Annotated in this window: 40 protein-coding genes, 1 tRNA gene and 1 CRISPR repeat array (1 of these 42 cut by a window edge); of the genes, 24 read left to right on the forward strand and 17 right to left on the reverse strand. The window is 57.3% G+C overall.

Annotated elements, in window-relative coordinates:
- The first annotated feature begins 660 nt into the window (after window positions 1–660).
- Window positions 661–2,709, forward strand: coding sequence for an alpha/beta hydrolase family protein (locus tag THTE_RS10735; protein WP_095415440.1), 2,049 nt, complete (start codon window positions 661–663; stop codon window positions 2,707–2,709).
- Between the two features lie 310 nt (window positions 2,710–3,019).
- A CRISPR array of direct repeats spans window positions 3,020–6,030; the repeat unit is 30 nt; unit sequence GTCTTAATCGCACCAAGTTGGGATTGAAAC.
- Between the two features lie 796 nt (window positions 6,031–6,826).
- Here THTE_RS10735 and THTE_RS10740 read toward each other — a convergent pair.
- From THTE_RS10740 to THTE_RS10760, 5 genes are all read right to left on the reverse strand, one after another.
- Window positions 6,827–8,005, reverse strand: a complete 1,179-nt coding sequence (locus THTE_RS10740) for an FG-GAP repeat domain-containing protein (protein WP_095415441.1) — start codon at window positions 8,003–8,005, stop codon at window positions 6,827–6,829.
- Window positions 8,006–8,107: 102 nt separating this feature from the next.
- Entirely contained in the window at window positions 8,108–9,223 is a 1,116-nt protein-coding gene (dprA, locus tag THTE_RS10745; protein ID WP_095415442.1) for a DNA-processing protein DprA, read from the reverse strand.
- A gap of 174 nt (window positions 9,224–9,397) precedes the next feature.
- A complete protein-coding gene (locus THTE_RS10750; RefSeq protein ID WP_095415443.1) occupies window positions 9,398–9,634 on the reverse strand; it encodes a hypothetical protein in 237 nt (78 codons plus the stop codon).
- Between the two features lie 412 nt (window positions 9,635–10,046).
- Complete coding sequence (locus tag THTE_RS10755; protein WP_095415444.1) at window positions 10,047–10,331, reverse strand: hypothetical protein; 285 nt, start codon at window positions 10,329–10,331, stop codon at window positions 10,047–10,049.
- 582 nt (window positions 10,332–10,913) lie between these two features.
- Window positions 10,914–11,396 carry a hypothetical protein gene (locus THTE_RS10760; protein ID WP_168175838.1) on the reverse strand — a complete coding sequence of 161 codons (483 nt, stop codon included), beginning with the start codon at window positions 11,394–11,396 and terminating at the stop codon, window positions 10,914–10,916.
- Window positions 11,397–11,684: 288 nt separating this feature from the next.
- Here THTE_RS10760 and THTE_RS10765 point away from each other — a divergent pair, with 288 nt between their 5' ends.
- Both THTE_RS10765 and THTE_RS10770 read left to right on the forward strand, forming a co-directional pair.
- A complete protein-coding gene (locus THTE_RS10765) occupies window positions 11,685–12,311 on the forward strand; it encodes a hypothetical protein (protein WP_095415445.1) in 627 nt (208 codons plus the stop codon).
- Window positions 12,312–12,317: 6 nt separating this feature from the next.
- Window positions 12,318–14,315, forward strand: coding sequence for a DEAD/DEAH box helicase (locus tag THTE_RS10770; RefSeq protein WP_237260120.1), 1,998 nt, complete (start codon window positions 12,318–12,320; stop codon window positions 14,313–14,315).
- A gap of 10 nt (window positions 14,316–14,325) precedes the next feature.
- On the opposite strand, the gene THTE_RS10775 is transcribed toward THTE_RS10770, so the two are convergent.
- Complete coding sequence (locus tag THTE_RS10775) at window positions 14,326–14,766, reverse strand: hypothetical protein (RefSeq protein ID WP_157732028.1); 441 nt, start codon at window positions 14,764–14,766, stop codon at window positions 14,326–14,328.
- A gap of 82 nt (window positions 14,767–14,848) precedes the next feature.
- On the reverse strand, window positions 14,849–16,003 hold the full coding sequence (locus tag THTE_RS10780) for a glycosyltransferase (RefSeq protein WP_095415447.1): 1,155 nt from the start codon (window positions 16,001–16,003) through the stop codon (window positions 14,849–14,851).
- An 802-nt stretch (window positions 16,004–16,805) separates the two neighbouring features.
- Here THTE_RS10780 and THTE_RS18590 point away from each other — a divergent pair.
- The 3 genes from THTE_RS18590 to THTE_RS10795 all read left to right on the forward strand — a co-directional run bounded on the left by THTE_RS18590 (window position 16,806) and on the right by THTE_RS10795 (window position 18,848).
- On the forward strand, window positions 16,806–17,537 hold the full coding sequence (locus THTE_RS18590) for a prepilin-type N-terminal cleavage/methylation domain-containing protein (protein WP_420823846.1): 732 nt from the start codon (window positions 16,806–16,808) through the stop codon (window positions 17,535–17,537).
- Window positions 17,538–17,670: 133 nt separating this feature from the next.
- Entirely contained in the window at window positions 17,671–18,330 is a 660-nt protein-coding gene (locus THTE_RS10790) for a PepSY-associated TM helix domain-containing protein (protein ID WP_095415449.1), read from the forward strand.
- A complete protein-coding gene (locus tag THTE_RS10795; protein ID WP_095415450.1) occupies window positions 18,318–18,848 on the forward strand; it encodes a hypothetical protein in 531 nt (176 codons plus the stop codon). The genes THTE_RS10790 and THTE_RS10795 overlap by 13 nt, the downstream gene beginning before the upstream one ends.
- Window positions 18,849–18,999: 151 nt before the next feature.
- On the opposite strand, the gene THTE_RS10800 is transcribed toward THTE_RS10795, so the two are convergent.
- Complete coding sequence (locus THTE_RS10800; RefSeq protein WP_095415451.1) at window positions 19,000–19,581, reverse strand: DJ-1/PfpI family protein; 582 nt, start codon at window positions 19,579–19,581, stop codon at window positions 19,000–19,002.
- Window positions 19,582–20,529: 948 nt separating this feature from the next.
- Between THTE_RS10800 and THTE_RS10805 the strand changes: the two genes are divergently transcribed.
- The 3 genes from THTE_RS10805 (at window position 20,530) to THTE_RS10815 (ending at window position 24,137) form a co-directional block, all read left to right on the forward strand.
- Complete coding sequence (locus THTE_RS10805) at window positions 20,530–21,546, forward strand: sugar phosphate isomerase/epimerase family protein (protein WP_095415452.1); 1,017 nt, start codon at window positions 20,530–20,532, stop codon at window positions 21,544–21,546.
- 31 nt (window positions 21,547–21,577) lie between these two features.
- Window positions 21,578–22,357 (forward strand): histidine phosphatase family protein, encoded by a 780-nt coding sequence (locus THTE_RS10810; RefSeq protein WP_095415453.1) that lies wholly within the window; start codon window positions 21,578–21,580, stop codon window positions 22,355–22,357.
- Between the two features lie 313 nt (window positions 22,358–22,670).
- The gene (locus THTE_RS10815; RefSeq protein WP_207651696.1) at window positions 22,671–24,137 is read left to right on the forward strand and encodes an arylsulfatase; all 1,467 of its coding nucleotides are present in this window, start codon (window positions 22,671–22,673) and stop codon (window positions 24,135–24,137) included.
- Window positions 24,138–24,224: 87 nt separating this feature from the next.
- On the opposite strand, the gene THTE_RS10820 is transcribed toward THTE_RS10815, so the two are convergent.
- Genes THTE_RS10820 through THTE_RS10830 form a run of 3 tightly spaced genes read right to left on the reverse strand, consistent with a single transcriptional unit; the run spans window position 24,225 to window position 28,681 of the window.
- Complete coding sequence (locus tag THTE_RS10820; RefSeq protein ID WP_095415454.1) at window positions 24,225–25,118, reverse strand: P-loop NTPase family protein; 894 nt, start codon at window positions 25,116–25,118, stop codon at window positions 24,225–24,227.
- Window positions 25,119–25,156: 38 nt separating this feature from the next.
- Window positions 25,157–27,055: an ExeA family protein gene (locus tag THTE_RS10825; protein WP_095415455.1), complete on the reverse strand. Its 1,899-nt coding sequence runs from the start codon at window positions 27,053–27,055 to the stop codon at window positions 25,157–25,159.
- A gap of 15 nt (window positions 27,056–27,070) precedes the next feature.
- Window positions 27,071–28,681, reverse strand: coding sequence for a hypothetical protein (locus THTE_RS10830; protein ID WP_095415456.1), 1,611 nt, complete (start codon window positions 28,679–28,681; stop codon window positions 27,071–27,073).
- A 205-nt stretch (window positions 28,682–28,886) separates the two neighbouring features.
- Between THTE_RS10830 and THTE_RS10835 the strand changes: the two genes are divergently transcribed.
- From THTE_RS10835 to THTE_RS10860, 6 genes are all read left to right on the forward strand, one after another.
- Entirely contained in the window at window positions 28,887–29,558 is a 672-nt protein-coding gene (locus THTE_RS10835) for a phosphoribosylanthranilate isomerase (protein ID WP_095415457.1), read from the forward strand.
- Window positions 29,559–30,255: 697 nt separating this feature from the next.
- Complete coding sequence (gene ahcY, locus THTE_RS10840) at window positions 30,256–31,593, forward strand: adenosylhomocysteinase (protein WP_095415458.1); 1,338 nt, start codon at window positions 30,256–30,258, stop codon at window positions 31,591–31,593.
- Window positions 31,594–31,776: 183 nt separating this feature from the next.
- Window positions 31,777–33,078, forward strand: coding sequence for a DUF1015 domain-containing protein (locus tag THTE_RS10845; protein WP_095415459.1), 1,302 nt, complete (start codon window positions 31,777–31,779; stop codon window positions 33,076–33,078).
- Between the two features lie 1,038 nt (window positions 33,079–34,116).
- Complete coding sequence (locus THTE_RS10850) at window positions 34,117–34,863, forward strand: ParA family protein (RefSeq protein WP_095415460.1); 747 nt, start codon at window positions 34,117–34,119, stop codon at window positions 34,861–34,863.
- Window positions 34,856–35,860: a ParB/RepB/Spo0J family partition protein gene (locus tag THTE_RS10855; protein WP_095415461.1), complete on the forward strand. Its 1,005-nt coding sequence runs from the start codon at window positions 34,856–34,858 to the stop codon at window positions 35,858–35,860. Before THTE_RS10850 ends, THTE_RS10855 begins: the two co-directional genes overlap by 8 nt.
- Window positions 35,861–36,208: 348 nt before the next feature.
- Window positions 36,209–36,283: transfer RNA gene (locus THTE_RS10860), tRNA-Pro, on the forward strand.
- Window positions 36,284–36,323: 40 nt separating this feature from the next.
- Here the strand turns inward: THTE_RS10860 and THTE_RS10865 are convergent.
- A complete protein-coding gene (locus THTE_RS10865; protein WP_095415462.1) occupies window positions 36,324–37,646 on the reverse strand; it encodes a PP2C family protein-serine/threonine phosphatase in 1,323 nt (440 codons plus the stop codon).
- Window positions 37,647–38,204: 558 nt separating this feature from the next.
- Between THTE_RS10865 and THTE_RS10870 the strand changes: the two genes are divergently transcribed.
- The 6 genes from THTE_RS10870 to THTE_RS10895 all read left to right on the forward strand — a co-directional run bounded on the left by THTE_RS10870 (window position 38,205) and on the right by THTE_RS10895 (window position 47,299).
- Window positions 38,205–40,550, forward strand: a complete 2,346-nt coding sequence (locus THTE_RS10870; protein WP_237260121.1) for a polysaccharide biosynthesis/export family protein — start codon at window positions 38,205–38,207, stop codon at window positions 40,548–40,550.
- Window positions 40,551–40,855: 305 nt separating this feature from the next.
- Window positions 40,856–41,224 (forward strand): response regulator, encoded by a 369-nt coding sequence (locus THTE_RS10875; protein ID WP_095415463.1) that lies wholly within the window; start codon window positions 40,856–40,858, stop codon window positions 41,222–41,224.
- Window positions 41,225–41,956: 732 nt separating this feature from the next.
- Window positions 41,957–42,877 (forward strand): sugar phosphate isomerase/epimerase family protein, encoded by a 921-nt coding sequence (locus THTE_RS10880; protein ID WP_095415464.1) that lies wholly within the window; start codon window positions 41,957–41,959, stop codon window positions 42,875–42,877.
- Between the two features lie 60 nt (window positions 42,878–42,937).
- Complete coding sequence (locus THTE_RS10885) at window positions 42,938–43,927, forward strand: 3-keto-disaccharide hydrolase (RefSeq protein ID WP_095415465.1); 990 nt, start codon at window positions 42,938–42,940, stop codon at window positions 43,925–43,927.
- 673 nt (window positions 43,928–44,600) lie between these two features.
- Entirely contained in the window at window positions 44,601–45,827 is a 1,227-nt protein-coding gene (locus THTE_RS10890; RefSeq protein WP_095415466.1) for a sialidase family protein, read from the forward strand.
- Between the two features lie 23 nt (window positions 45,828–45,850).
- Window positions 45,851–47,299 (forward strand): NCS2 family permease, encoded by a 1,449-nt coding sequence (locus THTE_RS10895; protein ID WP_095415467.1) that lies wholly within the window; start codon window positions 45,851–45,853, stop codon window positions 47,297–47,299.
- 175 nt (window positions 47,300–47,474) lie between these two features.
- Here the strand turns inward: THTE_RS10895 and THTE_RS10900 are convergent, their stop codons facing one another.
- The 3 genes from THTE_RS10900 to THTE_RS10910 all read right to left on the reverse strand — a co-directional run bounded on the left by THTE_RS10900 (window position 47,475) and on the right by THTE_RS10910 (window position 50,321).
- Window positions 47,475–47,756, reverse strand: a complete 282-nt coding sequence (locus THTE_RS10900; protein WP_095415468.1) for a GYD domain-containing protein — start codon at window positions 47,754–47,756, stop codon at window positions 47,475–47,477.
- 223 nt (window positions 47,757–47,979) lie between these two features.
- On the reverse strand, window positions 47,980–49,455 hold the full coding sequence (locus THTE_RS10905) for a UTP--glucose-1-phosphate uridylyltransferase (protein WP_095415469.1): 1,476 nt from the start codon (window positions 49,453–49,455) through the stop codon (window positions 47,980–47,982).
- 278 nt (window positions 49,456–49,733) lie between these two features.
- A complete protein-coding gene (locus THTE_RS10910; protein ID WP_157732029.1) occupies window positions 49,734–50,321 on the reverse strand; it encodes a PEGA domain-containing protein in 588 nt (195 codons plus the stop codon).
- A 493-nt stretch (window positions 50,322–50,814) separates the two neighbouring features.
- Here THTE_RS10910 and THTE_RS10915 point away from each other — a divergent pair, with 493 nt between their 5' ends.
- Window positions 50,815–52,164 carry a Gfo/Idh/MocA family protein gene (locus THTE_RS10915; RefSeq protein ID WP_095415471.1) on the forward strand — a complete coding sequence of 450 codons (1,350 nt, stop codon included), beginning with the start codon at window positions 50,815–50,817 and terminating at the stop codon, window positions 52,162–52,164.
- A gap of 1,315 nt (window positions 52,165–53,479) precedes the next feature.
- Here the strand turns inward: THTE_RS10915 and THTE_RS10920 are convergent.
- Together THTE_RS10920 and THTE_RS10925 are read right to left on the reverse strand one after the other, a co-directional pair.
- Window positions 53,480–54,367: a sirohydrochlorin chelatase gene (locus tag THTE_RS10920; RefSeq protein ID WP_168175839.1), complete on the reverse strand. Its 888-nt coding sequence runs from the start codon at window positions 54,365–54,367 to the stop codon at window positions 53,480–53,482.
- 242 nt (window positions 54,368–54,609) lie between these two features.
- Window positions 54,610–55,407: a creatininase family protein gene (locus THTE_RS10925; protein ID WP_095415473.1), complete on the reverse strand. Its 798-nt coding sequence runs from the start codon at window positions 55,405–55,407 to the stop codon at window positions 54,610–54,612.
- 721 nt (window positions 55,408–56,128) lie between these two features.
- Here THTE_RS10925 and THTE_RS10930 point away from each other — a divergent pair.
- Window positions 56,129–56,710: a helix-turn-helix domain-containing protein gene (locus THTE_RS10930; protein ID WP_095415474.1), complete on the forward strand. Its 582-nt coding sequence runs from the start codon at window positions 56,129–56,131 to the stop codon at window positions 56,708–56,710.
- Between the two features lie 356 nt (window positions 56,711–57,066).
- Window positions 57,067–57,671 carry the 5' portion of a hypothetical protein gene (locus tag THTE_RS10935; RefSeq protein ID WP_157732030.1) on the forward strand. 790 nt of this gene lie beyond the right edge of the window, so only the first 605 of its 1,395 coding nucleotides appear in the window; the start codon lies at window positions 57,067–57,069; its stop codon lies off the right edge, out of view.

Genomic DNA, 57,671 nt, shown 5'->3' on the forward strand with positions numbered 1-57,671 from the left:
TTCGTCCCAGTTTTTTGCTGAGAACAAAATTTCATCGGTACGGGCGATCCATGATTCGCCCCAAAACACACTCACCAACTCAAGACAACATCTCGGTAGGGGCAATTCATGAATTGCCCCTACCAGTTCCCCGCCGCTGTTGCAAGCTGTACACATTGGCGCGACGCCCTTGACGCCGTCCATTGAACCTCGGAGGGGCACGCCTGTCGTGCCCGCCAAGACGGAGACGAAATCGATAATCCATCCCCGAGGAAACAGACCTGACAAGCAGGTCCCTCCATACGCGCGGGGCGATTCGTGAATTGCCCCTACCAGTTCCCTGGGCTGGTGCAACCTGTGAACATTGGCGCGACGCCCTTGACGCCGTCCGTTAAACCTCGGAGGGGCACGCCTGTCGTGCCCGCCAACATGAAGGCGAAATCGATGATCCAGCCTGGAAGACACAGACCTGACAAGCAGGTCCCTCCATACGCGCGGGGCGATTCACGAATTGCCCCTACGATATGCTGCGCGCACGCCACCGAAGCGTTTTTCACAAAACTGGTGATCATCACACCACGCGGGTATTGACGACGGGGCACCAACTTATTACCAAAGCGCGCGAGAAAATCGGCGGTGATCACACGGTTGCACTCAACATTCAAAGATCGGAGGTGAAACATGCTGGGCACTCTCATCGCAATCGTTTTATCCGTAACTGCGGCTGGCGCGGCGGACGATTGGGCGGTTTTACCCGGCCATTCGCAGCTCAAGGATCCCCAAAGCATGATGACCAACTATCTCCTCGGCCAGATTGCCGAGGCAGAAAAAAGATGGCGCGAGGCCTACGAGAAGCGGACCACGGTCGAGCAAATCAGGCAGCACCAGGAGTTTTTGAAGCAGGAATTTCTCCGACGCATCGGGGGTTTGCCGGAGCGAACCCCACTCAATCCCCAGGTGGTGGGCCGACTTGAGCGCAAAGGTTACCTGGTGGAAAAAATCCTCTTTGAAAGCCAGCCCCGCCACTTTGTCACGGCGGTGCTGTTTTTGCCCGACTCCGCCAAATACCGGCCTCCCTACGCGGCAGTCCTGGTCCCCTGCGGACATTCCAATGAGGCCAAAGGTTACAAGAACTACGCCGGTTTTGCCGCCCTGTGCGCGACGAACGGCCTGGCCGCCCTCGTCTTCGACCCCATCGACCAGGGAGAACGCCATCAGTGGCGCGATCCCGATGGCAAATTCACCCTTTGGGGCACCGCCGGACACAACATGATCGGTGTCGGTTCCATCCTGCTGGGCCGAAACACCGCACGGTTTGAAATCTGGGATGGCATTCGGGCCATCGATTATCTGCAATCTCGACCCGATATCGACCCCGAAAAAATCGGCTGCTCCGGCATCAGTGGCGGTGGGACCCAAACCGCCTATCTGATGGCCCTGGATCCCCGCATTAAAGCGGCCGCACCAGGCTGCTACATTTGCAGTCTCTATGGCCGGCTCATCCGTGAAAATGGCCCCCAGGATGCGGAACAGAACATCTTCGGCCAGCTTGCCCTGGGAATGGACCATGCCGATTATTGCATCATGCACGCACCGGCGCCGACACTCCTTCTGACGGCCACCCGCGATTATTTCAATATCGAGGACGCATGGCTGTCCTTCCGCATGGCCAAGCGGGTGTACGGTCGATTCGGCTATCCGGAACGCATGGACCTCGCCGAGACCGACGCCGAGCACGGTTTCACCGTTCAATTGCGGGAGGCCTCGGTCCGCTTCATGCTCCGCTGGCTGCTAGGCCGCGACGAAGCGGTCTTTGAGCCCCCCGACCTCGATGTCCCGACAGTTGCCGAGCTCCAGTGCACGCCCCAGGGAGAGGTGATGCTCCTGGAAGGGGCACGCTCAGTCTATGACCTTAATCGCGACTACGCCCAGGAGCTGAAAACCCGTCGGGAAAACCTCTGGAAAACCACGCCCCACGAAAAACTCCTCGAACGCGTGGCCGAAATCGCTGGGGTCCGGGCTTTAAGGGATTTGCCCCCTCCCCAGGTCACGGTATGTCAAACCGTTAGCGGAGAAATCTATGACCTGGCAAAAGTTATTTTCCGACCCGAACCAGGGATCGAACTCCCCGCCCTCATCTTCAACCCTAAAGGCCAGGAACCAAAAAGTGGCGTCGTTTACATTCACGAGGACGGTAAGGCTGCCGACGCGGGAAAAGGCGGGCCCATCGAAAAACTCGTCCTGCAGGGCAAACTCGTCCTTGCCGTTGATCTCCGCGGACTGGGCGAGACGCAGCGAACCGGCCAAACCTATTTCCGGCCACAATATCATGGCCCCGATGGCCAGGACTTCTACCTCGCCTATCACCTGGGAAAGTCCTACGTGGGCATGCGGGCGGAAGACATCCTTGTCGTCGCCCGCTGGCTCAAAGAGCAGCATCTGCCAAGGAATAGTCCCCTGGAGCTTGTCGCGGTGGGTTATCTCAATAGCAGCGCCCTTCATGCGGCTGTGCGAGAGCCAGCCCTGTTCCAGCACGTCCATCTGGTTCGTCCCCTCGTTTCCTGGGCTAACGTGGTCCAGTTGGGTTTCAGCAAGAATCGGCTGGTCAATACAGTTCACGGGGCTCTGGAGGTGTATGACCTGCCGGACCTGGTTCGCGTGCTGGGAGAAAGGGTGTCGATGGAGGACCCCCGCGATGCCCTGGGCGCGCCCTGGCCAGGACAGCTCTGAACCGCGGAGCGAGCGGCAGCGAGTATCCAGGCCTCGGCTTCCACGGAGGATGCAGAACAACACCTCCGATTGGGGGGATAGTGTCGGCCTGAGTTGACGGATTCCCTTGCCACGATTTACCGTCTGACGGGGGCACCACCACTTGGGTTGCATTTAGACCAACCATATAATGGGGCTTGACAGGATGGATTTTGATTTGTACGCTTAGTTGCAGTCGATCTCCAGGGATTTTCGCATTACCGGCGATCGACTGCAAAATGGGGTTGGGGAGAGGGCGAAAAGCCCGGAAAAAAGCGGCGTTTGGGGGAGGGTCTTAATCGCACCAAGTTGGGATTGAAAGGGGTTGTTTTTTTCTTGTGCGCTAGAATCGCACTCTAGGTCTTAATCGCACCAAGTTGGGATTGAAAGCAAGGGCGTCGCGTGCTTTCGCGATCTCGGCATCATGTCTTAATCGCACCAAGTTGGGATTGAAAGTGGATGATACATATGCGCCAATGCGCAGAACGCCCACAGTCTTAACCGCACCAAGTTGGGATTGAAAGCAAGGCAATGATGAATGTGGCGCAGGGATTGGCCAGGTCTTAATCGCACCAAGTTGGGATTGAAACTTGTTGATGTAGTCATACGCATCGATAGAAAATCGTGTCTTAATCGCACCAAGTTGGGATTGAAACCAAGATGCCGGAGACCTCTATAAGCAACTCATGCGCAGTCTTAATCGCACCAAGTTGGGATTGAAACACCTTCTCCAACCGCTCCAACTCATATGGAGAAAGCGTCTTAATCGCACCAAGTTGGGATTGAAACGTAGTGGTTCTTAATTACATGCCTGAGGATTCGGCATTCGGTCTTAATCGCACCAAGTTGGGATTGAAACGTTACAGAATCACTGTAATAATAACCTCCCGGACCCGGTCTTAATCGCACCAAGTTGGGATTGAAACTAAGACGAGAAAGAGGTACTGAATAGGTACAATCCGGTCTTAATCGCACCAAGTTGGGATTGAAACTGACTATTCCCTTGAATGTTTCGGTACGTTTACTGAGTCTTAATCGCACCAAGTTGGGATTGAAACTTGTTAAAGTCTGAGCATCTTGCGGTATTTGACTGTGTCTTAATCGCACCAAGTTGGGATTGAAACGGTTTAAAGTATCGATCGAACAAGAGCTCGTCAAAATGTCTTAATCGCACCAAGTTGGGATTGAAACTACGAGACGCGGCGGCAGCTTGCTTTCAAGTTAATGAAAGCGTCTTAATCGCACCAAGTTGGGATTGAAACAATAACAAATAGGGAAGCAAAGAAGCCCAATTAAAAGATGAGTCTTAATCGCACCAAGTTGGGATTGAAACTTCGCACGTGTGTTAGGGCTTTGCATTTAGCGACTCCGTCTTAATCGCACCAAGTTGGGATTGAAACAAAAAGCTATCCTCTCAAAAGAAAAGCGATCAGTCAAAGTCTTAATCGCACCAAGTTGGGATTGAAACATACAACAAATTTAAAATCAGGATCTTAATTCAATAGTCTTAATCGCACCAAGTTGGGATTGAAACGCTTTCGCAGCAGCTGTCTTCGACTCCTGCTCAGTCGAGTCTTAATCGCACCAAGTTGGGATTGAAACGTGTCATTTGGACTTCTAGCATGCGTAATCTCTCACTTAGTCTTAATCGCACCAAGTTGGGATTGAAACGTAGATGCGAATGGGATGCCTTCTCTCTTGATTCCTCCTGTCTTAATCGCACCAAGTTGGGATTGAAACTGGCTTGTCTATTGTCGACGGGTGTTTCGTCCTCGCGCAGTCTTAATCGCACCAAGTTGGGATTGAAACTCAGCCACTTGTAAACCTCCTCTTGTGACGGCGGAGGAAGTCTTAATCGCACCAAGTTGGGATTGAAACCTGGCGCAGAAGGTGCTGAGGAGGTATGGAATAAAAAGTCTTAATCGCACCAAGTTGGGATTGAAACAGGGCGCGAACATGCTCGGCGTCGAAGTGACGATTAATGTCTTAATCGCACCAAGTTGGGATTGAAACTAACGGACACTGTCAATGCCATAGTGCATAATGATGGCGTCTTAATCGCACCAAGTTGGGATTGAAACTTCAATACTTTACAGCATATCTCGCATCACGTCATACGTCTTAATCGCACCAAGTTGGGATTGAAACTGGTTGATGGCGAGGGCTTCCACGGCCAGCGCAGCAGGGTCTTAATCGCACCAAGTTGGGATTGAAACGGTTGATGTGATTCATGGAGGCACACAAAATGAGCAAGGTCTTAATCGCACCAAGTTGGGATTGAAACGAATGATCGGTGCTGGGATAGGGGCGGGCGTCGGAGTCTTAATCGCACCAAGTTGGGATTGAAACTTCCAATTGCGACATCGCGGGCGACCAAGTTTCCGCGTCTTAATCGCACCAAGTTGGGATTGAAACGTAAGGATATCATCGCTGATGTCTGCGCCCATTTGCTTGAAGTCTTAATCGCACCAAGTTGGGATTGAAACGCAGCTTTTTCAATATCGACGGAATGATCTCATATGCCGTCTTAATCGCACCAAGTTGGGATTGAAACGAAACTCAGCGCTCAACAGAACATGGACGTCGGGCGGGTCTTAATCGCACCAAGTTGGGATTGAAACTTCGATTCTGATCAGGCTTGCCGAAGCAGGTTGGGAAATGTGTCTTAATCGCACCAAGTTGGGATTGAAACGAAACTCAGCGCTCAACAGAACATGGACGTCGGGCGGGTCTTAATCGCACCAAGTTGGGATTGAAACGCACTTCATGGCCATAGATTCTTAAATTCCGATATGGCATGTCTTAATCGCACCAAGTTGGGATTGAAACAATGAACCTTTCATTTTTCACCTCCTTTAAAAGGAAAGTCTTAATCGCACCAAGTTGGGATTGAAACCGCAGTCCCACCTATCCATCCTGAGGATGTCCTTGACGTCTTAATCGCACCAAGTTGGGATTGAAACTGGTATTCCAATGTCACGTTTGCCAACTTTATGAGTCTTAATCGCACCAAGTTGGGATTGAAACCTGAACCAGGACGCTTCAGAAGGCAAAACCGCTAACTGTCTTAATCGCACCAAGTTGGGATTGAAACCAATTTGATACTCTCGTGTCCATAAATAGACACCAAAACCGTCTTAATCGCACCAAGTTGGGATTGAAACAGACTTCTTCTAACGGCATCGTTTCCGAAGTCGATGCCGCCAGTCTTAATCGCACCAAGTTGGGATTGAAACCTATATCTGGACCGAAAGCCTCGACAGATCCCATGGCGTCTTAATCGCACCAAGTTGGGATTGAAACCGTTTAAGAGCGAGTGGCGAGTAGCGAGTAGTGTTAGGACTTATCCGAAAGCCCAACAATTGGCTCGAATGCCAGCGCGGAGCTTTGGTTTTGGATGGGCTCTGAATTCCCCAGAGGACGCCTACCGGCTGAGAGATCGCCCGCCTCAACAAACTTTTCCGGGTCGGAGCTTAAGAAACACTCGACAGGACGAGCCACCGGTAGGGGCGTTTATCAATCGCTCCAAACCGCACTCACCAACTCCAAACAACGTCTCAATAGCGGCAATTCATGAATTGCCCCTACCAGTTCCCCACCCCTGTTGCAAGCTGTACACATTAGCGCGACGCCCTCGACGACGTCCGTTAAACGTCGGAGGGGCACGCTTGTCGTGCCCGCCAAAACGGAGACGAAATCGATAATCCGTCCTCGAGGAAACGGACCTGACAAGCAGGTCCCTCCATACCCGCCAACACGAAGGCCAGATTGATAATCCAGCCTGGGAAGACACGGACCTGACAAGCAGGTCCCTCCATACGCGCGGGGCAATTGATGAATCGCTCAAAACGCGTTCATCAAGACCAAACAACGTCTCGGTAAGGGCAATTCATGAATTACCCCTACCCGGCCAATTCGACGCTTCATCCACTCCGCGAGCGATCCGCCAATTGCCCCGACCGAAATGCCCTTCCCGCACTCTGGCAAACGGCCGGTGACCGCACCGACGCGGTCCGCCCGGGGAAAAAGCTCGCCGGAGAAGACCTCAGCAATGCCGTGCGGAATGCCAAGAAACCTGACTGGCGATTGGCGAGTGAACCTACCGGGCAAGGTTTTCCAGCAAATCGACGTGGTTGCCGCCCTGGTTGGCGTTGTCTTTCCGCGGACGCCAGAGCTTGGAGATGATGTCCCAGTCGCCGTCGCCGTCAATGTCGGCTGCCACAGCTTCATGACCGCCCAGGTTGGCATCGAGAATGACGTGTTCCTTCCACTGCCTTCCCTTTCCGTCAACATTTTCCCAAATGAACCAGCGCGGCGGGCGATCGCCGGGAATTCCCTCCATCTCGCAACTGAAGACGTCGGGATCGCCGTCCAAATCGAAATCTGCCACCGCCAGTGAGTGATAGGCCCCGCGGACCGCCGCATCACCAGCCGGAAAAGCGTGAACCACCCAGGCACCGCCGCGGCCATCGGTGTTCTCGATCCAGCCTATTCGACCGCCCCGGATTTCATTTTCAGTCATCACCAGGTCGTGATCTCCATCGCGATCCACGTCCAGGACCACGCAACGGGTGGCCAGCGGAAACGGCTTGTTGGGATTTCCGAAGGGAATATTCTCGTGTGGGATCCAGCGGAGTCCCTTGCCATCGGCATTCTCAAACCAAATATTCGACCGCACCACGTCGAGATCGCCATCCCCGTCGATGTCGCCCACGGCCAAGCCCGCGTGGACGGAGGGGCCGAGATCATGGCGGACCCAGGGCTGTGTGGGGTTGTCGGGAATTTCGTACCAGCGGACATTATTGCGGTCCGACATGGTCAGCACGTCGGCGCGACCATCACCGTTGATGTCAGCGATGACCACATCGTGGACACTGGACAACTGAGGATCGAAGATAATGCGTTCGAAAGGCTGTTCGGCAGGCCGGTGCGGATTTCGGTACCACGCTCCGCCCGTCACAAAGTCGGTCCAACCATCCTTATCCACATCCAGCACCGCGCCGCCGACATCGGAGGGAGAATCTTCCCCGAGTGCGTGACGTTCCCATTGGGTCAGCGCGATCTGTCGATACCACAGGATGGTGCCCCGGCTTTTGCCCGTGATGAAATCGAGTCGGCCGTCCCGGTCGAGGTCGGCCATGGCTGTTTGTCCCCAGGAATCACCGGGTAACTGGCGGTCGATGAAATGGTGGCGGAAGCGCATCTCGCCGGAGTGGGCAAGCGAGCAAGGACAAACCGCGACCAGCCATCCCATCATCAGGATACGGATTTGGTTCATGGCGTGGGCCCTTTCCCCTTGCTTTGCGACACCGACACCAATCCTGCCTGGTTAAGGTAGCTGGTCGCATGCCGCGGGGCAAGCAGAGGGATCGATCGCCACTCACCACAAACGCTGGACGTTGGTTCCCAGTCGGCGGATGAGCTTTCTCATTTCCAATACGCTGATGATGGCCAGCACCTGCGAGGCCGCCAGACCGGTCATTGCGATCACTTCATCGATGGGGGTGGGATCGCTGCGGATAGTCTGGAGGACCTGCTGCTCCAGCGGAGTGAGCTTGAGTTCGGCAGGCTGACGGATGGTGGTGCCATCAGAGCGAGCCACGGGCCGCGCCAGCGGTCCCAGTTCTTCCAGGACGTCCTCCGGGGATTCCACCCATTTTGCACCATCTCGCAGAAGCCGGTTGCATCCCCGGGAATTCGGCGCGTCGGCGCGACCGGGAACGGCGAAGACCTCGCGGTTCTGCTCTACCGCGTGACGCGCCGTGATCAGCGCGCCGCTGGATTCGCCGGCTTCCACAATGACCACGCCCAATGCCATGCCACTGATGATCCTGTTGCGCTGGGGGAACATCCCGCCGTGAGGCGGCGCGTGAGGAGGGGCTTCGCTAAGCAAGGCCCCGTGCTGCAAGATTTCTTCCGCGAGGGCTGCGTGCTCCGGCGGGTAAATGCGTGCCACTCCACTTCCCAGGACGGCGATGGTACGCCCGCCTGCCATCAGAGCGCCTCGATGGGCGGCGGCATCGATGCCTCGCGCCAGGCCACTGATGATCGTGACACCCGCCCGGGCCAAACCCGCGGCCAACCGCTCTGCCATGGCCAGACCGTAGGTGGAAGCGTGGCGTGTTCCCACGATGGCCACGGCCAGCTCGTCTTCGGACTTCAGTTCGCCACGGGCAAAGAGAGCCAGGGGAGGGTCTGGAATCTCCTTAAGTAATCGCGGATAACGGATGTGTTCCGGCCAGAGAATGTCGATTCCTGCTTTAAAGCAGGTTTCGATGAGCTCTTCCGTTTCCGCAACGGCTGGAGGATTGCGGAGCCTGGCAGCCAGACGGCGTCCCACCCCCGGAGTTTCCAGAAGGGCGTTTTCGCTCGCGGAGAAGACCTCTTCCGGCGAGCCAAAGCGATTGATGAGCAATTGATACAGCCGGGGACCGACACCCTCGATCAGGCTGAGTCTCAGGTGGGCCACCAGTCGGGCATGATAGGCATCATCCATTAACCGACGGCGTTCCAGATCGCGTGAACTGAGAGGAATGACGATTCTTTCCCGTATGACATCAGCGGCCAGCTTGCCACTGGCGTTTCATTTTTACCGGGAAAGACCGAGCTGTGGTAGATGGACGAACGGCAGGCGACTCCGTCGGTTCACTGATCGTATGGATAGAACGGCTCAATAAAGGATGCCCGACACCTGACGGAAGAGGACCCAGTTTCGCGTCCGGCGAACCTCAACCGGTCGCACGAACGCTCCCCGGGGGCCAAATGGTTCGTGAGGAACCCGGAAATAGGTGCGAATGAAATACTCTTCGGCCTCTGAATTCGGGCACTCGCTGACCGACACCAGCATCCAATCCACCTGCTCGTGCTCCATCACAGGGTCCGGCAGATACGTTCCAGCGCGCTGCATCCTCTGGCTCCTTTCCTTCTCCTGACCACCCGAATTCCTGTAATGGCTCGGTTCTGGCAGAATGAAGAGCGATCTGCATGCCAAACGATTATGAGCATGTCGGATAGGAGGAAAGTGAGCCAAAAGGCCCATGGCTCGTCGGGTGTGAAGAGAATTCAGAAAGCCATCCTGTGCTCATCGGGCAACACGTCACGTTGTCCGATCGCAACACGCTCTGATGCACCGGAAGGAGAACAGAGAGCCGAGGAAGTCATCTGCCCAGCGCAACCAGGATGGCGGCCAAAACCAAAAACGGGTTCCTCGACCTCGCGGGGGAGACCGGCGACCGGTCCCGCCGAACAGTGGTGGGAATCGATTCCGCCGGTGGGACGCGATGATTCTTCTCAAAGCTCAAAGAATTGATCGGAGTTTCTCACTTCGCTTGATGGGCCGATGGAGTGGGTGCCGGCGCTGCCGGGGTTTCCGAGGAATTGTCGAGAGGCATCTCTGGCTGGGGCAAATACCCGTGCCGCCGGTAATAAATGCGGCGTACGGTATTCCCGTAAAAGTGTCCAAAGCGGTTGGGACGTTCCAGAAGCGGCAAGGACCGAATCGCCTCGCGATACTCTCGCCGGCTGCTCGCCGAAGCATCGCGATCAAGCCCCAGGGTCCAACCACACGCCAGCACCATGGCCGCGATCAAAATCCAGCGACGCATGAATCGGTCCTCCTGTGTTGGGAAATCCGAGTTGCCTCCGAAAACTCAAATCACCAATGAGGGCGCACAAACACTCCGGAAATCGTGACTGGAAACGGCGCGCGCCTCGTGACTGTCGCCGACCCTGCTGCCTGAGCTCGGCCTGCTATTCCCACTTGCCACACATCCTGTAAAGGGATGAACGACCTATCCGGAAAGCCGCACGTGGGGATTTCACAGGCCACGCCATGTTTGGGGTAAAAACAGCGAATCGAATCCCGCGTTTGCCCGAACGGCATGCCTTTTCAAATATTGTTTTTCGGCACGCGGGTGCCATCGATTAATACGTGGTGGGAAACCATCGAGTTTACCGAATGGAGTGATTTTGCCCAGGTGGGTTGGCAGAGCAGATTGATACTCGGTTCCAGCATTGGAAGAGAAGTGCAACCGCGATGTACCGTCGCTGGCAGTCTGCAAGCGCGCAGGTAGCACGTTGGCGCGATCATTACCCTATCACCACCGCACTTTGACGGCCAGAACGTCGCGTTGACGAAGCCGCTCAGCCTTCTGGCCGTTTAAATTACCCGCGATGGCATTCCGTCATCACGGCGAGTTATTGTTGGAGGAATTCGGGGCCGGCGGTGGGCTGCTCAATTGGGTGAGCACCTGAAGGATGCTGTTGAGATGCGCCATCCGCGGGCCGAACCGATCGACAAATTCGGTAAACATGAACTCGCCGTCAAGAAGGGCGTCAAAGTTCTCGTTAACTTCTTTAGTGAGTTGGTGAAGAAATTCCGTTTGGACACGGGCGAGGGCTTCGGCGGCCTCGCGGCATTTTCGGGCAAGATGCGGATTGGCTTGGCGCCATTGCCCGAGTTCAATCGCTCGTTGTCGCTGTGTATTCTGCACGTGGTTGACGAGGTCTTCGAGCAACTTGGTTTGCCGCTGCTCGATGGCCAGCAACTGACGCAGGAGCATGGCCACTTCGGCAAGGCTCCCCGCGGGAGGAGGTGCAGGTGGGGGAGTCGCCTGGGAGACATCGATTTGGGTAAAAAGTGGCGGCCGCATGGGTCGGTTCTCGCTCATGGTCGCTATACCTCCTTCATTTAACAGATCAGTATAACCAGAACCGACCGGAAAAGTCGAGTGTCAGGCGCGGGACTTGAGAAAAAGTTTTTCTCCTCCCCTTGAAAAAAGATTCCCGCGCCCGTAAATCCCGCAAACTCTCTGTCTCAAGAACATCCGACGGAAGCGTAAAGTTCCGCGCCAGCCATAACCGATGACCATGACGCGTGCGGGAGATTTGCCGGTTCTCCCGTCTGAACTGGCTCAGCAAAGAGTTGGCAAACCCCGAGTTGGCAGCAGCGAGGGCTTATGAAGCAGCATGATAATGTGGGGACCAGGTCGTCCCTGCGGCTAGGCTTTTTCACCGCACTCCCACTCGCGGACGGAGGATACGTAGGGGGATACCTGATCCTCAATGGGGTAGGGCGCCCTGTTGAATTCCACTGCACGACTCCTGTCCGACCCACCCGAGCACAGGAAATCCTTTATGGCCCCACCCTCAAGCCGTATCTTCTCGGTGAACAGATGGCGCCGGCCCTGATCGCCAAGGCCAAATCGGCAGCGGAAATCATTTTTGTCTCCGAGTGGGAGGCCCTGACTCTCTCTCAGGTCGTGGACGAGCCGGTAGCGCTCGTGGTGTCGCCCGAAACGAGCGCGGCAGTCGAGCATGAATCGGCGGCGAGTGGTGAATCTACACGTTGTGTTTACTCGCCCATTGGTGCCAGGGCCGCGGGCACAGCCCTGCTTGAATGCGGGGTCCTTCCCGCCTGCCAAACTCTGCAGATCGGGCGAAACACACTCCTTGTTCCTGAATCGTCGGTCGAGGGAATAACCCGGGTCCAGGAATATCTTTCCCCGTGGGCTGGGGCGTTCGACCTACTGGAGCCATTTGGAAGGATTCGCGCGGCCCTCGAGGAAGCCCTTCGACGGGGGTGATCCGCGATGCTCTTCCGCATTCTCTGGCGACGCCGAAAGGAGTCCGAACGTCCACACACTGCGGTGGCCAACGGAGAGAAGTCCCCAAATTCGATGGCGCCATTCACGCTTCACACAGATAGCCCTTTGGCGATGCCGGCTGCAGAATCCTCACCTTTGGACACATACCAACCATTCACACTGAGCTTCCGGATCGATCCGTATGTGACCGGCTGGAATCGCGGACTGGAACGCGGGCTGCCCGTGGAAACGCAAACATGGGAACTGGCCGGCCCAGCTTTCCGAGTTCTCTCCCTCAATCCAGGGGTTAACAAAATCGAGATCAAAAGCTTTTTCTTTCTTTCTCACGACGATGCTCCAAGCCCAGAAGGTCTGCTGCCAAATGGAAGCGAGCCATCCGGCCAAAGAGTAACCGGCGCAGACGACCCGGTGGGTGCCCCCTTCTCTGGGAAGCAGTGCGTGACGGGTCATGGCATTCGGCCGCAATGTGGTGTCAAATGTGATGCGGCGGTCCTTCTTGAGCGATTGGCGGCCGGTGCCGGACACCGCATCTGCCCGCCTGAAGATGTCATCAAGCTGGAAGACAGACTCCAGTATTTACTGCAGCCACCCCTGGAGTTCATTCTTGCGGAACGCCAGCTTGAATTTCCCCACCCGCCGTTCCCCTACCAGTTGGAAGGAGTCGCGTTTTTATTTCCCCGTCATGCGGCCATTTTGGCGGATGAGATGGGCCTGGGTAAAACAATGCAGGCCATCACGGCCATCCGCTTACTGCTTCGGTGTGGCGAAGTGCGGCGGGTATTGCTGATCTGTCCGAAACCTCTTGTGAGCAACTGGCGTCGGGAGTTCGAGCTTTGGGCTCCTGAAATACCAGTCATGGTGATTGAAGGTGAACCGCAGCGTCGCCGCTGGCAGTGGGAGTTGACCACCGTCCCGGTGAAGATCGCCAATTACGAACTGTTACCTCGTGATCAGGAATTCTTCACGGCAAAGGATGAAACCGGCGAGCCAAGGGTGAGCTTTGACCTGGTGGTCCTCGACGAGTCCCAACGGATTAAGAATCGTGCCGGAGCCACCAGCCAGGCAGTTCGCGCCATCTCCCGCAAACGGAGTTGGGCCCTGACGGGCACCCCAGTGGAAAACAGCACCGACGATTTGGTGGGGATTTTCGAATTTCTTTCCCCCGGATTTCTCACTCCGGATATGAAACCCCATCGCCTGGGGACAACCATCGCCGATTTCGTACTACGGCGAACAAAGGACGAGGTGCTGACGGACCTGCCGCCCAAGCTGTTCCGCGATGCCGAGATCGAACTGACTCCCGAGCAGTGGAAAACCTACGAGATGGCGGAAAAGGAAGGCGTCCTGCGGCTGTCCGAACTGGGTGCGGAAATCACCATTCAGCACGTCTTCGAGCTTGTCATCCGCCTGAAGCAAATCTGCAATTTCGATCCCGTCACCGGTGCAAGCGCGAAGATGGAGCGACTCGAAGCTGACCTGGAAGAAATCGCCGACAGCGGCCGAAAGGCCATCATCTTCAGCCAGTGGGTGGGGACGCTGGAAGAAATTGGACGACGCCTGCCCCAGTATCGGCCCCTTTATTTCCATGGTCGCATTCCTCCGCGCCAGCGGGAGGAAGTCATCCGCCGCTTTCGCGAGGATCCTCAGCACCGAATTCTCTTGATGAGTTACGGAGCCGGGAGCGTGGGACTCAATTTGCAGTTCGTCAACTACGTGTTCCTATTCGATCGCTGGTGGAACCCCGCGGTTGAGGACCAGGCGATCAATCGGGCGCACCGTATCGGGGCAGCAGGGCCAGTTATTGTGACCAGATTTTTGGCTGTGGACACCATCGAACAGCGGATCAATACCATCCTTGAACAAAAACGGGCGCTGTTTGAAACCATTTTTTCCGCCACCACGCCCAAAAAACTGGCGCTCACCCAGGAAGAGATTTTCTCGCTCTTCAACTTGCACATTCCAGGGACGGCGGAAGCAGCCTGAAATCTCTTTTTCAGGGGTATTGCCGCCCGCCATCGTGGGGACATCCCCCGGCTGCGGAAAAATTTGCTGCGTCGTGCGTGCGCTGGGGGCAGATCGAGCTATTCCAGTAGATGGAGAGCAACAACTGCTGCGGGGCGACGGCCACGCAAAAAGGTACGTCGATTTGACCGGTCTGGGGGAGGCGAATCGAACGGGCGCTGGCCGTCCCCCGAGCAGTTTGTTTGCCCTGTTGACATCGATACGAAGCACGCACAACCCCCGCTTCCCGTTTTGAAAGAGTGGGCGAGGCGTCTTTTCCCTCCGGTTCGCCCACTCTTTCTCTTTCTTGTTCGCGCAGTTTATCTGCTTCGAGAAATGCGGCGGTGGAGGAGACAAGAAAAAGGGGAATTTTTCGGGTCAGTTGGACACGGAAAAGCGATGCATGAATTCCACCTACCGAAATCCGAGGCACCGAAATATGCGTCATATCACGTAGCGGCGAACTCTCCGCAGACGGCGCGAACGGTCCATTCGAGGAGCATCAAACGGCCGCCTCACCCAATGACTTGCCATAGCGTGCCAGCATCCTGCGCCGTGATGACCCGCGCCCCGCGCTTGAGTGGCGATATCATCGGCGGGGGATGGTCCGTCAAACAGATGACGTCGGCGTTTTGAATAAGAGTTGCTGGCGGATTGGCTCGAGGTGCCACGATAAGTACCCGGCATTCTGCCCGCGAGTGAAACCTCTTCTGCACCCCGTACACCACGATTTCAACCTCCGGTCTGGGGTGTGTGGGACTTCGTTCTCGCCCGATCAGGGTCAGCAATACATTTTTCAATGCCCCAGGAAGTCGCTCACACTCATCGGGTTGCCCGTTGACGACGATATCCAGGTCAAGAATATCTCGTTTAGCCAGGCCATTGCGACATCGTGTCAGCCGACCTGCTCGATGAAAATACTCGATATTCACCCCGTGACGGATTTTGTCGGGGGCGGTTGCCACTCGGGGATGCCAGAGATGATACGTCCAGGTGCGATTTCTCAGGGAAACAACGCGCACCCCTACCCTGTGAAGTCGAAGGCCCAAATCATCATCTTCGCAACCCCAACCACGGTAATTCTCGTCAAACCCATTAATTCGCTCAAAATCCTCTCGCCAGAGGGCAAGATTTCCGCTGAGAACCCTCGGCTTGGTCGGGTGGCGGAGGACGTGATATAAAACCGCCTTCAGGTGCGCCCTGCGCAGCCGCGAGATCTCTCGCCTTGGTGCCCACTGGGTGAAGACCCCGGATTGGACGGCCTGCTCCGTAAACGCCTGCGTCACCTGTTGATCCAGGCGGAGGCAGTCCGTGGTCATCGCCCGGCCAGGGTGACGCGCTCGCATGTGCACCGCCAAATGATCCGGTGGAACGACGCAATCGCCATCCAGAAACAGCACGTACGGTGCCGCCGATGCCGCGAATCCTTCATTTCTGGCCCTGGCGGGACAGAATCCGTCATGGGGATGAGTCACAAACTTGACGGTCAGCCCGGTTTCCTGGCGAAATTGCTCCACAATTCGGGGCGTTTCGTCCTGGGAGCCATCGTCGGCCACCACGATTTCGAACGGTGGCGGGTCCTTTTGAACCGCCAGAGATAAAAGTACCCGACGAAGATGCCACGGTCGCTCGAACGTCGTTACGACCACGGCCAGTTCAGGTTTACTCATGGGTTCCGTCCCAAGCTGCTCGTGTCTCAGACGTGACAGGGAAAATTCGCGTTCGCGTCTTTTTCAGGCCGGTAGTGGATTGTCCCCGATTACGCCATTATGGGCTGACTGGATGAACCGAACAATTTCAATTCAGGCTGACTCATCCCACCTCTTTCTATTTGCAGCTATGACAGGCCGAAGGCTCACTTATTGTAGGGGCAGTTTATGAATTGGCCCCATGTTTAAACAGAAACCGCGGAAAGCACGGGGAAGCCGGTCCGCGCGAGGAATTGTCCAACGACGCAATGCGGACCTGATAGGCAGGTCCCTCCGGGATGGATTTTACCCTTCATGACCTCGTCGAGGTCTGGGCTTCTTTCCCGCGGGAGAGACACAATTTTGAAATGGGTGAGCGATTTAGGCTACCAGCGGAGCTGCGCACGGCGACACGCTTGTCGCGCCGCGCGACAGGCTTTGAGTAAAAAACCCTGATTCCCGCCCAGTTGGTTGCCTTCAAGATCACAGGCCCAGGCTTTAACTCGTGAATGGTGCATCACTTCCACTGGGCAGGTTTTTGTCGTGCGGGGTAGTTGAGGGAATGGCACGTGCCCTGCGATCACCAGCTTCCCCGCGAAAAACCCCAACAAAAAAGTCGCGCTTGACGATTGTCGCATCCGGGTACTACAATACCGCAGGATAATGAGATTGAGTCTCAGAACGACTATGGACAGCGAAGAGACATTCTTTAGACCTGGAGGATCGTGAACATGCATACTCCTGCAAAGCGTCTCGGCATCCGGCGTTTACCCTCGTTGAGCTTTTGGTTGTTATTGCGATCGTGGCCATCCTGGTGAGTCTGCTCCTTCCGGCAACCCAGATGGCTCGCGAAGCTGCACGCAGCGCCCAATGTCGCAGTCACCTCCGTCAAATTGGCATTGCCGTCCACCATTATGCCAACCTCCACGACGGGGTGATGCCATTCCACGTTGGCGAAGGGGACCTCACGGATCCGAGCCAGTCGGCCGTTGAAGCACTGCTCCCGTTCTGTGAAAACAATCGAGCGATTTTCGCCTGCCCTGGCGATGTGGGTACCAGGGAAGATTCCACCCCGTTCTCGAAGTCACTGGGCACAAGTTACAAGCTGGAAGGCCGCGCGTTCAGCCAGCGGTTCCTCCCCGAGCGGATCGTGATGGAATACGACAAAAAGACCGGCACCTGGAAACCCAAGAAGAAAGAGTCCAAGCCGTGGTTTGTTCGCCGTTTGGAGGACCACATTCAGGGTTATGACACCAAGAAGGCGGCCGAGGGTAAGGAACTCAAACCGGAGGACCGGGTCCAGTCTCATCAAATCCAACTGGCACGCGATCTCTTTGAACCCTGGAAAGCCGGGGAAATCAAGTCTTTTCCGCTCCGAGGCGTATTTACCGTCCAGCCGTTTCACGCAGGACACATGAACGTGCTCTTCGTGGACGGACATGTGGTCACGGTGGGCAGCAAAACTGAGTGGGAACTGCTTCGCGGAAAAGATCCTAACGCCAAGGACGACGACTGAGTGACCATTTGAAAGTGGTCTGCCGTGACCAAGCCCGGCGGCGGGCTGCCCGCCTGGTCTGCTGAGGCGTTGACGGCGACGTCAAGATCATTCCTCAAATGCGAACCATCGATCCGTGAGAGAAAGGAAAACCATGTTTCCCTTCATTCGCACACTTTCACGACCGCTCCGCCAGTTTCATCGGTGGATTGGACTAGCCCTGATGGTCCCTCTGTTGGCTGTGGCCATCACCGGAGTTCTTCTAGTCCATCCGAAATGGTACGAAGCGCCTAAGATGGAAGACCTCCCACCGACGCCACCTCCGACCCAAGCAACGGCTCGAGTGATTGTGACCGCCCTCGATCATGCGGACCGGCTGAACGGTTTCCGAATCAAGCAGATCGACGTCCGCTTTCATCCGACCTTGGGCTGGTTCGTGGCTGTCAAGGGCGTGGAAAGCTCTCCGCCTCGGGAGCGCCAATACGTCCATCCGATTGCTGCTGAGTCGTTCCAGACACCCGGCAAGTCTGCGCAGCGAGCGGTGCTCTCGGAACCTCCTCCCAAACCGGGCTTGAAAAAATTCTTCAAAGACCTGCACACAGGTGAAATTTTCGGCAAGGAGTGGGCGTGGATCTGGGCGGACCTTGTGGGTGTTTCTTTAGCGTTCCTTGCTTGTTCCGGGCTGATCATTTACCTACCGGTCTTCTGGGCCAAGCGCAAGCGGAAGCCCACATTCGTGTCACCCCGCGAGGTCCAGCCAACCAATTCCAGCAGGTCGAATGAACAACGGGAAAACGTGCCATGCGCGCCTTAGGTTGGATAGCCACAGCCATTCTCTTGATACTGTCAGCGTGGACGCTCTGGCCAAGGCGGCCTGATGTCGAACTACCCGGTGAGGTGATTCGGCAAACTGTCGAGAAGATCCGCCAAACGCCCCATCAGTACTGGCCGGAGGAGCTGGCCAAACTGGAGGATGGACTACCGACACCGGCGGTTCAGGTGCTTCTGGCGCAGGGCATACCCGGGGAGGCGGCACTCGTGCTGGCTGTGCCCACGGATAGCTCGGAGGAAGATCAACCCACGCATTGGCGAGTTCCGTGGGTGAAGCTCAGCCGCCTGCTTGCAGAGGGCTTAACCCAGCCGACTCGGGTGTCCGAATCCCATCGCGGTGTTCACTATGTGCATCATGTCTTTCCGGTGGACACTGAGCAACAGCACTATCTCGTGGTGACACTCCTGCCCCCCTCGACCGGCCAACGGTGGTGGGGCTGGCTCAGTCTCCTCATCGCTATGGCTATTGGTGTGATGCTCTTTTTCGTTCGCGAAAACTGACACGCCGGCACGCGAACGTCTCGCGATCGGCCTGGTTGCGTCGGTTCTTACGCATTCACAGCCGATTCAACCCTCGGCGATTAACTCATTTCTACCGCGGTTTAATCACCGGGACCGGTGCACGCCGAGAACGTTTCGTGTGACGGCTATGTCATCGCTTCGGGAGTTCGATGCGGACGCCGAGCACATCGAGGAATCGTGCCAGCCAGACGGGATGGGCCGGCCAGGCAGGGGCGGTCACGAGGTTCCCGTCCACGTAGGCCTGGTCGAGATCGACCTGCACATATGTGGCTCCGGCATTGACGATATCCGGGGCAACGGCCGGGTAGCAGGTGCAGATTTTGCCCTTCAGCACGCCAGCCGCCGTGAGGAGTTGCGGTCCGTGACAAATCGCGGCGATTGGTTTGCCTGCCTCGGCAAAATGGCGGATGATTTCGATGACGCGCTTGTTCAAACGGAGGTATTCCGGGGCACGGCCGCCGGGGATGCAGAGGGCGTCGTACTCTTCCGGCCGGACTTTATCGAAATCCGCGTTGAGCGTGAAATTATGGCCCCGGAGTTCGCAATAGGTCTGGGCACCGTCGAAGTCGTGCACGGCAGTACGGACCTGCTCCCCCGCCGCCTTACCGGGACAGACGGCGTGCACCGTCAGCCCCACCATCTGGAGCGCCTGAAACGGCACCATGACCTCATAATCTTCCACATAGTCACCAACCAGCATCAGGATTTTCATGGGAACAACCTCCGTAACAGCATCCTCTTATAACGCGGCTTTTTTCGATCAATCCTCGATATCAGAAAGCCTATGGTCAGAAATCGAGGGCAACAGAAGCATTCTCCTGTGGTTCAGTTGGAAACACCGAGCCAACATCATTATCCCTCGGTACGTCAGCCGACACTCCCAGTATTCCAGTTCAGCAATGATCGGCACGCTTAACATACTGCTCCAGGAGACGCGGATCATCGATTGTCCGCGCTGGTCACTCTTTAGTGCCCATTATCGCGGAGGACCGGAACGAAACAAGGCTTGCTTTAGGCTGATATATTTGCACTTTTGGGGATGCGGACGTCCACACCGATTCGCGTGGAGGCGAGATTCTATCGGGAGGAACCGCTGGGCAGGTTCGCTTTGCAACGTTAGGCCATGCATTGCGTTTCGGCGGGCACGACAAGCGTACCCCCTCCTTATGATTTTTCCCAGGGACCTGCTTATCGAGCTTCCATTCCGGAGTTTGGGCAATCCACCCCACCGACCGGGGTCCAAATGCTCGGATAATCGCTCGGGGGATTCCTGAATCGCATGTGCCACGATGTCCGTGTGGGTGTTTCCCAGGTGGGACGTCCATCGATTATCACCAAACGCGATTGTGATTGGAGCAATTCATGAATTGTCCGTACCGACGATCCTCATGAAGTGCCCTGGCCGAATCCTCCAACCGACCCCTCATAAATTGCCCCCACCGATTGTCTATCAAAAAGTTGTGCCACAATCCATCGAGTCTTTGGCATGTTACAGATCTTTAGAACAAGTGCGGATGGATCAGGCACCGGGGGTGTTGCAGTCGTCAGCAAAATGGCCCAAAATACCAGCATTACTTCGCCATCCGACTGGGCAATGGCACGGCAGGTTGGATCGTCACGGTGTCTTGTGTCGGCAGTTTGTTAAGGTAAGGAGTGAATCATGGCGCGACCAGTCACGGTGTTCACGGGCCAGTGGGCTGATCTTCCCCTGGAAACTCTTCTCCAGAAGGTCAAGGAGTTTGGGTACGACGGCGTGGAACTAGCATGTTGGGGTGATCATTTTGAAGTCCGCAAGGCACTCGAGGACGACGAGTACTGCGCCAAAAAACGCGAGTTGCTGGCCAAGTACGGCATGCAGGTTTACGCGATCAGCAATCACCTTGTGGGGCAGGCCGTTCTGGACAATATCGATCTGCGGCACAAAGCCATTCTGCCCGACTATGTCTGGGGAGATGGTGATCCCGCCGGGGTCAATCAGCGCGCTGCCGACGAATTGAAGGACACCGCTCGGGCAGCGCAAAAGTTCGGCGTGAGCATCGTGAATGGCTTCACGGGTTCCAGCATCTGGCATCTTCTGTATTCGTTCCCGCCTGTCCCGCCGGACATGATTGAGGAAGGGTATCGGCTGCTTGCGGAGCGGTTCATTCCCATTCTGGATGTTTTCGAGGAGTGCGGCGTCAAATTCGCGCTGGAAGTTCATCCCACCGAAATTGCGTTTGACCTGTACACCGCGGAGCGAACGCTGGAGGCCCTCAAGGGACATCCCGCGTTCGGTTTCAATTTTGACCCCAGCCACCTCATCTGGCAGGGCGTGGATCCGGCACAGTTCATTCGCTACTTCCCCGACCGGATCTTCCATGTCCACATGAAAGACGCGATCGTCAAGCGTGACGGAAAAGGCGGTATTTTGGGAAGTCACCTCAATTTTGGCGACCCGCGTCGGGCCTGGGATTTCCGCTCGCTGGGACATGGAAGCGTGGACTTTGAAGAGATTATTCGGGCTCTCAACGATATCGGTTATCAGGGGCCGCTGTCAGTGGAGTGGGAAGACAGCGGTATGGATCGAGAATTCGGTGCGAAGGAGGCCTGTGAGTTCGTCCGCCGGATCGACTTCCCGCCGAGCAAGGTGGCCTTCGACGCCGCCTTTGACAAGGCCGAGCAGACCAAAAAGGGCTGAACCGTACCATTAAGCTCGGATAATCGCTCGATTGTCCGACGGGTCCTCGGGTGAGTCGGATGCGTCAGGAAACGGTATCGCGATCGACACGGTTTCTGGACCGTGTCGATTTTTTTCGCCGAAGGCAGTCTATTTCAGGGAAGACGACAAAGAGAACGGTAAAAACGTGTTCGCGATGATTCTCTACTGTATTCGACACGGAGAAAGCACCTACAACGCGGAAGGTCGCGTCCAGGGACAGTCTGATGTACCGCTCTCTGATCTAGGGCGACGACAGGGCCAAGCCGTGGCCGAAGCACTGGCGGAAGTGGGGTTGGAAGTCATTTTCAGCAGTCCCCTTCGCCGTGCTTATGAGACAGCGGAGATTGTGGCCCGGCGAACAGGCGCTCCGATTCGCACCGATCCCCGTCTGAAAGAGATCAACGCCGGTATTTTCCAGGACCGGCTACGCAGCGAACTGCTCGCACAGTTCCCTGAAGACTACCGTCGCTGGACTTCCGGTGATCCGGACTTCGTGATCCCCGGCGGTGAATCGCGCCGCCAGCTTGCCGAACGGGGCGTTGCTGCCTTCCGCGATATCATCGCTTCGGGCTACGAGCGCGTGGCGGTGGTATCCCACGGGAGGTTGCTGGTGGTCACGTTAAAATCTCTCCTGGACTCTTCGGATGCGTCCAGGCTTCCAGCGGCACTTCAGAACGCGTCCATCACGACGGTGGAGGTGGACCCAACCAACGGCCGAATGCGGCTGATTACCGCCGACGATGTACGTCATCTGGAAGGTGTAGGACTGAGTGGAAGCGGCGACCTGTAACGCCACACCAATTGCCGAGGCAAGACCTACAAGATATGCCGTGCGATTCACGTCGCTGAGTTTAGGGCATACGTTACGGATCGCTCCCCAGTTTACAGGGGGCCCCGGACGAATTCATAATGGCCTAGCAGCCTGAAGACAAATAAGGTCCCGGCCCGAACCCACTACGGAAACCTGTGGTCATGTGGACGAGCGATTGTCGCGGGTGTGCCGTCCGAGTGATTACACGGTCAGAAATTGTGCCAGTTTTGACTGCGTGAGCGGCCGTCAAATCAGAGTTGAAACTCGACCAAGCGATGAGGGGAATGACGCCATGAAATCGCGAGTTGCTTTGGCCGTCGTTGCGTGGATCATGGCCGGCGCACTGAGTGCGAGTTGGGCCGAAACTCCCACATCCGACCAGTTGCCGAATGTCATTTTCATACTGGCCGACGACCTCGGATACGGCGATCTGGGATGCTACGGTCAACAGATCATCCAGACGCCGGAGCTGGATCGCATGGCTGCTGAGGGAATGCGTTTCACACAGTTTTATGCCGGCTCGACAGTCTGTGCCCCGTCGCGCTGTGTCCTGATGGTGGGCCAGCATACGGGACACTGTTCCGTTCGGGGAAATGCACCTGCCAACCAGCGGGCCAATCAGTCCCTCCGCGAGGAGGACATCACGATTACCCAGATCCTCAAAGGCCGGGGATACCAGACGGCACTCATCGGCAAGTGGGGACTGGGCGAAGGCGAGGAGCCGGGGCATCCCCTGCGCAAAGGCTTTGATTACTTTTTTGGCTATCTCAACCAGGGACACGCACACAACTACTACCCTGAGTTTTTGTGGAGAAACTGGGGTAAGGTCATGCTGCGCAACGAGGTTGTCGCCGTGAAAGCCGATTACGGCGCCGAGTTCACCCCCGGCTATGCGACCAAAAAAGTGGATTATTCACACGATCTCTTCACCGAGGATGCGTTGCGCTGGGTTGAGGAACACAAAGAAAAACCGTTCTTTCTCTATCTGGCGTACACGATTCCCCACGCTAACAACGAGGCAACGCGGGCAACAGGGAATGGGGCGGAAGTCCCTGACTTCGGCATTTATGCCGATCGTGACTGGCCCGATCAGGACAAGGGACAGGCGGCCATGATCACTCGCATGGACCGTGACGTCGGCCGTCTGTTGCGAAAACTCCGTGAGCTTGGGATTGCCGAGCGGACACTGGTGATGTTCTCGTCGGACAACGGGCCGCACAACGAGGCCGGCCATAACGTGCAGCGGTTCCGGCCGAGTGGTCCCCTGCGGGGGATGAAACGGGACCTGTATGAAGGCGGCATCCGGGTACCGTTCATTGCGTGGTGGCCGGGTAAGATATCTGCCGGAACGGTGTCCGATCACGTCGCGTATTTCGGCGACCTGATGGCCACTCTGTGTGAGCTTATCGGAGCCGACCTGCCGCCCGATCGGGACTCGATAAGCTTCTTACCCACGTTGCTGGGCAAGCCTTCGGAGCAGAAGCAGCATAAGTATCTGTACTGGGAGTTTTACGAAAGAGGCTCCGCCCAGGCGGTGCGCTTTGGAAACTGGAAGGCGATTCGCAAGCCGATGCTGACCGGCGAGATCGAGCTCTACAACCTAACTGACGATTTGGGCGAGACAAAAAACATCGCAGCGGAGCATCCCGATATTGTGGAAAAAGCACGGCAATTAATGGATGAGGCCCACAGGCCGGATCCCCGCTGGCAGGTCCCCGCCGCAAAGCGGGTTCCGCCGCGCAACGCCAGCACCCCTTGAGAATGCCCGACAACCCTATCGAAAATCGACAAAGCAGTCCGGTTGGCTAAAAGCAACTCGGTTTCGGGTTGACGCATGCTCTCCCTATCATCTGCTGGCGACAGTTTCCATCAGAACTGACGCTGAAAGGGGACATGATGCTCCACGAATGATCTCTGTGATCTGCCGGACTGTGTGCTTAGGTGTGCGGTCTTTCACACACCAAAGCCAGGCTTCATCGCTGGCACGGAGAAGTTTTGGCAAAAAATTATCATATTTCAGGGGAAAGTAAACGAGCGTAAGTCCATACCGCTGCCGACAGCCGTCGAAAAGGCGGCGGCACTCAAGCCAGGCGGGCAATGAAACCAGCCCCGTTCCTGCCGGCAAAAATGAAATCCGCTGGCCTTTCAGAATCGCCTCGTCGGAGAGCACTCCTCGGGGTAGGAGCCCGGCCAGCCCGGCGGCCAAGTTGACTCCCAGCCTTCTGGTGAGCGCGCTATTGCGCATGTCCCCATCAATCACCAGGACAGGTTCATCGCTTCTCTCGGCAACCTCGGCCGCCAATCCTAAAATGACTCCCGGATCGAGGGCTTCATCCATCAGGTGGACACTCACCCAGCCCGTCTTTTGAGCCTTCCAGCCCAGCGCCAGGACGAGCACGTCCACCACATCCTGAAGATGGTGACCGTAGTGCCGCTGAAAAATACGAAACTGGCCTGCAGATTCTTCCTCGCTTTGCGTTTCGGGCCGAGGCGTTTTCGCTGCCGTGGTCCGCGGATCGCTTCCCGATAGCGTGCCGAGGTGCGCCTCATCCCGTCGCCACACGCGGATCGTTTCGCTGGAGGTTTCCGCTGCCGGTTGCGGCGGAGCCGCTTTCAACCGGTTCCCTGCTGAAGAAGCGTGACCCGAGAACGGGATTGTGTACGGTGCCCCGTCCCGTTCCCTCTCCAGTTGTTCGAGGGCCTCAACAATCCTCGCCGTTGGCCTGTCACCGTGTCCCATAAAAACTCCAATGACGACGCAAATAACCGATTAACCGGTTACTGTGCATTGCGCAACTGACTGAACAGCGACTTGAAGCGGCGTCGCACATGCGGTGTGGTCATCTCGGTGCGGTCTCGCACCAACTCTTCTGCCTCCATCGGCGATAACGCCTTCGTATCCGGGCTTCCATCGGATCCTACGACACTGGGACTTTCAGACCGCTGTTCCCCCTTCGGTTCCACGGTGCTTGACATCAGCCGAAGGCTTCCGATCTCCTCGTGCTTTCCATCGGCCCCGCTACCTGGATGCGTCGGTTCGCCGAGTTCTTCCCGTCGGAGGCTCTCAGTCGGCGCGTCCTCACCGGGTGAATCGTGTAACTCGATCGAAGATGATGCGATCCCCGTAGCCGTCGGACAGCGAGGCTCTTGAGCTTCCGGTTTTTCCGCACGGCCAGGTGCCTCGTCAGCCTGTGCGACGTGGAGTTCGGGGCGGGAAGCGAGTTCTGTGATCTCGGCAGAATCAACAAGAGCAGCATCCATCTGTCGGATAGTGGAGGAGCCGCTTGACGGTTCCCATTCGGAATGCCCTGTCTGCCGCGGCGAGACGGTTTGGGGTGTGAAATCGCTCCGATACGCCGTCGGCATGCGAGGAGTCACGCGAATCTCCTGAGAAAACTTTTCCTCGAAGGGGTCGCCCCAATCATAAAAGACAAGTTCCACCTCGGGGGTTCGCACCGTTTGGGGGGACATCTCATTTTCGAGTTCCGAAACTGTGGCCACCACATCGTCAATCCGTGCGACCGGATCGGGACGATCTTTCAAGCCCTCTGGCGGCTCCTGATTCGGGACACCTCCTAATGCATCATTGGAAGTGCTTCCGCCCGTCAGCACATCGGTGGGCACTTCAAACGGCTCACCGCTCTCCTGTGCCGATGGTAAACCGTCGAGTTCTCCGTGCGGTCCTGCCAGCGATTGACCTGGCCGATCGCGCCACCCCTGGTGTTCGGCAGGCTCGGCCGGGATACTCGATCCGCCCCCGGTAAGGTCGGCTGTCAGGTCCCGGTGCGATTCGCCCCCGATATCGGACCAACTTCCAAACTCCACGACGCCGCTCGCACCGCCCGACCGCGGGACCGGATCCCACGGAATCGGGAATTGCTGGAGATCCGACCACGCTTCCTGCACGAGCTCCGGCGTCACTGTTTTAAGACCGTCGGCAAAGGCGAGAATGAGGGCATGATCACAAACCTGGTTGATCAAGCGGAGGACGCCTCCCGTCGCATGATAGACTGCCTCGCAGGTCTTTTCGGGGAAAATTTCGGAGGGAGATTTTCCCGCCCGCTTGATGTGCTGCTCGATGTAAAAAAACGTCTCCGATCGGTTAAGAGCGTCCACGTAGCACCGCGCGGCAATTCGCTGACTGAGCACCTGCAATTTGGGAGCCGTCAGACGCTCTTCAAGCCCGGTCCCTCCAGCGAGCACAAGTCGCACCGCCGGGTCCTCACCGCTCATCACATTGAGCAGTGTGCGAATCTCTTCCAGCAATCGAAAAGAAAGGGTATCGGCTTCGTCTACCAGCAGGGCAAGGGGTCTCGAGCTCGGCAGGCTCCTGAGATATTCCACCAGGTTTAAACGGAGTTCACCTTCATCCATGCCCCGAAATGGCTGCCGCAACTCGCAGAGGATGGCCTGCAGCAGTGCCCGAACGTTCGGAAACCGCCCATGGGCGAGGAGCACGACCTCGCACCGGGATTGAAGTTGCTGGGCAATCACGTGAAGGAGCATGGACTTGCCGGTACCGGTGGGACCGATGACAAGCCCCGCTCCCTCGGCCCGCAAAACTGTTCGAACCAGCTTTTCCCGTGCCGCTTCCATAGCCTCCAGCGGAATGTAGTACCGCGGATGACAGGAAGCGGGGAAAGGCCGCTGCTTGAATCCAAAAAACTGCTCGTACATGGATGACTCGTGGAATCAGTCTGAGATTGATCTCGTTGTCCGCGTAGCACCCACGTGTGGCGCCTGTTGATCCATCTCGTGGGGGCCATGTGTTTTCGTGAGCATGGAAGACGGGCTGCCCGGCACGGTGACGGTGAAAACGGGGCTTCCCGTGATGGCCCCCAGCTCATCTTCGGAATTGATCGTTCGTCCTTCCGCTATTCCCGTTATGAGCGAATAGACCGCCTCCCCCGTCAGCAAACACACCAGAAAGGCGGCCAGAAAATGCCACCACAATAGACGAACCGGAGGTTGAGAGTCCGCCTTCGGCTGAACCTGTTCTGAGAATTCAGGAACGATCTGCCATCCCAAAGCCACGGCAAGTGCCTGCTGCGCTGTGAGCCATCGCTTGAGGGCTTCCGAGGCGTGGGACTCCGTCAGTCCCCATTGCGAAGCCAGAACTTCCGATGTGCGTTCCGCCTCTTCCAGCAGATCCTGCACGCGCATCAGGCTGGTGGCGAGATCCTTCATCGGTGACTCGGCCGGCAACTTCAACGCGGGCAGGTCATCTGGCGAAAGTCCTCCGTTAGCGGGTGCCGGATTGGAACCCACTGGCTGTTTATCCGGAAGGGTCACCCACGTGGAAGGCCATTGAAGCGGTGAGTTAGCCGAGCCTGTTGCCTCTTGCATCCCGCGATTGCGCAAACGCAGTTCAGCTTCCACCTCGGCCAGCGCTGCTTCCACCTGCTTGACCTCAGGGTGTTCTGGCGTTCTTGTGGCCAGGAGCCGCTCACGCTTTTCCAGCAGAAACTGACGCTGGGCAAGGAGTCGCGCTGCATCCGGTTGGGACAGCTCCGATACTGATCGAGCCGGCCGCTCGTTCGCCAGTGAGGCAAGCTGGTTCCAGATCGTTTCGCGGGCTGCTCGATACCGGTGAATCGCCTGTCTTACCTCTTCATTCCACCGGTTGCAAAACTGTGTCCCGTGCTGGAGAAACTGGGCAAGGTGATTTCCTGCTCGGACCGTCTCTTCCCATCGTATGGCCTGAAGCTGGTCAAGGGCTGCTTTCACCTGGCGGAGAGCAACGGACGGGGAAGTGTCACCGGGAAATTCAACCACAAGCACTGGCGTGTCACTCGGCGCTTGAACGTTCGACTGGACCGTCCTATCGGAAAGCCTCCCGCCGACGCTTCCCACTTCCCCTATTTCCTGCGTCCTGAATTCCCCGCGAGAACCGGGGGCGCCCGCCTCCTGCCGTTCGGTTGCGCCGGGTTGGGGACTGACCACCCCCCCGGTCGCCCTCCCGGAAAGAACTCGCGAAAGCCATTCCGCGTCCGCTTGCCAAAAGTCGCCAACGGAGCCGTGACCCCCAGCGGCATCGTTCAAAAACCGGGAAACAGTGAAATGTTGCTCACCGGGGTTTGGCGCCTGTGGGTCGATTCGGAAATAATAGGGGGAACATCTCAGGTACATTCGTGTGCCGTTAGGCTGTGCGGGAAGCGAGGGGGACTCTGAAACGGCAGCGAGCGGAATTCCCACAAGCCAGAGCACAAGCGTTCCCGCGGCGATGCCGGAAACAGCGGCCACCGCGAAGGCAAACCCGGGAAAAAGCTTGCGTCGGACGTCGGAAGTGCGGGTGACACTCACGAACTGCCTCGCGTGCACACGGGAACTGCCTGGAATCGACAACCTAACGCCGTCAGCGCGTAGTGGGCAAGCCGAGTCCGAGCCCGGCTCCAAACACAGAATCGACGATTCACGTGACGGCCTTGAGGAGGGTTCGGGAAACTGTAACGAGTTTGCCTATTTTTCCTCGCCGATCATTGATTCCCTGAGGATTCCTTGAGAAAAAATGTTTCGAATCAAAATTTGCGGAATAACCACACGGCAGGATGCGTCAGTCGTCGTCGAGGCCGGGGCCGACGCGCTGGGGTTCAACTTCTACCCTCGTAGTCCACGCTATATTCCCCCCCGAGAGGCAAGTCAGATTGCCAAGAGTTTGCCCCGGGGTGTGGCCAAAGTTGGCGTGTTCGTCAATTCTCCGGTGGGAGAGATCCGTGAAATCGCGTTTCGCGTGACCCTCGACTGGATCCAGCTTCACGGCGATGAGACGCCCGACATCCTCCGGCAGCTTCGCCCTCTTGTCTGCATCAAGGCATTTCGGGTGGATGAAGAAACGGGGCTGGGTCCCGTGAAGCAGTTTCTCGAAGCGTGCGTGAAACAGGACGTGATGCCACGTGCCATCCTCTTGGATAGCCGCAAGGATGACGCTTATGGTGGCACCGGATCGACGTTCGACTGGAAACTGGCGAAAGAATACGCAAAGCTCGTCTCCAATCCCCCGCCCCTAATCCTTTCGGGGGGGTTGACCCCCGAGAATGTTGAAGAAGCTATCCTTACCGTTAATCCCGCTGCGGTGGACGTGGCGAGCGGGGTGGAAGAATCGCCCGGGAAAAAATCGGCCGAGAAAGTGCTCCGCTTTGTGCAGCAGGCTAAAGCCGCCTGGCAAAAACTGGCTTCCTGAATCAGCTATTTGAGGCGTCGTGGGGGGGCGGAGCCGGGAGTAGGGAGACGTTTTCCCGCGACAAACGTGAGCCATCCCCAATTTGGCAAAAACCAATGCCTTGCCACGAGCGCAATGCACTATAGGGGCAATTCATGAATTGCCCGTACTTTTTAATCAGCAACAGATCGAAGCAACTGTGTCCGGTCGGTCAAATGGATGATCCAAAGGTTGGAATGCAGACATGGCAAGCACGTCCCTCTGTTGGATGCTTCCGAGAGGAGCACGCTTCTCCTGCCCGCTGATGCGAAATGGAGCATCCAATATTGAGAAGGTGAACTTGACAAATAACTCCCTCGCGGGCCGACGCAAATCCATGTGAACGTTCGCGTTCTCATCGCCACGCGAAAAGTTTGGATTGCGTCAGGCGACAAGCTACTTGAGGACTCAACCCGGTTCCCGTATCATAGCGGGGTGAGTAATGACACAGTGGAGGCATTCTCAGGTTCGGACCGGCTCCGGCTTCACTTATTTTGCTGCCACGAGCGGTCCATCCGTAAATCGCGGATGTTTTCCCCCGCTGCTGTTGTGCATATCATAAACTGTTTACAAGAGGCATTTGAAAAGCGAAGGCGGTCATCGCCCGACGTCTTATGATCGTTTGCTGATGGGCGCATGAATTTCTGACTGATGAAGATTCACTCGAGGAGATCGGCGTATGTCACAGGGTACTGTAACCAAGGGTAAGGTGGAAGGGAAATTGCCGTACAAGGTCAAGGATATTTCCCTTGCCGAATGGGGGCGACGGGAAATTGAGCTGGCCGAAAAGGAAATGCCGGGCCTGATGGCGCTTCGGGAGAAGTACGGCCGTTCGAAACCGCTCAAAGGGGCGCGAATTGCCGGATGTCTCCACATGACCATTGAGACGGCGGTTCTCATCGAGACGCTGGTTGAACTGGGCGCCCAGGTCCAGTGGAGCAGTTGCAACAAGTTCTCCACCGAAGATCACGCGGCAGCGGCCATCGCTGCGCGGGGAATACCCGTCTATGCGTGGAAGGGCGAAACTGATGAAGAATATGAATGGTGCATCGAACAGACGCTGATCTTCCCGGATGGGGAACAGTTGAACTTAATTATCGACGATGGCGGTGACCTCACGGCCATGGTGCACAGCCCCAAATATGCCCATCTCTTGCCGGGAATTCGGGGGCTATCCGAAGAGACGACGACCGGCGTCCACCGCCTGTATCAAATGCATGCCAAAGGTGAACTGAAGATCCCAGCCATCAATGTCAATGATTCGGTGACCAAGAGTAAATTTGACAACCTCTACGGTTGTCGGGAATCACTCATCGACGGCATCAAGCGTGCCACCGACGTGATGATCGCCGGAAAAACGGCGGTGGTGTGCGGTTACGGAGATGTGGGCAAGGGATGCGCTCAATCTCTGCGGGCATATGGCGCGCGGGTTGTCGTCACCGAAATCGATCCCATTTGCGCCCTCCAGGCAGCGATGGAAGGCTACGAGGTCACAACGCTGGAAGAGGTGGCGCCCCGGGCGCACATCTTCGTGACGGCCACCGGCTGCTGCAACGTCATCCGGCCGGAACACATGCTGGCCATGCCAGATGGTGCAGTTATCTGCAACATCGGTCACTTCGACGTGGAGATCGATGTGGATTGGCTGATGCACAAATCCGGGGCGAAGCGAACCACAATCAAACCGCTGGTGGATAAATTCACTTTCCCGAATGGAAAATCGATCATCCTGCTGGCGGAGGGTCGGCTGGTCAACCTGGGTTGCGCAACGGGCCATCCTTCCTTCGTCATGTCCAACTCTTTCACCAATCAGGTGCTCGCGCAGATAGCTCTGTGGACCGAGCCAGAAAAATATCCGGTGGGTGTTCACTGCCTGCCCAAGAAACTGGACGAGGAGGTGGCCCGACTGCATCTGGAAAAGATTGGCGTCAAACTGACGAAGCTGACTCCCGAGCAGGCGGCTTACCTTGGGATCCCGGTGGACGGCCCCTTCAAACCCGATTATTACCGTTACTGAATCCGCTTGCTGCATATAGACCGGTCTTCGTCAATGCGGCCTGTGGAACCAGTTTTTCGGTAGTCAAAGCAGGTGGTGGGTATTCGTGGACAGAGTGGACCGGTCCCTGCTCGAGCTGTGCGGGGACCGGTTTTGTTGAACACAGCGATGGCCTGGTGGTGTTTGTTGCTTAACTGAAAGATTATGCCGGAAATCCAAGCTTTTCGCGGAATTCGTTACAATCTCAGCCACGTCGGTTCGCTGAGCGATGTGATCGCCCCGCCCTATGACGTGATCTCTCCGGAGCTTCAGGACGCTCTTTACAAGAAGCATCCGTGCAACGTGGTGCGGCTGATCCTCAATCGCATCGAACCTGGAGATGACGAAGTCAACAACCGGTACAGCCGGGCCCGCCGCTACTACAAAAGCTGGCTGGCAGAGGGCGTGCTCATGCAGGACGCCGACCCGGCCATTTACGTCTACTACCAAGAATTCGATCTCCAGGGTGTGCGGTACGTGCGGAAGGGATTTATGGCTCGGGTACGGCTCTCCCGTTACGAGGAAGGTCAAATCTTCCCTCATGAGCACACTCTGCGCGGGCCGCGAATGGATCAGCTCATGCTCATGACAATGTGCAAAGCGCAGCTCAGCCAGGTTTTTGGGATGTATCCTGATCCTGAGGGACGCACTCAGCAGGTCCTCGATGAGGCCGTCCGTGACGTCACCCCGGTGGAAGCGGTGGACCATCTGGGAATCACGCACCGAATGTGGCCGGTGACGAAACCCGAATTGGTTACGGAGCTTTCCAGTATTGTTGGCCCGATGCCCATTTTCATTGCCGATGGCCATCACCGGTACGAGACGGCACTGGAATACCGGGAGCAACTCCGTGATATGGGCTACCTCCGCCCCGATCATCCTGCCCACTACGTCCTCATGCATTGCGTGCCGATGGAAGACCCGGGCCTGATCGTGCTCCCCACACACCGGCTCATTCGAGGAATTCCCGCCCTGGGCGCCGATGAGCTGGCCAGCCGACTGGGTGACGCGTTTACGGTGCAAACAGTCGCCCGAACCCCAGAAGCAGCCCGCGATGTATGGGAACTGGTGGAACGATCGCCCGATCCAGCGACCCTGGCCTTCTACACGCAAAAAGACGACACCTGGTCGGTCGCCGAGATCACCCCGGCAGGTCGGGAAAAAATGGATGAACTGGCGGCCGATCACACGCCGGAATGGCGCAGGCTGGGCGTGGCCGTGCTCCACAAGTTGGTTCTCGATCATCTCCTCCGCCCGAGCTCGCCGCCGGAGCTGGAATACGTTCACCTCATCGACGAGGTGATCGAGCGGTTGAAATCCGGCCAGTATCCGCTCGCCGCACTGGTTCGACCGGCCACGGTCACGGATATCCGCGACGTCAGCCTCCAGGGCGACCGAATGCCGCCCAAGAGCACCTATTTCTATCCCAAGCTTTGCTCTGGTTTGGTGATCAACCCGCTTGAATGAGACCTCTTTTCCGCGATCAAGGCACCTGGGCAGCTCCTTCCGATCAACCGGCTGCGGGCGGGTTTCCTCGCTCTGTTCCACGTGAAACCTGACCCATCCGGCAAACTCCCCGCCACAATCAAAGTCGCTTGCGTCCTGACAACGCTCTTTGCCCAGCGCGTTTTTAGTAAAACGGCTTCGGGAAAAATGGCGTCCTCTGGAGAACGCGTCGATGAACCAGGCGACGCTCAGTCACTCACTGCGCGGGCAAAGGCAAGCCCCAAAAACAGTGAACCGGCTGGCTTATTCGGGGGAGCCCGCAAATCCGCCCCGCCAAATTTAAGAGCCCTCGCTTCCCGATGGTCCAAGTCAAGTGACAGGCTACGACATCAGTCGGGCCTTTCATGGCGGTTGCGATCCATCTGTATCCATCAAGCTGAAATCACGGCGGTGACAGTCGTGATTTAGGCGTATGGTGATTAAACCACTTGGGCCAACCTCCAAGTGCCGTAGGGGCGATTTATGAATCGCCCCTACTCACGTACTCGCCGTCGTGCGTGCCGTCACGGTGTTCGCAACTCATGAATGGCCCCTACGTTTAGACGGGAACCGAATGGAGCAGCCGCAGCCCGGTCGGTCAATTCAATCACCCATGGAATTTGGACCCGACAGGTCCGTCCCTCCGCGGTGAATTCCACTTTCCACCGAGGCCTTTTCGAGGTCCGTACCTTTTTGCTTGCGACTGAGGCTAAGGGCAAACATGCAGATGAGTCAGGTCAGACTGCCATTCCTCGTTTTTTCACTCATCGCTAGAATAAGTTGACGGTTTTACCTAAGGCCTGCAGCCGTTTCACGTGGAACTCTCGGCAAGTTCGTTTGTTTGATGGCGAACTGATGGCTCCGTCCCGATTGAAGGGACGCAGCGTCACCGGGCGTTGCCAGGCCGTTTCCAGAGGATCTCGCGAAGCCAAGGGCGGCAGGCGAACCGTTCCCGGGGATATGATCCGACTGCCGGGCTAGCACCATAAGGAGGTCAACCATCGGCAGGGAGGCCGATTTGTGCCACGCGTCATCTGTGTTGCCAACCAGAAAGGTGGCGTAGGAAAAACGACGACCGCCATCAATTTGGCCGCTTGTCTGGCGGTGGCAGGCCGACGAACACTCCTTGTCGATCTTGATCCCCAGTGTAACGCCACTTCCGGGCTCGGTCGTCAACCGCTTGCTCATCACCCGCTGGTGGCAGGATTGCCGCTCAGCGATGCCGTATTGCGGGTCGATGTGCCAAACCTCGAACTCCTGCCAGGAAGTCGCAGCTTTCGAGATGTGGAAGCGCTCGCCAGGGATAACGGTACGTACGCCTCGCTGTTGCGCTCCCATCTGCAAAACGGGATGGCCGGGTATGACTACGTTCTCATTGACTGCCCGCCCTCGGTAGGGCAGTTGACCCGGACCGCCCTGGCGGCCTCCCACGAGGTCCTCATGCCTATTCAGTGTGAATACTTCGCTATGGAGGGCCTCGCCCAAATGATCGAGGTTATCCGGCAGGTGATGATCGAGCGTGACCGGCAACTCCAGTTTGGGGGCATCCTGCTCACGATGTACGATCCCCGCCTCGAACTGACTCTGGAAGTCGAGGCGGAAGTGCGTGAATTCTTTGGTGAAATTGTGTTCCAGACGGTGATTCCGCGCGATGTGCTGTGCGCGGAAGCACCCAGCCATGGTTTACCTGTCATTGCCTATGCACCGCGGGCCCGAAGCACCCGCGCTTACGTGGAACTTTGCATGGAGGTTTTGGAAAGTGAGTAGAGAAAAACGCCTTGGACGTGGTCTGGAAGCCTTGCTGGGTCGTCTTGATGCTGTCTCGCCTGCGGACGAACATCCCGCTGCCGTCCCGGGCGACACGCTCGCCCCGGATTCTCCCTACCCGGATAGAGCCGGTTCTGGGGAAAGCTTGTCGCCGCGAAAGAGCGTCCCGGAGGTGAGGCGGATTCCCATCGACGACATAGACCGAAATCCTTTTCAACCCCGCCAGGAAATTGATACCGAAGAGCTCATGCAACTAGCAGAAAGCTTATCGACACACGGATTGCTGCAACCGATCGTCGTGCGTCGCAACGGCGATCGCTACCAACTTGTGGCCGGCGAGCGGCGTCTGAGGGCGGCCCAAATAGCCGGCTGGCAAGAGGTGCCCGCTCGCATCGTCCAGGCTGACGACCGGCAACTCGCGGAATTGGCGATCGTCGAAAACCTTCAGCGGAAGGACCTCAATCCTCTGGAAAAAGCCCTCTGCTTCCAAAGATATCTGGAAGAATACGGGGCGACGCAGGAAGAGCTCGCAGCACGGCTGAATCTCGATCGTTCCACGATCTCCAATTTCATCCGCCTCCTCGACCTACCTTCGGAGGTGCAGCAGGCCCTGCGGGAAGGACGCATCACCCAGGGCCACGCCCGCGCCTTGCTCGGACTGGAATCGGAAGAGGAGCAAATCGCTCTCTGCCGCCGAATAATCGAAGAAGGATGGAGTGTGCGGCGGGTGGAAGCAGAGGTCCAGCAGCGGCAACAGGATGGGGGAACTCAACTGAAGATCATCCGGCCCGAGTCAGGACAAAATCCTGCTCCAGCAGATGATCACATGGCTTTACTGGAGCAGGAGTTCCGTGCCGCGCTTGGGCTTCGTGTGTCCCTGACGCACAACGGTCGGGGACGCGGCAAGCTCATTGTCCATTTCAGGAATCACGAAGAGTTTGAACGCCTGCGCGAACGGATCTGCGGGGGTGAGTTCCCCCAGGCCGCGGGAATGTGAGCCCCGCACCGTTTGAAGGCCGCGCGGGCGACAGTAACCGAGTTCGCGTCGATAAAGTCGTCTGCATGTCAACGCGTCAGCGGCCATTGAGCATGGAAGCCGATGCGTGATCTGGAAAGATATGCAAAGCAACTTCCGACGGTCTTGGCGGAGACTCGCCCGCCGTGACGCGGAACAGGCATTAGGCCTCATTCTGACGCGGGCATTGTCATTGCTTCGCGGACGCCGGTCCCTTGTGGAGAAGTGCCGCGATCCTCTCTTAACATTCGGGATCGGCGGGGGTAAGATAAAACAAGACGAAAGAATACCGCAGGGGTGTGACCACGCATCGCGGCATGCCCTGTGGCGCGGGGCGTAGCGCAGCCTGGCTAGCGCATCTGCTTTGGGAGCAGAGGGTCGCCGGTTCGAATCCGGCCGCCCCGATTATATGGGCAGTCCGCCGCATGAGGCGGCGTCCTCCAATTCATAGCTGACGGAAAAAGGGGTCGTTTGGCGCTGGGTGAGTCTGTCGTCTCTGTTGTCGGGCGCGAGTCATCACATGGTTGATCGCCCGACACGCGTCGGCAATTGCCTCTCCCAATCGGTCATCTCGGGCGGCTACGGCGGACGTCCGCAGCTTCTCAAGTAGGGACCAGTCAATGTCCCAGTTTTCCTGGCGTGCCGCATCCTCCAGCTCGGCCAGAATCTGCAGAAGATTTTCCAGCGTTTCGCGGCGGAAAGCACAGTTCGCGGTGCTGTAGGGAGCAGAGGGATTGCCGAGTCGCAGCACTGGCCCGTCGGTCTGTGCGGGATGTGATAAAAGGTAAAAACCGAAAAACAAGGCGACAAGCGGCAAAATCAAAATCCCCCATACAGATGGGTGCGCAAGTAGCTTCAGTTGCGCCACTCCAAAAAGGGCCACCGCAAAACCGATAATGCCCACCGCGATACAGAGGTAACCGGCCAGCCGAATCCACCGACTCCGTGCCGGGAACACAGCGTCCCCCGTGGCATCTCCCGAACTGGCACAATGGGCCGTCGCCTTCACACGCACCACGGTGACGGTGATATTGTCGGGACCGCCACGCAGGTTCGCCAGGTTGACGAGAGTCTCCACAGCTTCCGCCGGGGGAAGGGCGCGGACAATCTGTCCAATCTCCTCATCCGACACCTGTCCGGAAAGCCCGTCGGTGCACAGGACAAAAATATCGCCAGGCTGAACGGGGAAAGGCCCTTCAAGGTCCACTTCCACGTCCATCTGGGGGCCCAGTGATCGGGTGATGATATTCTTGGGGACGTACTGAGGTCGAATGTCCTCAGGAAGCCGTCTCAGCTCCCACGCAAGGCTGTGGTCCTGCGAAAGTTGCTCGATGACATCCCCCCGGCAGCGGTAGACGCGACTATCCCCCACTTGCGCGATCCATGCCCCGGAAGGCAGGACCGCCAGCGCACTCACCGTGGTCCCCATCCCCCGAAAATTCTCATTGGCCTGGGCACACTGAAAAATTTCCTGGTTAGCTTCCCGCACGGCCTCTCGGAGGGCTTCCGGCGGCGGCAGATCGCGGAGCTTTCGGTAAGCAAGGGGAATAACCTCTGCCGCCTTTTTGCTGGCCGTCTCCCCGGCAGCGTGGGCGCCCATGCCATCAGCCACCAGGAAAAGATGTCCGCGGTCTAAAAAAGCCTGCTGACTGCCGGCAAGATCTTCGGCGTGGGCGTCTTGATTGTTGTAGCGGCGCAAGCCAATATCGCTTTTGGCCGCCACCTCAAGACAGTCCTTCCAACTCGTTTGCGTCAGACTACTGATCATTCACTTCGCGGCCCCCTGCGTTTGGGCCCGGGATTGACGCTTTATCAATTCGTGCGAGCGGTTTCCATCGCTGCCGGTTGAACGACGACAAAGAGGCGTCCCCCCGCATTTACTTATCGACAGTCCGGGACAATCCCCTCCCCCAAATTGCACACTCTTCTAGCTTTCGCAAATTCCCTGGCCCTCCGCGTCATTGTAGTCCGTCTGACACAGTAATTCCAACCCGACCCGCACCGTGGAACAAAAGTGGACCGTCATAACGCGAGGTTTCCTCAAGTCTGACGCCGCCAGCCATACGTGCCCTGTCTGTGCATATGATTGGGCACGCGTCCGCTTCCGCCGGATGGATTTGATCTCAAATGATAGTATAAACGGCAGTAACGGCAACAACGGCAATAACGGCTGCGCTGTGGTGTGTTGGTCGTAGCGATAATCGCAGAAGTGCATTTATGTCCGGATTGAAAGAGAAAATTCTTTTCTGTGGCCGATTGCGCTTTTAGCGTGCGGTACGGTGGCGCTTTAGCAAGCCACAGGACGGTGCAAGGAGGCACGAGTTGCATGTCCCTACGATTTTCGCAACATCCTTGGCAAAAACGAGTTCTAGGTGGGCTCCTTCTCGTCGGATCAATTCTCGCATTGGGGGGAAACCTCCATGCTGCCGATCAAATCTCCCGGCTGCCGTCCGTCTCTTTCAACGAAACAAAAAACATTTCGGATGAGAAGGACTCCATTCGGATCGCGTCTGCCCGCGTGCAGGCACCAGCTCCCCTCCCTTTGGAAGTGCTTGGCCTTCGCCGCTCGGCCAAACTGGAGCTAATCGCTCAACAGGCCGACTCTCTGACTGAGAAGGGGTACGACCTAGCCGGACGAGGCGCTTACTTCGCCGCCCGGGCACAGTTTCGCGCGGCCCTTATGCTGATTGCCCAGGGGCTGGATGCTGAAGAGGGGACATCCCGACATGCCAGCGCCCTGGCACGGGCTTGGACGGCCCTCTCGGAAGCAGAAGACTTTCTGGGCTCATCCAACGCCGTGATCGGTAACACCGCCCCGGCTGAGATTATTGCACGGCACGAAACTCCTCTCCTGAAGGATCAAACGTTCATCCAGTTGACGGCGCTCGATGCTTATCGCTGTTACCTGGCCTATGCCCAGGATCTTTTTGCCCAGTCCCAAGGACGCGAAGTTGCGGGGTCGATGGCCCTGCGCGGCCTGGGAAAACTGTACATGGCAATGGCCGAAGCCCCACAGCCCGGTGTCCGCGAACCGCTGGCCCAGGCGGTCGTGTTTCTCCAGGCAGCGATTCTAGTTTGCCCTGAAAACTACATGGCGGCGAACGATCTCGGTGTCCTTTTTGCCCGTGGCAACCGCTGGGTGGAAGCCTATCAAGCTCTGACGTATGCGGCGCGAATTCGGGGGGATCAAACCGTGCTATCAAATCTGGCTAAAGTACGACAGAAGCTCGGTATCAGTGACGCCTCCCCCGGGTATTCTTCAAAATCAAGTGGTGACACCGCCCGGCTTCAGTGGCCAACCGCAACCGATACACCCCCCGTCGTGTGGGTGACCCCGGATGCAGTGCAAAAGGCTGATCGGCCCTCGCAATTTCTGAGGTCATCATCCTTGAGGGAGCAGAACAATTCCGGCCGAGGTTTGTTCGGTTGGGGCATCTTCAGCAGCCCGGCCGAGAGTCGCGAACTACCGACAGAACAGGTGAACTGGTCGGCCGCCCCTGTCGTGAATTCCGCGGCACGGACTGACCCGGCAGAATCCGAAAGTACCTCCCTCTCCGGACCTGTCCTGCAACCGGTGCCAGACTCTACAACTCTTGCCAATACGTTGTCCCAGTCGGAAACCTGGACACCCAGTTCGGCATCGCCATGTCCCCGATGTGCCGTCGATGGGTCCACCTGTGATCCCAGACATTGGGGAGGATGGGAGCGCGCTCGGCTGATTGCGTGGGAACGGTATGCTCAGGGCGAGTATGTGGGCCTTGCCCGTTCTCCGCATGTCCCAGAATATCGGTTGCGGGTGGACGACGAACTGGAAATCGTCTACCGAATCACCCGGGAGGCTACTTTAAAACCCTACCGGCTCAATGTCGGGGATCAGATACGCGTTGAGTCGGCCACCGATCCGACCCTGAATCGGGATGTCCTCATCCAACCGGACGGCACGATCACGCTTCTTCTGTTGGGGCAGGTTAAAGCAACAGGATTTACGGTCACTCAGTTGCAGCAGCGGCTGGAAGAGCTTTACCGCCGGTACTATCGGGTGCCGTCCATCACGGTAACGCCAATCCTGGTCAACAGTAAATTGGAAGACTTGCGGGCTACGGTGGACCGTCGCAACGGAGAGGGAGGTCAAGCCCAAAAGGTGCGTATCACCCCGGAGGGCACAATTTCGCTTCCCGTCCTGGGATCAGTTCGCGCGCAGGGGCTGACGCTGCGCGAGCTTCAGCTCGAACTGAACGAGCTCTATCGTCAGGAAGTGGAGGGAATCGAGGCCATCCCGATCCTCGTCCAGCGGGCGCCGCGGTACATCTATGTGCTGGGAGAAGTAGCCAATCCCGGGCGATTTGAGCTGACCGGCCCAACCACGGTGATCCAGGCCATCAGCATGGCGGGAGGTTGGAAACCAGGAGCGAATCTGCGCCAGATTGTGGTCTTCCGCCGAGGTGAAGACTGGCGCTTGATGGCAACGATGCTCAATCTGGAAGCGGCCCTGCACGGGAACAAGGCCACACCCTGCGACGAAATTTGGCTATCGGATTCCGACGTGGTCATTCTGCCGAAGAGTTTCATCCAGAGGGCGGACGATTTTATCGAACTTGTCTTCACACGTGGCATTTATGGAGTATTCCCGCTCTCCGCAACAATCAACTTTTCCAAACTGAGCACGATCTGATCGAAAGGGCTGAATCCCCGCTGCGGGCACCATGCCGCGTGTGGCAAGGGGACGGCCGAGGCCCTTTGCGCCGACCTTCAGCCATCCTGCCAGGGTTGCGGGCTCGTCTTTCTTGACAATCGACGAGCGTAACCTAGATTTTGGCAAACGGGACAACGCCCAGGTCGTTGCAATTTAATGGGAATTGATCGACCCCTGGGCATCGCCGGGTGGGAACACCCGAACTGAAGCACAGACTCGTCTTAGGACTGACTTGTCGAGGGTCAATCTATTTCCAAACATTCTGATCGCGCAGAGGAGGAACCATGGGAGCTAAAGTTTTGGTGGCGGACGATTCCAGCACCATGCGGAAGATCATCATTCGCTCACTTCAGGCGGTGGGCGTTCAGGAGGCTGTGGAGGCTGCCGACGGGAACGAGGCGATTGCCCTCTTTAAGCCCGGGGAGTACAGCCTCGTGCTCACCGACTGGAACATGCCCGGCCGATCGGGACTGGAGGTCATTCAGGCCATTCGGGCACAAGACCCCAACGTTCCGATCATCATGGTTACGACCGAAGCGGAAAAGAGCCGGGTTCTCCAGGCGATCCAGGCCGGTGTTTCGGATTACCTGGTGAAGCCTTTCACCGCCGACACACTTCGTGAAAAACTGGAAAAACACGGCTGCGCGTGCTGAGGGGCTAAACTCCGCTGAACGTGAAATCCTCGGTTGGCGACCGCGACAAAAATGAACAGCCCGGGATATGGCTTGACTATCCCGGGCTGCTTCCCCCCTGGGCACATCATGTGTGGTCCGAGTTTGGCCTGGTCCACCGGTTCCGTTACCGCGACCCGCGCTCGCGGCTCGACCGGTCTGTTGCGTGACCCGGACATCCTTTCTTATCGGCAGAGAGACCCCTCCACTTGAAAAACTCCGCAAAATCGATTTGTCCCCTAAAAGCGGTGCCACCCTCGGGGTGGATCTCTACGATGGTGCGACCGCTTCTCAACGGGGTCGGTTGACCCATCCACACCGTTGCGAGAACGTGACGTGCCACCAGTGCAACGTCTCGTTGGGCGATCCATCAACGGCCCCGCCACTCCGGAGGGACGTGCTTGTCACGTCCGCCGTTTAACATTGGATCATCCTTTCGTTCGCAACGGGCACGACAAGCGTGCCCCTCCGAAGGGATCTGCAAAGCATCCGGCGCCGCCGAATGGACCGGATTCCCGTAGCGATAATTCGTGAATCGCTCCTCCAACGCGTTCAGCTTTTGGCCTCTCCCAGCTCCAAACGGCAACTGGGGATGTTCAGATACGCGGCTTGTTGACACTCTCCCTCTCGTGTAGAGAAAATCATTGCTTTGAGGGCTCTTGTGGCCCGAATTACCTTCGTGATGCTCAATCCTTACCACAAGGAGGAAACACCATGTTGCAACGGCGAGAGTTTTTGATGTCTGCTGCTGGTGTGGCAGTTTCCGCGGGTTGGGGGCTGGCCGGTGGATCGGCCGTCCTCGCAGCGCCAGGGGAGTTCTCCCTTCCCCAGCCAGGGGCGGAGCTGAAATTTTCTAGCCAGTTAGGCGTCATTCCGGGCAAAAGCCTCGAAGAAAAGTTGGACAAAATGAAGAAATGGGGCTTTGATGCTGTGGAACTGCCGGGAGATGTCGTCGGCAAGGTGGAGATGTATGCCAAAGCCGCAGCCAACGCCGGGTTGAAGATCAGCGCGGTGTGCTGGGGATCGGCAGGCGGGGCGCTGGTCTCCGAGGATCCCGCACGCCGCGAGCAAGGAATTCAACAGATCAAGGAGGTCCTGGCCGCTGCGGGAGAACTACAGTCCACCGGTGTCATCTTTGTCCCTGCCTTTAATGGCCAGACAAAGCTGACCAATCAGGAAATCCGAAAGGTGCTCCTGGATATCTTGCCGGGAATCGGCGAGTATGCGGTCAGCGTGAAAAGCCGGGTGCTCCTGGAGCCGCTCAATCGCGGTGAGGCATTTTTCCTCCGTCAGGTTGCCGATGCCGCGGCGATCTGTCGCGATGTGAACAGCCCGGGGATCTGCCTGATGGGGGACTTCTACCACATGTACATCGAGGAGCCGAGTGATTTCGCGGCTTTCGTTGCGGGAGGCCCCTGGCTCCACCATGTCCATCTCGCGTCGCGGAAACGTGTTCTGCCCGGTCAGGACGAGCGATCCTTCATCGACGGTTTCCGGGGGCTGAAATGGGTGGGTTACAAAGATTACTGCAGTTTCGAGTGCGGTGTGCAGGGCGATCGGGAGGTGGAAATCCCCAAGGCCCTGGCGTTCCTGCGCGATCAGTGGGAAAAGGCAACTTTGCCGGGTCAGGCGTAACACATAACACGTTGGCACACGATTCACGGTCGTTGTACCACTTGATGAGGAGGCGCTTCCATGAAACGACATCTGCTTGGCTTTGCCGTGGCCATCTTGGCGCTGAGTTACCTGGCGGTGGCAGAAGAACGACGTGCCAGAAACGAGATTATCGATCCGGCAGTTGCCGCCCAGGATCCCGACTTCCACATTCAGGGAGAATATCTGGGCGAAGGTGCCCTGCCGACCGGCGGTGAAGGGAAGCTGGGAGCCCAGGTCATCGCACGCGGTGACGGAAAGTTTGAGATGTACGTGCTCGTCGGCGGGTTGCCCGGCGAAGGATGGGACCGCTCCAAGCCGCGACTGCGTGGTGAAGCCACGCGGCAGGACGGTGAGGTGACTCTCCGCGGCGAGGGTTATGAGGGAACGATCGCCGATGGCGTTCTCACGCTGAAGCACGGTCACGGGGAGGTGAAACTCCGCCGCGTGGAACGCAAAAGCCCGACGCTGGGGGCAAAACCCCCGGAGGGCGCGGTGGTCCTCTTCGACGGCAAAAATGCCGACGCCTTCGATAATGGGACCGTTCTTCCCGATGGCAGCCTGCTTTCCGGGGTGACAACCAAGGAAAAGTTCGGTGCCTATCATCTCCACCTGGAATTTCGATTGTCTTGGATGCCCAAGGCGCTCGGCCAGGCGCGCTCCAACAGCGGTGTCTATCTCCATGACTGCTATGAGGTCCAGGTTCTGGACTCCTTCGGACTGACCGGCGAGGACAACGAGTGTGGCGGCATTTACAAGGTGAAGGCCCCGGATGTCAACATGTGCCTGCCGCCGCTGGTCTGGCAAACATACGACATCGATTTCACTCCGCCCAAGTATGAGGATGGTAAGAAGGTGGCCAATGCGCGGATCACCGTGCGTCACAATGGCGTCGTGATTCACGACAATCTGGAGTTGCCGGGAGCCACGCCGGGACGTCAGCCGGAGGGCCCGCCCCCGCGTCCCATCCATCTGCAGGCCCATGGCAACCGGGTCGTTTACCGAAACATCTGGCTGGTTCCGAAGGACTGAGCTGGCCCTTGGGCATGCAAACGGCGTTCCGATCCTGGCAGGAAAATCACGCAAAAAACCGGGATTTTCCGGCCTGTTCCCAGCCCGGCCTGTAAGCTAAAATTGAGTTGCTTACGAGGCACGGCTGCCGACTGCAGCGGGACCGGACGTCTAAGAAACAGGACACAGAAGAGTTGAGTTTCAGACAGGTCCGGCCGATATAATGCATCGGTAGCCTTGATAAACACGAGACAATGATCAAACCTCCCGTCGCATATTCCGACGGAGGTGCCAACCCTTACGCGTGAACCAGGGTCGCTTTCCCGGCTTGTGCAAGTGCACGCCTGACCCTCGTTCGTCTCGCAGCGACGCATCCAGTCGCAATATCGCGGGGGGTTTGATTGAACAAAACCGCCGGAACCCTTTTCCTGGGTTGCGGCGGTTTTTGTTTTTACCTGTGTTAAGCCAGTCCTTCCGCCTCAGCTTCGACACTGCGCATCCCGTCCGGCTTGCATTCCGAAAAGAGAGTTCTCAAAATGCGGGCAGAAACGGCGGCGTTAGAAAGGGTTGCCACTTGCGGTTCGGGCCTGAACGAGAGCATTGGAGCCGATCCGTAAACCAGGAAACATTTTCCATAACGGCCCGAGGGCCAGGACTCCGGCCCTTGCCCGATTAATCCGAGAGGGAAACTTGAATGGATACGGTGTGGGAACGAGCTCGATTGCTTCGAGTGGGTTGGGTGTGCTGCTTTCTGCTCGCCGCGTCGAGCTTCGAATCAAATCAAATGCTGCGGGGAGAGAACACCCCCGGGGATGGAACAGTCACCCTCGAGCTTGCCGACCAGGAAGATGTGTACATTTCCGGCGAAGAGGGCTACCACACATACCGAATCCCTTCCCTCATCGTGGCCGCGGATGGCTCCCTTCTCGCATTCTGCGAGGGTCGCAAACACGGCCGTGGTGACTCGGGGGACATCGATCTTCTGGTGAAACGATGGGACCCCACTGAGAAAGCCTGGACCCGCCAGTCTATCGTCTGGGACGACGGTCCCAATACCTGCGGCAATCCCTGCCCTGTTCTCGATCGCCAAACTGGTATCATCTGGCTCTGGATGACGCACAATCTGGGCGAGGACCGCGAGCCGGAAATCGTGGCCAGAAAAAGTCGTGGCACACGAACGGTGTGGCTCACCTGCAGTACTGATCACGGCCGAACGTGGAGCTCCCCGATCGACATGACCGAAAGAGTCAAACTGAAGAATTGGACGTGGTACGCCACCGGGCCGGGATGCGGCATCCAAACCCGGTCAGGTCGTTTAATCATTCCGTGCGATCACATTGATGATGCTGGCAATTGGGGGTCGCACGTTCTATACAGCGACGACCACGGCCAGACATGGCATCTGGGTGGCTCGGTCGGCCCGCAGACCAACGAATGTGAGGTGGTCGAGCTGGCCGATGGCCGCCTGCTCCTCAACATGCGAAACTACAACCGAAAATTCCCATGCCGTGCCGTCGCCGAAAGCCACGATGGTGGGCTCACATGGTCGGCCGTCAGGTATGACACCACACTCGTGGAACCGGTATGCCAGGCAAGCATCCGAAGGATCGAGGGCCTTTCATTCGACGGGCAGCCACTGATCGCTTTCAGCAACCCGGCCGACGCTAGGGAGCGAAAGAAACTGACCGTCCGCGTGAGCGCTGATTCCTGCCAAAGCTGGCCGTGGAGTCTCGAGGCGTGGTCTGGCCCGGCAGCCTATAGCTGCCTGGCTTCGCCGCGTGACGGGACTGTTTTGGTGCTTTACGAACGAGGCAACACCCACCCCTATGAACGGATCAGCCTGGCACGAATCGTCGTCAAAGTGGCATCAGCACCAAAAAAATCAAGCGGCGCGACGAGCAGCGGAAAGATCGGCAACTGAGCGGCTACGGGGAGTCAATTATTATGCTGGACCGGTGGTTTCGTCTTCGGGAAAACAAGACAACGGTTTCCACCGAGATATTGGCCGGAGTCACCACCTTTCTCACGATGGCCTATATTATCGTCGTGCAACCGCAGGTTCTGTCCGGTCGAATGTTTGGTCTGGACACGGGCATGGACTTTGGGGCCGTCACCTCGGCCACCTGCATTTCTGCCGCCATAGCCACGCTTATCATGGGGCTTTATGCGCGGTATCCCATTGCCCTGGCTCCTGGCATGGGTGAAAACTTCGTGTTCACGCTTTCTCTTATCCCGGCCGCCCAGGTCTGGATCGCGACAGAAGTTCAAAGCGGCCGATTGACACCCGACGCGACCACCCCGTGGAGTATCGCTCTGGGTGTGATTTTCTATTCTGGAGTTCTCTTTTTTCTGCTCTCCGTGCTGGGCCTGCGGGAAAAACTGCTCGAGGCCGTCAGCCCCAGCATGCGCAATGCCATTGCCTCGGGCATCGGACTGTTTATTGCCCTCCTGGGACTCCAAGGAGCGTCGATCATCATCGGCACCCCCAGCCAGATTGTGAAATTGAGCCCCCGACTGGCCAGCCCTGACGTGATCGTCTTTTTCGTCGGGCTGCTGGTGACGGCAGGCCTTTATTCCCGTCGCATTCCCGGCTCCATCGTCGTCGGGATAATCGCTGCGACCGTGTTGGCCGTACTGCTTCAATGGGGAGTGCAAAAGGTGCCCGGGTTGGCAGAGAATCCTCTGGTGAAGGAATCGGCTCTCGTTCAGCGATTTGCACCGGCCGGTCAGCTTTTCTCGTCTCCGCCCTCGATGGCCAAGACTTTCGCCAAAATGGACCTGATTCACGCCCTGGCTCCGCCCATGATTCCGTTCATTTTCATCTTCTTGTTCATGGATCTTTTCGACACGCTGGGCACACTGGTGGGTGTGAGTGAACAGGCAGGCTTCATCCGGGATAATCGGATCCCCCGTGCTAAACAGGCATTGATGGCGGACGCCATGGGCACCGTGGTCGGTGCGGTCTGCGGTACGAGTACGGTCACGAGCTTCATAGAAAGTGCCGCCGGCGTCGAGCAGGGCGGTCGCACAGGGTTGACGGCTGTCACCGTCGCGGCGCTGTTTCTTGTCGCGCCGTTTTTCGCTCCTGTTATCGAAATGATCGGCAGTTATCCACCCATCACCGCCTCAGCGCTCCTCATTGTTGGATCAATGATGATGAAGAATGTGGTGAAAATCGAATGGCAGCGGCCGGCGGAAGCCATTCCCGCCTTCATCACGATGACGGGAATCGTGTTCAGTTATTCCATCGCCGATGGCCTGGCACTGGGCTTTATCACATATCCCCTCGTTAAGTTCCTCGCCGGGGAAGGCCGGCAGGTCCACTGGCTGATGTACGCGCTGGCAGCGGTGCTGGTGGTCTACCTGGTGCTGGCCAAAGCCCATATGGGATAAGAAATCTGCCGAGAGACGTGGAACGAGATTGACCGACCTGGTGTCCGCCGAGGTGTAGCGCACTTCCGCTGTGGAGACAGACGCCCAGCCTCCTGCCCCAGTTTCAGTGACCACGCAGCGACCCACCAAACCGAGATCGCTTCCCGGCCTCGGCACGGTGGCAAGGCGTGTGCGGTTAAGAAGTTACGAGTTGGTCAAAATCTTTGACTGCAATGGCCGGGTGTGTACTGAAATGAATCCCCAACTCGCGGCTGGCGGTGACGGAAGCCTTGGCCGCCTGCTCCACGCCGGGAAGATCCACCACAATCACCAGGTCCACATTCCCCAGCGTGGCGTACATCGCCCGGACGCTGCCACCAAGATCATTAATCATCTTCATGAACCGTTCTGTTCTTTCAGCACTGATTTGAGACAGTGCCTCTGGGGAATACTTGCCGAACATGACGAACGTCGCCATACTCCACCTCCTGACATTTGGCTACCTGGGGTTGGCACCTACCGGTCGGGGTCGGATACACTCTTCGCACACACTACGGAAAGCGTCAGTCCGCACATCGCCCCACGCAGGCGATAAAAGCTGGCCCAGACTCACCTATCTCTCGCCGTCCCTGCCCCCATCCTACGGACCCGGATGGGGGTTGTAAACCGTGAACGTCCGAAAATCCCGTTTTATCGATGGCTCACCCCGTTTTTGTGGCCGGCTGCGGCGACGAGGTCCACGTTGAGATAAACTCCGGAGAAAGAAAAATGGGTTCCGTAATTCGCCAGTTTTTCGGAATACGGTCTCGCAGATCCTCCGCATCGAGGGCGACCAGCGGACTGATTTCCACCGGAACACCGTCTTCCACAACCGCTCCGTTGGCTTGTAACCACGATCGGTGAAGAGCGACCATCTGCGCGCGGACATGTTCCGGGGTATCTTTCTCGGCCCCGGGTGCATTCTTGAGCGGCGCAAAATGCGTTGCGGCATCGACTTCAATAGCAAGGGCGTTCTTCGCGTGGGGTATGAGATCAAAGATGAACTTCTCAAACTTGATCGCGTTGGGAGCCGTGGGTCTCACATAGCCCCGGTCGGGATCGTAATAATCGACCTTTTTCAGAGCTATGTGGTAGGGGAGGGCATCGGCAAGGTCCGCCACCCGGAACAGGAAATCAACGTTGATCACGTGAACGCCAATGCTACCCGCCCAGAGCAGGAGACCGCCATCTGATGCCCGTTTCTCGGCAAATTCTCGCGGCAGATCGCTGTACTCAATGACATACAGGCGGTCATCGACCTGTACCAGATTACCCACCTTGTCAAAGGGCGACTGTTTGGCAACCACCTCGGTGGACATTTCCGAACCACTGAGGACATGATAGCCGATGACTTCCGGCCCCAGGATATCCACCAGAGGATTATCCACCTGGAAGTAGAAGAGGTATTCAATGCCCCGGTCGCGGAGCTGTTGCAACGTTCCACTCCGGATAACGGCGGCCAGCATGCCCCCGTGCCCGTCCGGCGAAAGGGCCAGCGAATCCGGAGCCGCCAGAAGAATCTTCCCCGTATTCGCGTCCAATGAAGGCATCGTCCCCTGGCAGAAAATGTACAGGTCGTCGGCCGAAAGCCCAAATCTCCGGTGACTCTCCAGATACGTTACTGTCTCCTGGTGCGTGGCAGGGCTGGTCATCAATGCCAGAGGAATGGGCCGCCCCGCCTTTCTCGATCGAGCCAGGATCTTCTCAATGTGAATCTGAAACAGGCTGTGCCCGGAAACCGGGCCAATGGGAAACATCCCTTTGGGGTGAGGGAACCCCAATCGGGTGCCCTGCCCGCCCGCCACCAGGAGCGCTGCCACGCGCCCCTCTTTGAGAAGCTGCTCCCCCTTAGCCCTAGCCTCCTCTAAGCGGATGCCCTGATAATCGCTCCCCAGCCGCACTGCTCGTGGGGGCGCCGCCCGCTCGAGAAGGGCTGACACATCGACCACCTGATGACGCTTTTCGTAGAGCCGTTGCAGGAGGGCCAAATCCAACTCGCGAATTTGCTCGGCCAACTGTTTGCGTTGCCCTTCCGTGAGCTGCGACCAGGTTCGCAACAGATGCGTTTGGCCAAATGGTTCCAGCAACCGCTCTAATTCCTGGTAAAGTGGGTCCGAATGGAATACGTCACTCGTCATATGCCGAATCCCCCGTCATTTTTTGTTTTTCTTCTAATTTGGAGTGTGAGGTTGCCTCCCCAAGCAGGCGCAGTTCATTAAAACAGTCCCACGGCCCGGGTGGAACCGGCCTCTCCAATCCGCCCACGGCACGAAAACTCGAAAAGCGGACGTGAAAAGCACGTTCCTCCAAAGATTCGGAGGGGCACGCTTGTCGTGCCCGCCTTGACCAGAGTTTACAAAGCAAACGCCGCGAGGCCAACTGCTGGACAAAGATTTAGCCAGAACCGCACACCGCGTCAGGGGACGGAGTTCGGCACGGATGGAGGTAGTGGGGGGGTCGAAACAGTCTGAGATTGGGGGAACTCACCCAGTCCCTCAGGGGGCGGACCTGCTGTTGGCGGGACACCAGACGATCCGACCGCTGGGAGTGGTGGCTGAGCCGTGGCCCTCGCGCGGAGGGCTTCAGCCCTTTCTAAAAGCTGCTGCGGTGGTGACACGGGCTGGGGGGTGAGCTGATATTCCAGGACGCGAGTGTCGCGGATTTCCCGCCGCAAAATGTTTTCGGCGAAAAAGTCGAACGGCGGGATCTCGTACCAGGGGGGGTTGATGCGCTCATAGACCGTGAGCGGTTGGTAACCATCTTTCACAAGGCGGATCTTTCTGGTGCCGTAGTACGTAAACGGAGTGCCAATCGGTGTCAGCCCCACGCGATAGTCGTCCACGTAGGCCATGGCACCGGGTGGGTTTGTTCGGATGAGGAGCCGCCGTTCCACACATCCGGCAGCAAAGAGCAGAAATCCGATCAGTAAAAGCGTCGTCAACCGCCTGGCAGTTCTTTTCCCAGCCCAAGGCCTTACCATGATGGCGTACAATGCATCACCCATATCAATATTACACGTCGAATGTCGTTTGCGCATCACCGACCCGGGGTGTCAGGTTTGCCCTGCACACCATCCCCTTCTGTCATGCTTGGCTCGTCAGAACTAGCGGAGCCGGAGTTTAACACGAGATGGCGATCGTGCCAACACGAAATTCGGGCTACGTTTCACGCGTTCGCGAGGATTTCCCAATTTGACTCGCGGGGGCATCGAAACTGATTCTTTGTCCCAGTGACCTATCCGAGTAACGTATCCGATCGTTTCGCGGCAGATCCGCGCGTTGAGACTATTCGGAAAAGCCCATCGCCCCACACACTACAGGCTGAATATTTGACTGTGGCCATCTCGGTGCTAATAATTTGGGGCACAAAAGGGTTATAGTGAACAGCGCGTGAACTCGCACGTGCATCCTAACTGCCCGGGGGCGATTTAACGGTTGACAGGTTTCCGCAAAAGATAACGGTCGTTGTTGGAACGCCAATTTAGCTGGAGGTTACCTATGAAGACGCAAACTACGAGACGGCAATTCTTGGGGACGTCGGCCGTTGGGGTGGCCGCCCTCTGGTTGGGCCGTCCCGCAGCCCAAGGCTCTACTGTAGCCGCTGCGCCCAGTGAAACGGTCAATCTGGGGCTTATCGGTTGCGGCGGGGAAGGCCGAGCCGTGGCCACCGCCCACCAGGGGTTACCCGACGCACGGATTGTGGCCGTGTGTGATGTCAACAAGCGTCGTCTGGAAGAAGCCAAAGCCTTATTTGAAAAGTCAGGCGGAACAGGGACGGTAGCGGCGTACGATGACTACCGTCGTCTCCTCGATCGCAAGGACATCGACGCGGTGATCGTGGCCACCAACGATCACTGGCACGTGCTTCCCACCATCCACGCCTGCCAGGCAGGGAAAGACGTGTATGTGGAAAAACCGCTGGGCGTTTGCATCGCCGAGGGTCAGGCGGCAGTCAAGGCTGCCGACAAATACCAACGCATCGTCCAGATTGGAACGCAGCAGCGGAGCTGGCCGCATTATCAGAAGGCGGCGGAAATCATCCAGTCCGGCCAGCTTGGCATCATCACCGAAGTCCGGGTGTGGGACTTCGACTGCATGTATCCTGGCTTCGGCTCTCCTCCGGACTCTGATCCCCCTGCCGAACTGAACTGGGATTTCTGGTTAGGGCCTGCCCCCAAGGTGCCGTACAATCCCAACCGTTACAACCACTTTTACTGGTTCTTTGACTACGGCGGCGGCTGGCAGGTGGATTGGGCCGTTCACCATTACCAGGTGGTCCACTGGTTCCTGCAAACGAAGGGACCCATTTCGGCCGCGGCAATGGGTGGTTTCTACTGCTTCGAGAACACCAATACGGAATGGCCGGACTCCTTCGTCGGAATTTGTGAATACGGTCCAACACCAGTGGCACCGAAGGGGTTTGTCCTCCAGTACACCTTCAGCGGTGCCGCCCGGCGTCAGCGACGCTCCCACGCGAAGTGCTTTTACGGAACGAAAGGCTCGATGCTCATCGACCGCAGCGGTTTCACCATCACGTGGGAAGCCGGAGAAAACCGCGAACCCAAGGACGAGACCACGGTAGAAAATGAATTCAAAAAGGACACCCACATCGCCAGTCTTCAGGCGCACGCCCGAGTCTTCCTCGACTCCATCAAGTCGCGACAGAAGCCGCCGGCGGATGTGCTCGTGGGACATCAGGCGACGAATCCCGGCCATCTCATGAATATCGCGTGGAAGCTGGGGCGAAAGATCCGCTGGGATCCGGAAAAGGAGGAGATCGTGGGAGACTCCGAAGCTGCGGCCCTTCTCAGCAAACCCTATCGCGCCCCGTGGAAACTCGAAGTCTGATCCATTTCAGGGTACTTCATCGTGCGGAAGATATCCTGTTGCGCGATAGCGTGATAGCCAGTGATTAAAAAAAACAATAAAAAACAGCGGGCGGCAGTTGTGCCGCCCGCGTGCGTTTATTCGTCAGGTTTTAGCGGGAGGCTGCTGGCGCCCGCTCGTGCTACATGCCTCTGCATGTTATTTCGGTCGCACATGCCGCGGATGGCCCTGCCACACACGAAACTCTGCTGGATCGTCCAGCCGGCGTCTGGCTGAGAAGTTGGGCTCAAACGGGCCTGTGCCGGACCAAGCCAATTCAGCACGTCATCGCTGACGCTGGCAGCCTCGGGTCAGAGAGATGGCTCTGTGCTCCGCTATTCCCTCCTTTCGCTTTTACAGAAAAGACCACGGTCACCATTCCCGCTTGTTTTGGGCGCCCGACTCCGCCGTCGGACGCCCCTCAGCCAGGATCGGATCGTGCGTGGGCTCGACGCATGACTCGGCCTCCAGATTAGAGGGTTCAGATTCGACCTTCTCGAGCCACCACTATAGGATATACTCGTTTCACGACAAAAGTCAAAGGATTTTCTTGTGATCGCCGGTAGCAAGTAACGTGCCAGGGAAGTTGCGATCAATCCAATTGCAAAGGCTTCTCCAGGCCATAAACTTTCACTTCAGCACGCCCTGTTGCCCCTGCGACCTGCCTCTCTCTACATTTCAAGACGTGCTTATCCGACCATAGGTTCGCTTGAGATTCCATCAGGATTTCCGCCCGTTGGTCAATCAGTGTCGTGTGCCCGACTCATCGGACATTTTTCTTTTGCCGAGGTGGACCTTCACGGGGGTTCGCGTGCCAGCAAAATTCAAGCCGGACGGACGTGCTTGTCACGTCCACTCTGCAACGCTACACCATACGTTGAGTTTCGGCGGCGACGACAAGCGTCCCCCTCTGAAGCATTTCTCATTGAAAGCAGCTCGTCAGGTCAGGTTCCAACGTTTGGATTATCCATTTCACCGACCGGGCTCGAACTGCTGGGTTCAGTTGCTGGTTAAAAGGTAGGGGCAATTCATGAATTGCCCCTACAACGCACAGAGACTCGACTCACTCGCAAAAGCCACCAAAAAAGGAATATGGCCCAAATGCTGTTCGCTTATTATGTGGTAGCTGTTGATATTTTCGGCTGGAATACTCTCTGCCGTTCATCCTAAATGAAAGTTGGCTTCTTCCGAACGAAGCACGTGCCAATGGCTTTGCCCCGGCGGCCGCCGCGCTACAACTCGGCAGCAATTGGGGCCCAAAACTTGCATCACCTGCGCTACTACCAATAAGGGTATTTCACCAGGGAAGCGCAACGATCCGATAGGAACCACTGTTGGATTTAGTAACGCCTTCCACAAGCACCCTGGCATCATGCGGAAGCGTATCACGCTGGGAACCCAGGAGTGCGTCCGAAACCTTTTCCGCCAGAATATGGACGAGGGAGGAGCTTGGCCACAATACATCTGTCTGAACCCATCGGAGGTGCGGCCATTTTTGACGCGACTGCTCGAGCAGGTCGCGCAGATGATTCGTCAAATAGCCTTCAAACAGAAGGTAAGGCTGAACCAAAACACTGCGGATCCCTTCAAGCTGCGCCACTTGCTCCAGCACATCTTCCACCCGCGGCTCAGCCGCCGCAAAATAACACAGCTTCCTGTGGGCATAACCAGTCATCCCAATCAACTCATAGACTGTTTCAACCTGACGAAGAGCCGCCTCGTCGCTTGTGCCCCGAGCAACCATCACGTAGGCGGTCTGCTCGCGTGTCAAGTTGCCATCGGCCAGCACCTCCTTTTGCCGTTCCATAGCCAGCCCTAGAAGTCTCCATCGCATTCCGTACGCTGAAGTGATGTAAACCGTGACGGACTTCTCGGCGTAGGACTCTATCGCTCGTCGTGTAAGATCCGGAATGTCTTTCTTGATGTGATCCGCGTCAAACAGCATGATGGGTACGACGATGACTTTTTGGTTGCCATTTCGCACAACCGACTCCAGCATCTCCTCCAGGCTCGGCCTTGCGATCTCCAGGAACCCAACGTAAAACGGCGGCAATCGCTGGAAGTTTCTGTTCAGCTCCTGAAAAACCTCCACGCAGAGTTCAAGACTCTGGTTAACACCAGCCTGCTCCCGCGTCCCGTGGGGAACCAAGATCACAGCCGTCGAGGGGAAGGTCTTGTCGTACATCGGGGGCAAAGTCCTAACGACCAAAAAACCAGGGCCGAGCATCCATCGTATTCCCGCACCACCGGAGACCAGCGTGACGGGCAGCAAGTTGTCGGCACGTTGGGCACGATCTGGGGAGCAGTTGATTCACGCCAGTGTTTGCGCGTCACTGCAAGCCAGCGTGGACCTCCACGCTGATCCACATTTATCGGGCCTTGAGGTTATTCTATACCGACACCGCGGGAGGGATTGCCGGGGATGCGTTAGAACGGGAAGGTGTCGTCGAGGGGGGATTGAGAGAGTTCCACGAGAAACGCCGCGAGACGCTCCACAAGGACCTCCATGACGCGGCGTCCTTTCTCGGCGGTGGCTTCATGAGGGTAGCCGGCGCCGGCATTGGTGGTCAGCAGATGCCACGGCCGGGTAATGCTCACCCAACCGCGATTGACCGCTTCAAACCGGCAGGGGCGGGGCCGACCCTCGTCCGCCGCAAGTTGGCCGTCCTCACGTCGCAGGACCAGTTCCGGCCAGTAGGCCAGGGCGAGCGACGTTTCCATTTCCCCCGCGTGGTCATCGGGATGCTGGAAGATTTGGTGGTAAACATCCCGAAAAACGGTGTACCAGTTACACAGAAACAAGTGCGCGGGGGTCTTTCCGTACATTTCCCGGAGAAACGGCTTGAGATCATTACCCCCGTGGCTGTTGAGCAGGACAATCTTGAGGATGCCCTGCGTGACCAGCGATTCCACGAGGTCTTCCAACACGCGAAAGATCGTCGTTGGATTGAGGTTCAGGGCGAATGGAAAACCGCGCTGGTTGGTCTGGGTACCGTAGGGGAGCGTGGGAAGGAGAATGACTTTCGCACCCTGATTCCATGCCGCCTCGCAGATCATTTCACCCACCAGATCGGCCTCACGGGTATCCATACTGTAAGGCAGGTGGAGATTGTGAGGCTCTGTGGCTCCGAGTGGCAGAACGGCCACCTCGTAGCGAAAGTCTTTCACCAATCCGTAAGTGAGATCGGAAAGTTTCCACGGACGCAAAAGCCCTGGATGATTCATGTCAGTCACCCCTGTCAGTACGGCTGTGATTTTGCCCAGCTTAGCGCATGGTGTACTCCCCGACAAGCCATCATCACACGGGTTTGGCCGGTATGCGACGTGGGCACAGCTTGATTCACGGCAAGCCTGCATCCGCGCTGACTTGCCGATGCTGTTCTGCCGATTATAATGCAATGGGTGGATTATTATGGAGCGGCGGCGCAACCCGATTATTGAGCCGCTCGCTGTTTTGGGACGCGTTTAACGCTCCGTCGTTATCATCTTCATTATCCAAAGGGCGTCCCACTTGAGACGGCGCAGGCCGATGAAAATATTCGGGACGATTCGGTCGTGTAAGTTGTGTCAAGCCCCGCGGAGAGAGGAAACAAGGCAAGAGTCGGTGATCAGTCGGAGTGGCGCCAAGACAGTCAGAGTTCACGTCACGTTATCTTGATTCCCTTTTTTGTCATTCTCCACTAGTTGCGTTATCCATGGCGGCACTCCCGCCGGTCCTGATGGGAGGGAACATCGGACCGGCACCCTTCTGGGAACGATCGCAGGGCTCTTGCCCACTCTGGCGGAAGACCTGATCCGGGTTGCTTACGATCTGGGCTCAGGCGGCTTGACCAACGGTGCCGGGTGGTCTTTTCACACATGCTCAGCACAACAGAAGTTCTGATCTGCTGGTTCTGCTCCCGGCGCTGGATTCCCTTGCGGCCCCGTGGGCCGGAGGAATGCTCTCATGCGCGTCTCAGATTTGGGATTGCCGGCAGTGGCGATGCCGGCCGTGGTCACGCCCGTCGGTAAGGAGCAACAGTCTTCGCCAGGTAACGCGTTGCAAACATCGCCGACGAATCAGGAGCCGTCTCAGGGCCAGAATAACAGGGTCCCCCTCCATCGGCTTGCCGAAGTCCGGATCAGGCAGGGGGTCACCCGGCGGACGATGGCCCGGCGGATGAAAGTGGATGTCCGCACGGTGAAACGTGAGGAGGATCCCTATACGGATCTCCCGCTGTCTGCGCTCTACCGCTGGCAAAAAGCGTTACAGGTGCCCCTTGTGGAGTTGCTGTCCGACATCGAGGAGCCACTGTCGGCGCCAGTTCTGCAACGGGCACGGCTCCTCCGCATGATGAAGACGGCCCGAACCATCCAGGTGAGGACGAAACAGCCCTCCGTCCGGTACCTTGCTGACATGCTCGTCCAGCAACTTCTGGAGCTGATGCCCGAACTGGCCGACGTAACCCCCTGGCCGGGTGGCCGATCCAAGCGGCAACCCACCGTGGGCGAAATCGCCCAGCATCCCCAGAAATTTCGGATGCGTTGAAGGATCACGTTGACGGCGTACCGAACACGGTGATCTGTGGGCAACGGGTCACCGTGTTACCCAATTTCACGGTCCCTTTCGAATTACCTGGGGCTAGGTCAACCGGACCCCCGTCAGAAAATCCCTGCGCGGGGCGGTAATCTACCATCAAAACTGGCCAACGGCCACTCAGGTTAAACCTCTCTTTTGGCACTCAAAAACGATTCTTAATTTCCCATCTTCTCTTGTTAGTCCACATTCACACCGATGGCAAAGCAAAATGCGCTATTTCCACACGCTAATACTTCGTGTTCAATAGGGAAGTCGCCGGAGAATACAGAACTGTCACTTTGCCCCGAATGCCTGGGGGCCCGGTTATGACCACCCCGCGCATGCAGTTCCTGGACGGTTTGCTCGCACAATCGGCCAATTCGGCAGGCTTGCGTTCCCATGGGACGCACCGCAGCCTTAGAAGCTCGAGTTTTCTCGTCGCTGGGATGTTGCTTGGCTTGCTTGCCGTGGGCTGTCAAAAAGCATCCCGACAGGAGGAGACTCCCCCGTCTCCGATTGAGGAACTCGGCAAGTTGCCCGGCGTGCGGAAGACCCTCCTGCCCGCTCTTCGGGAGGAGCTTGCCAGAATCGAGGAGGAAGGTGGAACTCCAGAACTTATGACGCCGCGTCTTCCTCCCCCGGAAGAAAACCTGGCTGCGGTGTTCCACAAACTCTTTCCCGCTGACCGCCTCGAATTCCTTTTAGCTAGGAGTCGAGAATTAGTCCTGAGCGGACTTCCGGCGGATGATGCGGCCGCCGGGGCGTTGCAGGAGTTCTTGCGGCCTCTGGAAGTGCAGCAAAAAGCGGTTCGCGCAGCTTTGCATCGACCGAAATGTGTCTTTCCGATCGCTTACACCGCCGGATTTGCCGCCGACCTGCGGTTTGCCGATCACGTCATCATGGCCACCCGGGTGGAGCTCCTGCAGGCATT

Origin of the sequence: Thermogutta terrifontis, assembly GCF_002277955.1 — a bacterium.
Classification (GTDB): Bacteria; Planctomycetota; Planctomycetia; order Pirellulales; family Thermoguttaceae; genus Thermogutta; species Thermogutta terrifontis.

Bases quoted from the DNA above. Each gene is read 5' to 3' on its own strand.
- THTE_RS10735 (WP_095415440.1), top strand. From the start codon at position 661: ATGCTGGGCACTCTCATCGCAATCGTTTTATCCGTAACTGCGGCTGGC.
- THTE_RS10740 (WP_095415441.1), bottom strand. From the start codon at position 8,005: ATGAACCAAATCCGTATCCTGATGATGGGATGGCTGGTCGCGGTTTGT.
- dprA (WP_095415442.1), bottom strand. From the start codon at position 9,223: ATGGATGATGCCTATCATGCCCGACTGGTGGCCCACCTGAGACTCAGC.
- THTE_RS10750 (WP_095415443.1), bottom strand. From the start codon at position 9,634: ATGCAGCGCGCTGGAACGTATCTGCCGGACCCTGTGATGGAGCACGAG.
- THTE_RS10755 (WP_095415444.1), bottom strand. From the start codon at position 10,331: ATGCGTCGCTGGATTTTGATCGCGGCCATGGTGCTGGCGTGTGGTTGG.
- THTE_RS10760 (WP_168175838.1), bottom strand. From the start codon at position 11,396: ATGAGCGAGAACCGACCCATGCGGCCGCCACTTTTTACCCAAATCGAT.
- THTE_RS10765 (WP_095415445.1), top strand. From the start codon at position 11,685: ATGAAGCAGCATGATAATGTGGGGACCAGGTCGTCCCTGCGGCTAGGC.
- THTE_RS10770 (WP_237260120.1), top strand. From the start codon at position 12,318: ATGCTCTTCCGCATTCTCTGGCGACGCCGAAAGGAGTCCGAACGTCCA.
- THTE_RS10780 (WP_095415447.1), bottom strand. From the start codon at position 16,003: ATGAGTAAACCTGAACTGGCCGTGGTCGTAACGACGTTCGAGCGACCG.
- THTE_RS10790 (WP_095415449.1), top strand. From the start codon at position 17,671: ATGTTTCCCTTCATTCGCACACTTTCACGACCGCTCCGCCAGTTTCAT.
- THTE_RS10795 (WP_095415450.1), top strand. From the start codon at position 18,318: ATGCGCGCCTTAGGTTGGATAGCCACAGCCATTCTCTTGATACTGTCA.
- THTE_RS10800 (WP_095415451.1), bottom strand. From the start codon at position 19,581: ATGAAAATCCTGATGCTGGTTGGTGACTATGTGGAAGATTATGAGGTC.
- THTE_RS10805 (WP_095415452.1), top strand. From the start codon at position 20,530: ATGGCGCGACCAGTCACGGTGTTCACGGGCCAGTGGGCTGATCTTCCC.
- THTE_RS10815 (WP_207651696.1), top strand. From the start codon at position 22,671: ATGAAATCGCGAGTTGCTTTGGCCGTCGTTGCGTGGATCATGGCCGGC.
- THTE_RS10820 (WP_095415454.1), bottom strand. From the start codon at position 25,118: ATGGGACACGGTGACAGGCCAACGGCGAGGATTGTTGAGGCCCTCGAA.
- THTE_RS10825 (WP_095415455.1), bottom strand. From the start codon at position 27,055: ATGTACGAGCAGTTTTTTGGATTCAAGCAGCGGCCTTTCCCCGCTTCC.
- THTE_RS10835 (WP_095415457.1), top strand. From the start codon at position 28,887: ATGTTTCGAATCAAAATTTGCGGAATAACCACACGGCAGGATGCGTCA.
- ahcY (WP_095415458.1), top strand. From the start codon at position 30,256: ATGTCACAGGGTACTGTAACCAAGGGTAAGGTGGAAGGGAAATTGCCG.
- THTE_RS10845 (WP_095415459.1), top strand. From the start codon at position 31,777: ATGCCGGAAATCCAAGCTTTTCGCGGAATTCGTTACAATCTCAGCCAC.
- THTE_RS10865 (WP_095415462.1), bottom strand. From the start codon at position 37,646: ATGATCAGTAGTCTGACGCAAACGAGTTGGAAGGACTGTCTTGAGGTG.
- THTE_RS10870 (WP_237260121.1), top strand. From the start codon at position 38,205: ATGTCCCTACGATTTTCGCAACATCCTTGGCAAAAACGAGTTCTAGGT.
- THTE_RS10875 (WP_095415463.1), top strand. From the start codon at position 40,856: ATGGGAGCTAAAGTTTTGGTGGCGGACGATTCCAGCACCATGCGGAAG.
- THTE_RS10880 (WP_095415464.1), top strand. From the start codon at position 41,957: ATGTTGCAACGGCGAGAGTTTTTGATGTCTGCTGCTGGTGTGGCAGTT.
- THTE_RS10885 (WP_095415465.1), top strand. From the start codon at position 42,938: ATGAAACGACATCTGCTTGGCTTTGCCGTGGCCATCTTGGCGCTGAGT.
- THTE_RS10890 (WP_095415466.1), top strand. From the start codon at position 44,601: ATGGATACGGTGTGGGAACGAGCTCGATTGCTTCGAGTGGGTTGGGTG.
- THTE_RS10895 (WP_095415467.1), top strand. From the start codon at position 45,851: ATGCTGGACCGGTGGTTTCGTCTTCGGGAAAACAAGACAACGGTTTCC.
- THTE_RS10900 (WP_095415468.1), bottom strand. From the start codon at position 47,756: ATGGCGACGTTCGTCATGTTCGGCAAGTATTCCCCAGAGGCACTGTCT.
- THTE_RS10905 (WP_095415469.1), bottom strand. From the start codon at position 49,455: ATGACGAGTGACGTATTCCATTCGGACCCACTTTACCAGGAATTAGAG.
- THTE_RS10910 (WP_157732029.1), bottom strand. From the start codon at position 50,321: ATGGGTGATGCATTGTACGCCATCATGGTAAGGCCTTGGGCTGGGAAA.
- THTE_RS10915 (WP_095415471.1), top strand. From the start codon at position 50,815: ATGAAGACGCAAACTACGAGACGGCAATTCTTGGGGACGTCGGCCGTT.
- THTE_RS10920 (WP_168175839.1), bottom strand. From the start codon at position 54,367: ATGTACGACAAGACCTTCCCCTCGACGGCTGTGATCTTGGTTCCCCAC.
- THTE_RS10925 (WP_095415473.1), bottom strand. From the start codon at position 55,407: ATGAATCATCCAGGGCTTTTGCGTCCGTGGAAACTTTCCGATCTCACT.
- THTE_RS10930 (WP_095415474.1), top strand. From the start codon at position 56,129: ATGCGCGTCTCAGATTTGGGATTGCCGGCAGTGGCGATGCCGGCCGTG.